The 55,400-nt window shown below is 63.2% G+C and carries 57 protein-coding genes and 2 riboswitches (2 of these 59 running past the window's edge); of the genes, 33 read left to right on the top strand and 24 right to left on the bottom strand.

What is annotated here, in order from left to right; genetic code table 11:
- The 3 genes from RF641_RS05375 to rraA form a co-directional block, all read left to right on the top strand.
- A protein-coding gene (locus RF641_RS05375; protein WP_047120238.1) for a hypothetical protein crosses the window boundary here: on the top strand, positions 1 to 196 show its 3' portion. The gene continues 104 nt to the left of window position 1, outside the view; only the last 196 of its 300 coding nucleotides appear in the window; its start codon lies beyond the left edge, outside the window; it ends in the stop codon at positions 194 to 196.
- A gap of 181 nt (positions 197 to 377) precedes the next feature.
- Complete coding sequence (locus RF641_RS05380; RefSeq protein WP_047120946.1) at positions 378 to 1,799, top strand: amino acid permease; 1,422 nt, start codon at positions 378 to 380, stop codon at positions 1,797 to 1,799.
- Positions 1,800 to 1,887: 88 nt separating this feature from the next.
- On the top strand, positions 1,888 to 2,364 hold the full coding sequence (gene rraA, locus RF641_RS05385) for a ribonuclease E activity regulator RraA (RefSeq protein WP_047120237.1): 477 nt from the start codon (positions 1,888 to 1,890) through the stop codon (positions 2,362 to 2,364).
- A gap of 16 nt (positions 2,365 to 2,380) precedes the next feature.
- Here the strand turns inward: rraA and RF641_RS05390 are convergent, their stop codons facing one another.
- Positions 2,381 to 2,689, bottom strand: coding sequence for a hypothetical protein (locus RF641_RS05390; RefSeq protein ID WP_146955966.1), 309 nt, complete (start codon positions 2,687 to 2,689; stop codon positions 2,381 to 2,383).
- Between the two features lie 97 nt (positions 2,690 to 2,786).
- Positions 2,787 to 3,335 carry a CGNR zinc finger domain-containing protein gene (locus RF641_RS05395; RefSeq protein ID WP_424572720.1) on the bottom strand — a complete coding sequence of 183 codons (549 nt, stop codon included), beginning with the start codon at positions 3,333 to 3,335 and terminating at the stop codon, positions 2,787 to 2,789.
- 129 nt (positions 3,336 to 3,464) lie between these two features.
- Here RF641_RS05395 and RF641_RS05400 point away from each other — a divergent pair, with 129 nt between their 5' ends.
- Positions 3,465 to 4,436, top strand: a complete 972-nt coding sequence (locus RF641_RS05400) for an EamA family transporter (protein ID WP_052772512.1) — start codon at positions 3,465 to 3,467, stop codon at positions 4,434 to 4,436.
- Positions 4,437 to 4,445: 9 nt separating this feature from the next.
- On the opposite strand, the gene RF641_RS05405 is transcribed toward RF641_RS05400, so the two are convergent.
- Positions 4,446 to 4,772, bottom strand: coding sequence for a 4a-hydroxytetrahydrobiopterin dehydratase (locus RF641_RS05405; RefSeq protein WP_053798906.1), 327 nt, complete (start codon positions 4,770 to 4,772; stop codon positions 4,446 to 4,448).
- A gap of 420 nt (positions 4,773 to 5,192) precedes the next feature.
- Between RF641_RS05405 and RF641_RS05410 the strand changes: the two genes are divergently transcribed.
- Positions 5,193 to 6,641 carry an APC family permease gene (locus RF641_RS05410; RefSeq protein WP_047120234.1) on the top strand — a complete coding sequence of 483 codons (1,449 nt, stop codon included), beginning with the start codon at positions 5,193 to 5,195 and terminating at the stop codon, positions 6,639 to 6,641.
- 95 nt (positions 6,642 to 6,736) lie between these two features.
- Here RF641_RS05410 and RF641_RS05415 read toward each other — a convergent pair whose 3' ends face one another.
- Positions 6,737 to 7,300: a dihydrofolate reductase family protein gene (locus tag RF641_RS05415; RefSeq protein WP_424572721.1), complete on the bottom strand. Its 564-nt coding sequence runs from the start codon at positions 7,298 to 7,300 to the stop codon at positions 6,737 to 6,739.
- A 231-nt stretch (positions 7,301 to 7,531) separates the two neighbouring features.
- Between RF641_RS05415 and RF641_RS05420 the strand changes: the two genes are divergently transcribed.
- Positions 7,532 to 9,061: a GMC family oxidoreductase gene (locus tag RF641_RS05420; protein ID WP_424572722.1), complete on the top strand. Its 1,530-nt coding sequence runs from the start codon at positions 7,532 to 7,534 to the stop codon at positions 9,059 to 9,061.
- A gap of 88 nt (positions 9,062 to 9,149) precedes the next feature.
- Here the strand turns inward: RF641_RS05420 and cycA are convergent, their stop codons facing one another.
- Entirely contained in the window at positions 9,150 to 10,643 is a 1,494-nt protein-coding gene (gene cycA / locus RF641_RS05425; protein WP_424572723.1) for a D-serine/D-alanine/glycine transporter, read from the bottom strand.
- A gap of 213 nt (positions 10,644 to 10,856) precedes the next feature.
- Positions 10,857 to 10,965: riboswitch (glycine riboswitch) on the bottom strand.
- Positions 10,966 to 11,064, bottom strand: a riboswitch (glycine riboswitch).
- 266 nt (positions 11,065 to 11,330) lie between these two features.
- Here cycA and RF641_RS05430 point away from each other — a divergent pair.
- Positions 11,331 to 11,783 (top strand): MarR family winged helix-turn-helix transcriptional regulator, encoded by a 453-nt coding sequence (locus RF641_RS05430; RefSeq protein ID WP_047120230.1) that lies wholly within the window; start codon positions 11,331 to 11,333, stop codon positions 11,781 to 11,783.
- The gene (locus RF641_RS05435; RefSeq protein WP_113607087.1) at positions 11,780 to 12,823 is read left to right on the top strand and encodes an FUSC family protein; all 1,044 of its coding nucleotides are present in this window, start codon (positions 11,780 to 11,782) and stop codon (positions 12,821 to 12,823) included. Before RF641_RS05430 ends, RF641_RS05435 begins: the two co-directional genes overlap by 4 nt.
- A 78-nt stretch (positions 12,824 to 12,901) precedes the next feature.
- Here the strand turns inward: RF641_RS05435 and RF641_RS05440 are convergent, their stop codons facing one another.
- From RF641_RS05440 to RF641_RS05455, 4 genes are read right to left on the bottom strand one after another with little or no spacing between them, the layout of a single operon-like run.
- A complete protein-coding gene (locus tag RF641_RS05440) occupies positions 12,902 to 14,182 on the bottom strand; it encodes a M20 family metallo-hydrolase (protein WP_424572724.1) in 1,281 nt (426 codons plus the stop codon).
- 43 nt (positions 14,183 to 14,225) lie between these two features.
- Positions 14,226 to 15,887 carry an amidohydrolase gene (locus RF641_RS05445; protein ID WP_120991192.1) on the bottom strand — a complete coding sequence of 554 codons (1,662 nt, stop codon included), beginning with the start codon at positions 15,885 to 15,887 and terminating at the stop codon, positions 14,226 to 14,228.
- A complete protein-coding gene (locus RF641_RS05450; protein ID WP_113607084.1) occupies positions 15,884 to 17,524 on the bottom strand; it encodes a thiamine pyrophosphate-dependent enzyme in 1,641 nt (546 codons plus the stop codon). The genes RF641_RS05445 and RF641_RS05450 overlap by 4 nt, the downstream gene beginning before the upstream one ends.
- Positions 17,525 to 17,570: 46 nt before the next feature.
- Complete coding sequence (locus tag RF641_RS05455) at positions 17,571 to 18,893, bottom strand: MFS transporter (protein ID WP_374189840.1); 1,323 nt, start codon at positions 18,891 to 18,893, stop codon at positions 17,571 to 17,573.
- A gap of 190 nt (positions 18,894 to 19,083) precedes the next feature.
- Between RF641_RS05455 and RF641_RS05460 the strand changes: the two genes are divergently transcribed.
- Positions 19,084 to 20,238, top strand: a complete 1,155-nt coding sequence (locus RF641_RS05460) for a helix-turn-helix domain-containing protein (RefSeq protein WP_161448789.1) — start codon at positions 19,084 to 19,086, stop codon at positions 20,236 to 20,238.
- 88 nt (positions 20,239 to 20,326) lie between these two features.
- Here RF641_RS05460 and RF641_RS05465 read toward each other — a convergent pair whose 3' ends face one another.
- The 3 genes from RF641_RS05465 to RF641_RS05475 form a co-directional block, all read right to left on the bottom strand.
- Positions 20,327 to 22,606: a heavy metal translocating P-type ATPase gene (locus RF641_RS05465; RefSeq protein WP_424572725.1), complete on the bottom strand. Its 2,280-nt coding sequence runs from the start codon at positions 22,604 to 22,606 to the stop codon at positions 20,327 to 20,329.
- A 38-nt stretch (positions 22,607 to 22,644) separates the two neighbouring features.
- On the bottom strand, positions 22,645 to 22,965 hold the full coding sequence (locus RF641_RS05470; protein ID WP_047120227.1) for a heavy-metal-associated domain-containing protein: 321 nt from the start codon (positions 22,963 to 22,965) through the stop codon (positions 22,645 to 22,647).
- A 61-nt stretch (positions 22,966 to 23,026) separates the two neighbouring features.
- Positions 23,027 to 23,356 carry a metal-sensitive transcriptional regulator gene (locus RF641_RS05475; RefSeq protein WP_047120226.1) on the bottom strand — a complete coding sequence of 110 codons (330 nt, stop codon included), beginning with the start codon at positions 23,354 to 23,356 and terminating at the stop codon, positions 23,027 to 23,029.
- Positions 23,357 to 23,452: 96 nt separating this feature from the next.
- Here RF641_RS05475 and RF641_RS05480 point away from each other — a divergent pair, with 96 nt between their 5' ends.
- Together RF641_RS05480 and RF641_RS05485 are read left to right on the top strand one after the other, a co-directional pair.
- A complete protein-coding gene (locus RF641_RS05480) occupies positions 23,453 to 24,595 on the top strand; it encodes a lipid II:glycine glycyltransferase FemX (RefSeq protein ID WP_047120225.1) in 1,143 nt (380 codons plus the stop codon).
- Positions 24,596 to 24,609: 14 nt separating this feature from the next.
- Positions 24,610 to 25,884, top strand: a complete 1,275-nt coding sequence (locus RF641_RS05485) for a carbamoyl-phosphate synthase (protein ID WP_424572726.1) — start codon at positions 24,610 to 24,612, stop codon at positions 25,882 to 25,884.
- Here the strand turns inward: RF641_RS05485 and RF641_RS05490 are convergent.
- A complete protein-coding gene (locus RF641_RS05490; protein ID WP_113607079.1) occupies positions 25,881 to 27,272 on the bottom strand; it encodes a DUF4232 domain-containing protein in 1,392 nt (463 codons plus the stop codon). The genes RF641_RS05485 and RF641_RS05490 overlap by 4 nt on opposite strands.
- 101 nt (positions 27,273 to 27,373) lie before the next feature.
- On the opposite strand from RF641_RS05490, the gene RF641_RS05495 reads away from it, so the two are divergent.
- The 4 genes from RF641_RS05495 (at position 27,374) to RF641_RS05510 (ending at position 30,210) form a co-directional block, all read left to right on the top strand.
- On the top strand, positions 27,374 to 27,832 hold the full coding sequence (locus RF641_RS05495; protein ID WP_113607078.1) for a GatB/YqeY domain-containing protein: 459 nt from the start codon (positions 27,374 to 27,376) through the stop codon (positions 27,830 to 27,832).
- 84 nt (positions 27,833 to 27,916) lie between these two features.
- Positions 27,917 to 29,164 (top strand): CynX/NimT family MFS transporter, encoded by a 1,248-nt coding sequence (locus tag RF641_RS05500; RefSeq protein ID WP_244910847.1) that lies wholly within the window; start codon positions 27,917 to 27,919, stop codon positions 29,162 to 29,164.
- 174 nt (positions 29,165 to 29,338) lie between these two features.
- On the top strand, positions 29,339 to 29,647 hold the full coding sequence (locus tag RF641_RS05505) for a prevent-host-death family protein (protein ID WP_220668549.1): 309 nt from the start codon (positions 29,339 to 29,341) through the stop codon (positions 29,645 to 29,647).
- A gap of 32 nt (positions 29,648 to 29,679) precedes the next feature.
- On the top strand, positions 29,680 to 30,210 hold the full coding sequence (locus tag RF641_RS05510; RefSeq protein WP_424572727.1) for a type II toxin-antitoxin system RelE family toxin: 531 nt from the start codon (positions 29,680 to 29,682) through the stop codon (positions 30,208 to 30,210).
- A 129-nt stretch (positions 30,211 to 30,339) separates the two neighbouring features.
- Here the strand turns inward: RF641_RS05510 and RF641_RS05515 are convergent, their stop codons facing one another.
- Complete coding sequence (locus tag RF641_RS05515; RefSeq protein ID WP_113607076.1) at positions 30,340 to 31,110, bottom strand: DUF2786 domain-containing protein; 771 nt, start codon at positions 31,108 to 31,110, stop codon at positions 30,340 to 30,342.
- 262 nt (positions 31,111 to 31,372) lie between these two features.
- Between RF641_RS05515 and RF641_RS05520 the strand changes: the two genes are divergently transcribed.
- Positions 31,373 to 31,513, top strand: coding sequence for a hypothetical protein (locus RF641_RS05520; protein ID WP_181728092.1), 141 nt, complete (start codon positions 31,373 to 31,375; stop codon positions 31,511 to 31,513).
- Between the two features lie 82 nt (positions 31,514 to 31,595).
- On the opposite strand, the gene RF641_RS05525 is transcribed toward RF641_RS05520, so the two are convergent.
- A complete protein-coding gene (locus tag RF641_RS05525; protein WP_047120217.1) occupies positions 31,596 to 32,273 on the bottom strand; it encodes an IclR family transcriptional regulator in 678 nt (225 codons plus the stop codon).
- A gap of 188 nt (positions 32,274 to 32,461) precedes the next feature.
- Here RF641_RS05525 and RF641_RS05530 point away from each other — a divergent pair, with 188 nt between their 5' ends.
- A complete protein-coding gene (locus tag RF641_RS05530; RefSeq protein ID WP_047120216.1) occupies positions 32,462 to 34,372 on the top strand; it encodes an FAD-dependent monooxygenase in 1,911 nt (636 codons plus the stop codon).
- A gap of 115 nt (positions 34,373 to 34,487) precedes the next feature.
- Positions 34,488 to 35,207 carry an AAA family ATPase gene (locus RF641_RS05535; RefSeq protein ID WP_424572728.1) on the top strand — a complete coding sequence of 240 codons (720 nt, stop codon included), beginning with the start codon at positions 34,488 to 34,490 and terminating at the stop codon, positions 35,205 to 35,207.
- Position 35,208: 1 nt separating this feature from the next.
- Here RF641_RS05535 and RF641_RS05540 read toward each other — a convergent pair whose 3' ends face one another.
- Together RF641_RS05540 and RF641_RS05545 are read right to left on the bottom strand one after the other, a co-directional pair.
- Positions 35,209 to 36,150 (bottom strand): ornithine cyclodeaminase family protein, encoded by a 942-nt coding sequence (locus RF641_RS05540; protein WP_424572729.1) that lies wholly within the window; start codon positions 36,148 to 36,150, stop codon positions 35,209 to 35,211.
- Positions 36,147 to 37,163: a proline racemase family protein gene (locus tag RF641_RS05545; RefSeq protein WP_424572730.1), complete on the bottom strand. Its 1,017-nt coding sequence runs from the start codon at positions 37,161 to 37,163 to the stop codon at positions 36,147 to 36,149. Before RF641_RS05545 ends, RF641_RS05540 begins: the two co-directional genes overlap by 4 nt.
- A gap of 217 nt (positions 37,164 to 37,380) precedes the next feature.
- Here RF641_RS05545 and RF641_RS05550 point away from each other — a divergent pair, with 217 nt between their 5' ends.
- Both RF641_RS05550 and RF641_RS05555 read left to right on the top strand, forming a co-directional pair.
- Complete coding sequence (locus RF641_RS05550) at positions 37,381 to 38,211, top strand: PspA/IM30 family protein (protein WP_424572731.1); 831 nt, start codon at positions 37,381 to 37,383, stop codon at positions 38,209 to 38,211.
- Between the two features lie 266 nt (positions 38,212 to 38,477).
- Positions 38,478 to 38,729, top strand: coding sequence for an alpha/beta fold hydrolase (locus RF641_RS05555; protein ID WP_424572732.1), 252 nt, complete (start codon positions 38,478 to 38,480; stop codon positions 38,727 to 38,729).
- A gap of 68 nt (positions 38,730 to 38,797) precedes the next feature.
- On the opposite strand, the gene RF641_RS05560 is transcribed toward RF641_RS05555, so the two are convergent.
- Genes RF641_RS05560 through RF641_RS05570 form a run of 3 tightly spaced genes read right to left on the bottom strand, consistent with a single transcriptional unit; the run spans position 38,798 to position 41,603 of the window.
- Entirely contained in the window at positions 38,798 to 39,652 is an 855-nt protein-coding gene (locus RF641_RS05560; RefSeq protein WP_113607072.1) for a hypothetical protein, read from the bottom strand.
- Entirely contained in the window at positions 39,649 to 40,338 is a 690-nt protein-coding gene (locus RF641_RS05565; protein ID WP_047120212.1) for a response regulator transcription factor, read from the bottom strand. Before RF641_RS05565 ends, RF641_RS05560 begins: the two co-directional genes overlap by 4 nt.
- On the bottom strand, positions 40,326 to 41,603 hold the full coding sequence (locus RF641_RS05570; RefSeq protein WP_424572733.1) for a sensor histidine kinase: 1,278 nt from the start codon (positions 41,601 to 41,603) through the stop codon (positions 40,326 to 40,328). The genes RF641_RS05565 and RF641_RS05570 overlap by 13 nt, the downstream gene beginning before the upstream one ends.
- A gap of 105 nt (positions 41,604 to 41,708) precedes the next feature.
- Here RF641_RS05570 and RF641_RS05575 point away from each other — a divergent pair, with 105 nt between their 5' ends.
- Complete coding sequence (locus RF641_RS05575) at positions 41,709 to 42,194, top strand: 2'-5' RNA ligase family protein (RefSeq protein ID WP_424572734.1); 486 nt, start codon at positions 41,709 to 41,711, stop codon at positions 42,192 to 42,194.
- Positions 42,195 to 42,308: 114 nt separating this feature from the next.
- The gene (locus RF641_RS05580; protein WP_047120209.1) at positions 42,309 to 43,154 is read left to right on the top strand and encodes an SGNH/GDSL hydrolase family protein; all 846 of its coding nucleotides are present in this window, start codon (positions 42,309 to 42,311) and stop codon (positions 43,152 to 43,154) included.
- Here RF641_RS05580 and RF641_RS05585 read toward each other — a convergent pair whose 3' ends face one another.
- The gene (locus tag RF641_RS05585; RefSeq protein ID WP_047120208.1) at positions 43,155 to 43,577 is read right to left on the bottom strand and encodes a VOC family protein; all 423 of its coding nucleotides are present in this window, start codon (positions 43,575 to 43,577) and stop codon (positions 43,155 to 43,157) included.
- A gap of 169 nt (positions 43,578 to 43,746) precedes the next feature.
- On the opposite strand from RF641_RS05585, the gene RF641_RS05590 reads away from it, so the two are divergent.
- Positions 43,747 to 43,920, top strand: coding sequence for a hypothetical protein (locus RF641_RS05590; RefSeq protein WP_424572735.1), 174 nt, complete (start codon positions 43,747 to 43,749; stop codon positions 43,918 to 43,920).
- 124 nt (positions 43,921 to 44,044) lie between these two features.
- Here RF641_RS05590 and RF641_RS05595 read toward each other — a convergent pair whose 3' ends face one another.
- Positions 44,045 to 44,467, bottom strand: coding sequence for an acyl-CoA thioesterase (locus RF641_RS05595; protein WP_082123998.1), 423 nt, complete (start codon positions 44,465 to 44,467; stop codon positions 44,045 to 44,047).
- Between the two features lie 266 nt (positions 44,468 to 44,733).
- On the opposite strand from RF641_RS05595, the gene glsA reads away from it, so the two are divergent.
- From glsA to RF641_RS05630, 7 genes are all read left to right on the top strand, one after another.
- On the top strand, positions 44,734 to 45,759 hold the full coding sequence (gene glsA / locus RF641_RS05600; protein ID WP_047120938.1) for a glutaminase A: 1,026 nt from the start codon (positions 44,734 to 44,736) through the stop codon (positions 45,757 to 45,759).
- A 326-nt stretch (positions 45,760 to 46,085) separates the two neighbouring features.
- Positions 46,086 to 46,637, top strand: a complete 552-nt coding sequence (locus RF641_RS05605; RefSeq protein WP_424572736.1) for an alternate-type signal peptide domain-containing protein — start codon at positions 46,086 to 46,088, stop codon at positions 46,635 to 46,637.
- 6 nt (positions 46,638 to 46,643) lie between these two features.
- Complete coding sequence (locus tag RF641_RS05610; RefSeq protein WP_424572737.1) at positions 46,644 to 47,252, top strand: hypothetical protein; 609 nt, start codon at positions 46,644 to 46,646, stop codon at positions 47,250 to 47,252.
- Positions 47,249 to 47,818: a signal peptidase I gene (locus tag RF641_RS05615; protein WP_047120206.1), complete on the top strand. Its 570-nt coding sequence runs from the start codon at positions 47,249 to 47,251 to the stop codon at positions 47,816 to 47,818. The genes RF641_RS05610 and RF641_RS05615 overlap by 4 nt, the downstream gene beginning before the upstream one ends.
- Positions 47,815 to 48,480, top strand: coding sequence for a hypothetical protein (locus tag RF641_RS05620; RefSeq protein WP_424572738.1), 666 nt, complete (start codon positions 47,815 to 47,817; stop codon positions 48,478 to 48,480). The genes RF641_RS05615 and RF641_RS05620 overlap by 4 nt, the downstream gene beginning before the upstream one ends.
- Positions 48,477 to 49,052: a SipW-dependent-type signal peptide-containing protein gene (locus RF641_RS05625; protein WP_424572739.1), complete on the top strand. Its 576-nt coding sequence runs from the start codon at positions 48,477 to 48,479 to the stop codon at positions 49,050 to 49,052. Before RF641_RS05620 ends, RF641_RS05625 begins: the two co-directional genes overlap by 4 nt.
- 1 nt (position 49,053) lies before the next feature.
- Positions 49,054 to 50,181, top strand: coding sequence for a hypothetical protein (locus tag RF641_RS05630; protein WP_424572740.1), 1,128 nt, complete (start codon positions 49,054 to 49,056; stop codon positions 50,179 to 50,181).
- A 38-nt stretch (positions 50,182 to 50,219) separates the two neighbouring features.
- Here the strand turns inward: RF641_RS05630 and RF641_RS05635 are convergent, their stop codons facing one another.
- Positions 50,220 to 50,828, bottom strand: a complete 609-nt coding sequence (locus tag RF641_RS05635) for a TetR/AcrR family transcriptional regulator (RefSeq protein ID WP_424572741.1) — start codon at positions 50,826 to 50,828, stop codon at positions 50,220 to 50,222.
- A gap of 143 nt (positions 50,829 to 50,971) precedes the next feature.
- Here RF641_RS05635 and RF641_RS05640 point away from each other — a divergent pair, with 143 nt between their 5' ends.
- From RF641_RS05640 to RF641_RS05650, 3 genes are read left to right on the top strand one after another with little or no spacing between them, the layout of a single operon-like run.
- Positions 50,972 to 51,949 (top strand): nitrilase-related carbon-nitrogen hydrolase, encoded by a 978-nt coding sequence (locus RF641_RS05640; RefSeq protein ID WP_424572742.1) that lies wholly within the window; start codon positions 50,972 to 50,974, stop codon positions 51,947 to 51,949.
- Positions 51,942 to 52,964, top strand: a complete 1,023-nt coding sequence (locus RF641_RS05645; RefSeq protein ID WP_047120201.1) for an agmatine deiminase family protein — start codon at positions 51,942 to 51,944, stop codon at positions 52,962 to 52,964. The genes RF641_RS05640 and RF641_RS05645 overlap by 8 nt, the downstream gene beginning before the upstream one ends.
- A gap of 30 nt (positions 52,965 to 52,994) precedes the next feature.
- Positions 52,995 to 54,515: an APC family permease gene (locus RF641_RS05650; RefSeq protein ID WP_424572743.1), complete on the top strand. Its 1,521-nt coding sequence runs from the start codon at positions 52,995 to 52,997 to the stop codon at positions 54,513 to 54,515.
- 56 nt (positions 54,516 to 54,571) lie between these two features.
- On the opposite strand, the gene RF641_RS05655 is transcribed toward RF641_RS05650, so the two are convergent.
- Positions 54,572 to 55,400: the 3' portion of an FAD-dependent oxidoreductase gene (locus RF641_RS05655; protein ID WP_113607063.1), read on the bottom strand. 347 nt of this gene lie beyond the right edge of the window; only the last 829 of its 1,176 coding nucleotides appear in the window; its start codon lies beyond the right edge, outside the window — the gene reads right to left on this strand; its stop codon occupies positions 54,572 to 54,574.

A 55,400-nucleotide genomic window follows, 5' to 3' on the forward strand; every position in this document is an offset into this window, starting at 1 on the left:
CACCTCGACCGGTGGATCGCAGAACGAGATCCGACTGGATGTCGGACTGGCCTGCTTCGGCATCGCCTTTGTCGCCAGCCTGCTGGTCATTTCCGTCTTGACCATGGCGTCGAAGGAAAACGACCCGGAATTGGGCAAGGGCACCGGGGTGAATCGATCCTCGGCCAACCCGGACAAGAAGTTTAAAAAAGACTGATAATAAACTTGACCAAGCGTCGCGACGCGCTGGGACTGTCCGTCTGAGGAAGTCCCGGCGCTTTGTCGTTTGGTGGAGCCGAGCGTGCCCCGGCGCACGTGCAGTGCACTAACTAAGGAATCAAGTGAGCAGTACCAGCAAGAGCACGTCCGAAGACGGCACCCCACTGGGGCGCCAGTTGATGCGACGCAAGTCCATTGCCGCAATGACCAGAGACGCGGCGGACAACGCAGGCATGGGTCAGCTCAAACGCACCTTTGGCGTCTTCCAGCTGGTCATGATCTCCGTGGGAGCGACCCTCGGCACCGGCATCCTGGTGATCCTGGGAGATGCGGTGCCCAAGGCCGGTCCTGCCACCTGGATCGCATTCGTGATCGCCGGGATCACCGCACTGCTCTCGGCCGTGTCCTACGCTGAGATGGCAGGCATGGTCCCGGTCTCGGGATCCAGCTATTCCTATTCCTACGTGACGCTCGGCGAGGGCATCGCCTGGATTTGCGGCTGGTGCCTGGTGCTCGAATACGCGGTCTCCGCCGCGGCGGTCGCGGTCGGCGCCGGAGCCTACGTCAACCAGACGCTGGAGATCTTCGGCCTGTCCCTGCCCGACTACCTCTCCGCCGGTGCAGCCGATGGCGGGCTGGTCAACCTGCCGGCCCTGCTGGTTGTCGTGCTTGCGACCTTCCTGCTGGTGCGCGGCGCCCGCGAGTCGGCCTTGGCCAACACCGTCATGGTGATGATCAAGATCGCTATCCTGATCTTCTTCGTGATCGTCGCCTTCACCGCCTTCGACTCGGGAAACTTCGAACCACTGCTGCCCATGGGCATCGCCGGTGTCAGCGGCGCCGCCTCGATGGTGTTCTTCTCCTACATCGGCTTCGACGCCGCTTCCACCGCAGGCGAGGAAGCGAAGAACCCGCAGCGCGACCTGCCGCGCGCCATCCTGATCGCCATGGCCCTGGTGACCGCCATCTACGTGCTGGTGGCCGTGGCCGCAGTGGGCGCGCGCAACTGGGAATGGTTCGGCGAATCCGAAGCTGCCCTGGTGCAGATCGTCTCCGAGATCACCGGCCGGCCGTGGCTTGCGTTCTTCTTCGCGCTCGCCTCGGTGGTCGCGATCGTCTCGGTGGTGCTGACCGTGCTCTACGGCCAGACCCGCATCCTGCTGTCCATGGCCCGCGACGGGCTGATCCCGCGCTTCTTCGGCAAGGTGTCCGCCGAAACCCGCACCCCGGTGGTCGGCACCCTGGTGACCGGTTCGGTGGTCGCGGTGACCGCGGCGCTGATTCCGCTGGGCCAGCTGGCCGAAGCGACCAGCATCGGCACACTGTTCGCCTTCGCCCTGGTGGGCGTCTCGGTCATGTACCTGCGCCGCACCCAGCCGGACGCCCCGCGCACCTTCCGGGTGCCTCTGTACCCGGTGGTTCCGTTGCTGGGCATTGCGGCCTGCCTCTACCTGATGTTCAACCTGGCCGGCATTACCTGGGTGGTCTTCGGCATCTGGATGCTCATCGGCGCGCTGATCTACCTGGCCTACGGACGCCGCCATTCGCGGCTCGGCGGACTGACCGAGGTCGACTACAAGGCGGAACACCGCCTGAAGTAACACGCAGGGGCCGCCCCCGCGCTTCGGGGCAACTGCGGCTAGGCTGTCAGGTGTCGGATACCTACGATTCCTTGCCCGGGAGGACCCCATGCATCAAGATCCAGTCAGCACCGCAGACCTCTACGACCAGCACGGGGACGACCTGCAGTCGATCTCTGTCCAGTTCCAGGATTTCGGCGGCAGGCTGTCATTCCACGGCCCGGCCCGCACCATCAAATGCCATGAGGACAACGGGCTGATCAAGGAAACCCTGAGCTTCCCGGGCAACGGCGCGGTGCTCGTGGTGGACGGCGGAGGGTCGCTGCGTTTTGCGCTGCTGGGCGACATGATCGCCAAGAACGCCGAGGCGAACGACTGGGCGGGCATCATCATCCACGGCGCAGTGCGCGACCGCGCCGAACTGGCCGGCCTGCAGCTGGGCATCAAGGCGATCGGGAGCAACCCGCGCAAGACCGTGAAGCGCGGCCACGGCACCGTGGACGAGACCATCAGCATCGGGGACGTGAAGATCCGCCCCGGAGCCATGGTCTACGCCGACATCGACGGAATCCTCGTCCAGCACTAGGACGTGGCCGGGCCGATCAGTGGTCGTCGTTGGCCGGGAGCCACTCGTTCTTGAACTCCTCGATGGTCATCGAATCCAGGTCCTCGCGGATCTGGACGATCAGCCGTTCGGCTTCCTCTAGGCTTGAGGTATGCAGGCTGAGCAGCACGGAATCATCCAACCGGGAATGCACAACTACCTGCGGTTCATTGGCTTCGAATTCGGCGTCGCCCAAGGTGGCGGAGGCCAGGGCCACGACCCAGCGTCCTGCGGCCCGCAACGGGCCGGTCTTGACGGCTTCCAAACGTGCCTCGAAGCCGGAGGATGCATGTGTTTCTTCGGTCATGACCTGTCCTTTCGACATGACACTCGGCGTGCCGGGTATGTCTTCATCTTAGAGTTCGGCATCGCCAAAGGCGAATAGGGATCCCCAAATTTCGAAGTTATTTGCCGACGGAAGCCTTGCGGGCGCGGTAGGCCCGCACGTGCTCCCGGTTGGCGCAGTTTCCCGCATCGCAGTACAGCTTTGAACGGTTCCGCGAGAGATCCAGCAAGGCGTTCTTGCAGTCGGTGGAAGCGCAGATGCGCAGGCGTTCCAGCCCGCCGGCGAGAATGACCTCGGCCAAGGCCATGGCGGCATTCACCGCGAAACGGTCGTAGAGCGGGCTGCTCGTGGTGGTCGCATGCAGCTTGTAGCCGCGCTTCGGGGACTTGATCAGCTGCGGCTGGGCGTTAGCGGTACGCAGGATCTGGTTGACGCGGAACACCGCTTCTTCCTCGGAGGCCGTCCAGATGCTCTTAAGCTGCGAGCGCAGTTGCCGGATGGAACGCAGCTCGGCCTGGTTGTGGGCGCGGTCCGCGGTGAAATGCTGTGAGTCCAGGAATTCGTCCAGGTCCGCCACGCTGGAAAGCATGTCAACGATCTGCACCTCGGTGTTTAAGAGGTTCACGATGACCTTCAACGAGGCTTCGATATCTGGCGTAAAAGTCATAATTCAGTCCTGAACGAGCTAGCGGATTGACTGTGCTTCAAGCCTAACCGTATCGTCTGGAACATATGTCCCATCTCCGCCGGGTCTACTTCGAGCCGGCGGAAGTTCTTTGAAGGCACCGCACACTTGATGACTCACCCTGAGGAACCGCTGGATTCCCCTGCCCTGCGCACGGCTGCCCCGCGCGTTTCCAACTCCGCCCGCGGAGTCTGGATTGCGCTGGCGTCCTCGGCGGCGTTCGGCATTTCCGGAACTTTCGCCCGCGGGCTCTTCGAAGCTGGATGGTCGCCGGTCGCCGCGGTGACCGCGCGCATGGCGGGCGCGGCACTGGTGCTGGCGATCCCGGCCATGCTGGCCATGCGCGGCCGCTGGACCCTGCTGCGCACCAACTGGGTGTCGATCTTGCTGTTCGGCCTGTTCGGCGTGGGCGCCTGCCAGTTGTGCTACTTCCTGGCGGTGCAGCGGCTGGATGTCGGCGTGGCACTGCTGCTGGAGTACCTGGCTCCGGTGCTGATCGTGCTGGTGCTGTGGGTGCGCCACAAGAAGCGCCCGTCGGTGGCCACGATTGCCGGGACCCTGCTCGCCCTGGGCGGCCTGGTGGCGGTGCTGGACCTGACCGGCACTTCGGACATCGACCCGATCGGCGTCTTGTGGGGGCTGGGCGCGGCGGTTGGGCTGACCGTGTACTTCTTCATCAGCGCCCGGGTGGATGGAGCGCTGCCGCCGATCATGCTCTCCGCCGGAGGCATGGCGATCGGCGCCCTGTCCATGGTCGCGGTGGCCGCCTTCGGCATCCTGCCCATGGAGTTCTCCACCGGCACCGGTTCATTCGCCGGCTACGAGACCCCGTGGTGGCTTGCGCTCATCGGCCTGATCCTGATCTCCACGGTCTTCTCCTACACCACCGGCGTGATGGCGGCGCGGGCGCTGGGTTCGAAGGTCGCCAGCTTCATCTCGCTGACCGAGGTGCTGTTCGCGGTGCTGTGGGCCTGGCTGCTGCTCTCCGAGCTTCCCGGCCCGGTGCAGCTGCTGGGCGGGCTGCTGATCGTCGGCGGCGTGGTGCTGGTTCGCGTCGACGAGCTGCGCAGCGCCCGGCTGTAGCCCGAACCGTCAGCGGGAGGCGGCGTCGACCGCCAGCCCTTCCAGCTTTGCGGCTTCCTCGGAAATCCGGGCGGCCAGGTCGAAGTCCCGCTTCGCGATGCCGTGGACGCTGCGCAGCGAGATCCCCACGTGGACGGACTCGTAGCGCCAGTCGACGGTCGGGTGATGGTTGAGCTGTTCGGCGGCCAGCCCGATGACCGCGATGAATTCCAACGCGGTAGCGGTTGTGTCGAACCGATAGCTGACAGCCAGCGAGCTTTCGCCCAGTTCCCAATCCTGCAGTTCGTCCATCAATTGCCACACCTGCACGCGTGGCAACGGCCCGGTTTCCGTCATGGCGATCCTTCCGAAAACAATGTCGCTGCTCCAAGGAGCCGCGGCACCCCTTTTTCGGGTCATCGTGGCATGGGTCCACCCCGGAAGCCAACAGGTGTCAGACATTGCACAGGACGAAGCGGGTGCACCGGGATTCGGGTGCCGGAAAACCACGGCTGCTGCCGCCGTCCGGGGCCGGCGCGCCGGGCCCGACTGAGGATGAGTACAAATGAGTGACGAATATTCTCTCATGAGATCGACGGCTGGCCAATTCTGGTGTCGTTCCATGGCCAATACATCGGCCCGCTCACCGATTCTTTTCTACCGCTGGTCGCTTGGTGGCGAATAATCCGTGACTTCGGCCGATTGGAGTGTATCAGTCACGGGATGATTCTTGGCGGTGTTCCAACGCCATCACATGCTTGACTGAAAGGGGCGAAGTTGTCCACAACACGTACAAATAAGGATCCGGGACAGGTGTCCCTGGCCAAGACCCTGGGCAACTGGGATGCCCTGGCCCTTGGCTTCGGCGCAATGATCGGATTCGGCTGGGTGGTCCTCACCGGCGGCTGGCTTTCGAGCGCAGGAACCCTGGGAACCATCGTCGCCGTGCTGGTCGGCGGCGGCATCATGGCCGTGGTCGGCCTGACCTACGCCGAGCTGACCGCTTCCATGCCCAAGGCCGGCGGCGAGCACAACTTCATCCTGCGTGCGCTTGGCCCGCGTCCATCCTTCATCGGCTCCTGGGCGATCACCGGCGGCTATGTCACGATCGTGGCCTTCGAAGCCGTGGCGTTCCCGCGCACCGTTGAATACATCTTCCCCGGCATGAGCCAGATCCCGCTGTGGACCATTGCAGGTTTCGAGGTCCACCTGACCTGGGCGCTGGTCGGCGTCCTGGCCGGCATCCTGATCACCTGGATCAACATCCGCGGCGTGAAGCAGGCCGGCGTGGTCCAGACCTTCACCGTGATCTTCCTGCTGGCCATCGGCCTGCTGATGATCTTCGGCTCGGTCACCGGCGGCGAAACCGCCAACATGGAGCCATGGTTCACCCCGGGCATGAAGGGCTTCTTCACGGTGCTGATGGCCGTGCCGTTCCTGTTCATCGGCTTCGACGTGATCCCCCAGTCCGCCGAAGAGGTCAAGATCCCTTCGCGCCAGATCGGCAAGCTCGTGGTCATTGCTGTCATCATGGCGACCCTGTGGTACGTCATGGTGGTGCTGACCACCGCCTCGGCGATGCCGGCCGCGGATCTGGCGAACGCCAACATCGCCACCGCCGACGCCTTCGGCGCGCTGTTCAACTCGGATTTGATGGCCAAGATCCTGATCGCCGGCGGCATCGCGGGCATCCTGACCTCCTGGAACTCCCTGCTGCTGGGCGCGTCCCGTTTGGTGTTCTCGCTGGCCCGCTCCGGCATGCTGCCCGACTGGTTCGCCCGCCTGCACCCGAAGTACAAGACCCCGCACAATGCGCTGCTGTTCATCGGCGGCATCTCGCTGGTTGCCCCGTTCTTCGGCGAACGCATGCTGGGCTGGCTGGTGGACTCGGGTGCCCCGAGCATCATCATCGCCTACTTCCTGGTGTCCGTGACCTTCCTGCTGCTGCGCCGCCGGGAACCGCAGATGGACCGCCCGCTGCGCGTGGGCGGCGAAGGCCGCTTTGGCGAGGTCATCGGCTGGGCCTCGGTGCTGCTGACCTTCGGCCTGTTCAGCCTCTACATGCCCGGCATGCCGGCGCAGCTGACCTGGCAGCCGTGGCTGATCTTCGCGATCTGGTGGGCCATGGGCGCGCTGTTCTTCTTCAAGGTCCCCGGCGGCATCCCCGCTGGTGTCGACGCCGAAGAAAAGGTGCTCGAAGTCGTCAGGGCACGACGCAAGAAGTAGCGTTTGTCTGGCACTGCGTGCAGGGCGCGTCCGTTCGCGGACGCGCCCTGCACGTATTTCATGCGCAGTTCCCGGCGCTCGGGTGTGCGCGGCTCCTACCGCTTGACCTCGTAGCACAGACGCATGACCCCGCCGCTGAGCTCCTGGGCGGAGAGCAGTTCCAGATTGGTGCGGGCGAGGCCCGGGGCGAAGTAGGGAATCCCGCCGCCCACCACTATCGGGAACAGGTTGATCCGGTATTCGTCGATCAGTCCCAGCCGCGCCGCCTGGGCGGCCAGGTCCGCCCCGCCGATGGCGATCTCCGTGTCGCCTCCCTGCGCCTTCAGCGACTGGATCTCCTCGCCCAGGGACCTGGTGGCCAGCCGGGCGTTGCCCTGCACTTCATTCAGCGTGCGGGAGAACACGACCTTGGGCAGAGGGTTCCACAGTGCGATCCAGTCCAGATCCAGCTTTGTGCTTTCCGGGTTGTCCGCGGCGGTCTCCCAGTACAGCATGACCTCGTAGAGCTTGCGCCCCATGAGCTGGACACCGAGATTCTTCGCCTCGTCGATGGAGGCCTGGTAGATGTCGTCACCCGGAACGCTCCAGTCGATTCCGCCATCCGGACCGGTGATGAATCCGTCCATGGACATGGACATTGAATAGGTAACCTTGCGCATTGCCGCCGCCTCTTTCGAAGTTGCTTCCACGGTACGCACCGCTGGGCGCGCTGGAAAGGGCCTGCAGCGCACTGCCAGCATGGGACCCGTCCTGCGCTGGAAGCCAACCCGCGTGCGCTGCAGGCCAATCCCTAAATCCCGAATCCGTAGCAGACTAGGTTCGATATGTGTGACACGGCCAACACCTGGGGCCGACATCGGCGCTGGCCTGCACGGGAGAAAAGGGGAATTGTGGAGAACAAAACCGTCATTGTCGTAGGCGCAGGTTCGGCCGGATCGGTGGTCGCGCGCCGGCTCGTGGACGCCGGAGCCAGCGTCACCTTGTTCGAGGCAGGCAACGAGGACACCAACCCCGCCATCCACGACCTCTCGCGCATGGGGGAGCTGTGGCACAGCGAGGACGACTGGGACTACTACACCGCGCCCATGAACGGCACCGCCAGCAAGCCGATGCACCTGCCGCGCGGCAAGGTCATGGGTGGCTCGCATGCGCTGAACGCCACCATCTGGGTGCGCTGCGCCCCGCAGGACTTCGACCACTGGGCCAGCGTCAGCAGCCCCGACTGGGCCTGGGAGAACGTCCTGCCGGTTTACAAGGACATCGAGAACTTCTCCGGAGGCGCCAGCGAGCTGCGCGGCGGCGCGGGCCTGCTGCCCGTAGTCGACAAGTACCCGCTGGACGAGATCCACCAGTCGATCATCCAGGCCGCAGTGCAATCCGGCGTCGAGCACAACCAGGACTACAACGGCCAATCCCTGGAAGGCGTCTCCCAGGAGCAGGTGAACATCGTCGACGGCGAACGCATCAACACCTGGAAGGCCTACCTGAAGCCGGTGCGCGACAAGCTGCGGATCATCACCGGCGCACAGGTTCACTCGCTGCTGGTCGAGGACGGCGCGGCGGTGGGCGTGCGCTACCGCAGCGGCGGGCAGCTGCACGAGCTGCGCGCGGACGAGGTGGTGCTCAGCGCCGGCGCGCTGGGCTCCCCGCAGATCCTGTTGCGTTCGGGCATCGGCCCCTCGGCGGAGTTGGAGGCCGCCGGCGTCGCTCCGCTGCTGGATGCCCCGCAGGTCGGCAAGAACCTGCACGACCACCTGCTGGCCCCGGTGATCGGGCAGACCACTGCCAAGGACATCCCGGCGCCGCGCACCGGCATCTCGGTGTCGCAGACCCACCTGTTCGCCAAGTCGCGGGAGGATCTGGACGTGCCCGACACCCAGCCGATCTTCTTCTCCGTGCCGATGTACTCGCCGGGCATGGAACCGGTTCAAGGCACGGCATTCACCCTGCACTCGGGCATCATTGCCCCTCACAGCCGCGGCGAGCTGACGCTGTCCGGGCCGTCGCTGGACGACCCGGTGCGCATCGACCTCAACGCGCTGGATGACCGGCGGGACATGGACGCGTTCCTGTTCTCCATCAAGCAGTGCCGCGACATCATGGCGCAGCCGGCGCTGGCTGGGGACTGGGGAGCGGTGGAGGTCTATCCGGGCGCCGAGGTGCAGGACGACGCGGCGCTGGAGGACTACATCCGCAACAACGTGGTGACCTACCACCACCAGGTGGGCACCTGCCGTATGGGCGTCGACGCGCAGGCGGTGGTGGATCCGCGGCTGAAGCTCAACGGGCTGAAGGGCCTGCGGGTCATCGACGCGTCCATTATGCCGCGCATCACCACCGGCAACACCAACGCCCCGGCGGTGCTGATCGGTGAGCTCGGCGCGAAGTTCCTGCTGGAAGACCTGGCCGCGAGCCGGTAGCCGCCGGCCTGTTCTCCCGTGCTGACGCCAAGGGCCTCGCACCGTCATCCCGTGACGTTGCGAGGCCCTCGATGGTTGCCCAAAGGCGCTAGCTGTCGATGCTTTCTTTGGCCTTCTCGGCCTGGGCTGCGCCGGCTGACACGGTGCTGCGGTAGGCGGCCGCCTCGCGGCGCTCGTGGGCGACCTTGCCGGCGTGGGCCAGGCGCAGCGCCTCGTGCTTCGGATCGCGGCGGACCCCCAGGTAGCCGATGCCCAGCCCGATGAACCAGAGCGGGGTGGCGATCAGCGCGACCAGCGTGTCGGCCTGGGTGGTCAACGCCCACAGGATGAAGACGAAGAATGCCAGCACGACGTACGGCATGAACCGTCCGCCGGGCATCTTGAAGGCGCTGGCGTCATGCAGCTGCGGGCGGCGGGCCCGGTAAGCCAGGTAGCTGAGCAGGATGATCGACCAGACGAACATGAAGCAGAGGGCTGAAATGGTGGTCACCAGCGTGAACACCGCCATCACCGAGTCGCCGCTGTAGAGCAGCGCGACGCCTGCCAGCAGGAACATGCATGAGAACATCAGCGCGTTGCGCGGCACCTTGCGGGAGGAGAGCCGCTCGAACTTCTTCGGGGCGTCGCCTTCCAATGCCAGGCCGCGCAGCATGCGCGAGGTCGAGTAGATGCCCGAGTTGGCGCTGGAGGTGGCGGAGGTGAGCACCACGAAGTTGATGATGCCCGCGGCGCCGGCCAGCCCGGCCAGGGTAAACATGCCGACGAACGGGGATTCCTCGGCGGAGAACAGCGTCCACGGCTCGACCATCATCAACACCAGCAGCGCGCCGACGTAGAAGAACAGGATGCGCAGCGGGATCGAGTTGATCGCCTTGGGCAGGGTCTTCTCCGGGTCCTTGGTCTCGGCCGCGGTGGTGCCGACCAGTTCGATGCCCACGAAGGCGAACACTGCGATCTGGAAGCCGGCCACGAAGCCCATGGCGCCGTTCGGGAACATACCTCCATGCGCCCAGAGGTTGGAGAAGGAAGAGCTGATGCCGTTGTGCTGGAATCCAGTGATGACCATGGCCAGACCCACCACGATCAGCGCACCGATGGCGATGATCTTGACCAGGGCGAACCAGAATTCGGTTTCGCCGAAGGCCTTCACGGTGCTCAGGTTCAGCACCAGCAGCAGGACGATGCAGGCCAGGCCCGGGATCCACAGGGGCAGGTCGCCCCACCAGAAGGCGACGTAGTGCGCGATGGCCACGACATCCGCGATGCCGGTGACAACCCAGCAGAACCAGTAGGTCCAGCCTGTGAAGAAGGCGGCCCAGGGGCCGAGCAGGTCGCCGGCGAAGTCGGCGAAGGTCTTGTAGTTGAGGTTGCTCAGCAGCAGCTCGCCCATGGCGCGCATGACGAAGAAGAGCATGAAGCCGATGATCATGTACACGAAGATGACCGAGGGGCCGGCGACGGCGATGGTCTTGCCGGAGCCCATGAACAGGCCGGTGCCGATGGCGCCGCCGATTGCGATGAGCTGGATATGGCGATTGGAGAGTCCGCGTTCGAGCTTGGGGGCAGAGCTGGTTGAGCTCATTCAGGCGCCTTCCGGGAGTGGGGGATCCCGCACCCGACGCAATCCGGGACAAGCCGGTGGGCCTGTCCGCGGACAGCGCTACCTTCGAACACGCGCATCGTGGTGTTCTCCTGTTTTCGGCCGCATAAGGCTCAAGCGCTCAAAGCAAGTGCCTGCCGCGACCACGGGGGAGCATCATGGGCGTGCCCGCGAGTGCGGCACTGTTCTGATGTTCCTCCCCAATCTGTTTGCGTACCTGAGAGTTTTCACTTCGCGCCGAATACTGGGCGAAGCCTGCTCCTTCGGTGAGCGCGACCTTCATCGCGCTACTTTCCAGATGTGCCTGTTCGTGGCGGTACGGGGGCCTGAGAGTTTCCCGGGGAGGAATTGCTCCTACGGCGCCCGCCCTTGGTTCAGGACGGGGCTCTCCCGCCACGCATCAATGGCTGTTTGGTGACTGCCATCACAGTATGCCTTGGAAACGTGAAGCGATGCAAATTGAATCTGCCGGAAAATCATCGTAAAGCCTCAAAAGGTCCTTTCGAAAATCCTTATTGACAAGTGCGTTTCAATTCCGTCTTGTGGCTTAAAGTTTGAAACGGCGCAACGCTTAATATGAGACCCCAGGTTCCCGCCCCTGGGTCGCGTTCGGGGCGGCAATCTGTCCCGCTATGAAATCATTTCATTGTGAAATGATATTCTCGGTGGGTGAATGAACAGAAACCGCCCCAATTCCAATGGAACTCCTTGAGTTATCTGGCGACCCGGGTTGGGCGCGTGGGTACCACGGCGCTCGGTGCGCTCATGGACGCCGAGGGGCTGACGCGCCACCACTTCACGATCATCAGCGCACTGGAAGAGTCCGGCGCGATGTACCAGAACGACCTGGCCGACCGGGCCAATATCAACCGCGGCCATATGGTCGCCTACCTCGACCGGCTGGAAGCGCACGGTACGCTGCAGCGCACCGTGGACCCGGCGGACCGCCGCCGCCGGCTCATCGAGCTGACCGCTGAAGGGCGTCGTTTTGCGGACCGTGCCGTCGAAGCGGCCCGCGAAGGCGAGGAGAAGATCTACAGCGTGCTGGATGCGGCCCAGCGCGACCAGCTGCGCGGCCTGCTGCAGCTGGTAGTCGCCAGCGAGGAGGAAGCTCGCCCGTGATTGCCCACGCACAACAGATCTGGAAGCACAGCGTTGCCGTCGCCCCGCGCATGCCGGCGTTGCGGCCCGCGGCCCGGGCCACGTTCTGCCTGGCGGTGCCGCTGCTCATCCTCGCCAGCCTGGGACGGATGGATTGGGCGATGTATGCAGGGTTCGGCGCCTTCTGCGCAGTCTTCGGCCGCTACGACAACTACGCGGTCCGCTTCTGGCAGCAGCTCAGCTGCGGCGCGGTGCAGGTAGCATCCATGCTGCTGGGCACGCTGTTCTCCTTTCTCCAGACGCCGTTCATCGTCGATGCACTTGTCTTGGCCGTGATCGCCTTCGGCTCCAATCTGGTGTCGCGCGGGGTGCGCTGGCTTCCGCCGGGACCGATCTTCGCGGTGTTCGCCGGCGGTGCCTGCCTCTCGGTTCCGGCAAGCGGCGAAAGCTTCATCGGGGTGCTGCTGGTCGGTGCGGGCACCGCATTGTTCAGCCTGCTGGTCATGCTCGGGCTGTCGGCCCGACGCGGCCGACTGGCGGCCGCGCTGAAGGCGGAACCGACCTGGGCGCCGACCGAGAAATCGGTCCATGAATCCGTGCGCATGGGCATCGCCGTCTTGTTGGCCGGTGTCGTGGCCTATCTTCTTGGGGGAGACCACTGGTACTGGGCGAGCCTTGGCGCAATTTCCGGGGTGATGGGGGCAACCGTCCACAGCCGGGTTGCCCGGGCCCTGCAACGCTGCGTCGGAACCTGCATCGGCGTGCTGCTGACCTGGGCGGTGTTCGTCTTCGAACCCAATCTCTGGGTGCTGCTTGCGGTGGCGCTGGTCGGCCAGTTCTGCATCGAGGTCGTCATCCTGCGCAATTACGCGGTGGGCATGGTCTTCATGACCATGGTCGCGCTGCTCATGGTACACCTCGCCAGCCCCGAGGATCCCATGGTGCTGCTGGTTGACCGGGTCACCATGACGGTGCTCGGGGCGGCCACCGGTGCGGCGCTGAGCGTGGCGATCGGCATCGTCGTGGGTCAGCAGAAGCACGTCGAGCAAAAGCAGAACTAAGACCGCGTGGGAGAAGCCATTCCAATTGGCGCCCCAAAAACGAGTTTAAGGGCGCCAATATTCGTCGCCGAGCATGATCTACTGAGACTGCCCGGTTGCAGAGACAAGGAGCGCATCCGCTGGAACGAATTGGCCTTGTACAACGCGATGAAGTACTTCGGCGAGAAGATCTAGTCCAGCTAGCATGTCCTTGTCGTGTGTCAGCTCGCGTTCATTGTGGCTGATACCATCCACGCTGGGGACGAACAACATGATGGTTGGGACAATGTCTTTCATATTCGTTGAATCGTGTCCGGCCAGTGTCCGGACTACCCCATGCCGGAGGCCCAGGGATTGCGCTGCGTCGGCAGCCAGCTTGAGTCCCGCCTGATCGTAGGCTTTTGCAGCCCAGACATGCTCAGCACCCCGTTCGATGCTGACATTTGCCAGCTTTTCGATTCGCTTCACACGGGAGCGCAGATCCGCATCCGCTGCGGCTAGTACGTCAGCATCGGTAGATCGAAGATCCACCAGAAGATTTACACGACTAGCTACAACCACGGGCGAGTTGGGGTACACGGAGAATTCGCCGCAGGAGGTGATTACCATGTGTTCATCGGTGGAATGTTCCAAAGCGACCTCTCGCGCAGCGACGACGAGCGCGCTGGCACCAAGCAAGGCATCTTGTCGGTCTGCAATGATGGTAGCTCCGGTATGCGCTTGTTCCCCGTGAACTATGAATTCGTACTTGTTTGCACCCCAGGTCGATTCGACCAGCCCTATGTCTAGCCCCTGGTCTTCCATAGAGCGTCCTTGCTCAATGTGGATCTCTACGTATGCAGCCACCTCGATCTCAAAATCACCTATGGTTCCAATTGATTCGAGAGCTTCGCGAACACTCACACCGTGAGGATCAGTTGTTGCCAGAACCTGCGGGGCTGGAAGCTTACCCGTAAAAACTGCGCTACCCATCATGGATGGCTTGAAACGACAGCCTTCTTCGTTAAACCAGTTGACGACAACAATATTGAATTTCGCTGATTCGTTGTCTTGTATGGTTTCACGCACGCGTAATGCAGCGTGGGCCCCTGCCAAAACGCCATACGCGCCGTCGAAACGCCCTGCCAATGGCTGTGAATCAAGGTGCGATCCCACAGCGATCCATGGAGCTCCTGGAGATAGTTCCAGTAGGGAAAACTGGTTGCCCACGTTGTCATAGTGGACGGAGAACCCGTGGCCCTCCACTAGCCCACGGAACCAGTTTCGATTTTGTCCGTCTGCCGTCGTAGCTGCCTGTCGGTCAACGCCACCACCAGGTGTGGCACCGTTGCGGCTCATTGAAGCGAAGTCTGCCAAGAACGATTCGTGATGGATTTTCATCTTCTCTCCTGAATTTTAATCTATTGACCTGCACCCTGTGGGTCTACACATGGGCGGGAATTTCTGACTTGGTGAAGCTTGATCGGCCTCCGACGTAAGTCCCGAGTACCTCAATGGCTGCGATTTCGTCAGCCTCCAGCGGCGATTCCGAGAGCACGACAAAGTCGGCCAGCTTGCCTCGGGAAAGCGATCCTCGATCCTCGAACTGTCCAGTACCTTTTGCAGCATTGACGGTATACAGGCGCAAGGCCTCCAGAGGCGAGAGACATTCGTCGGATCCTCCGAGGACCAGTCCCTTGTCGGTTCGCCGCGTCACTGCGGAATCAATTGCTCGAAGCACGTTGTTATCTGCAACAGGAAGGTCTGAACTGCCGGCAACCAGTACACCAGCGTCCAACAACGACTGGCCGCGATATAGCCAATTCTCGCGATCCGGTCCGACTAATGCTGCGAACTGGTCGCCCAGCGGCCCGATGAATGATGCCTGCGGTGTCACTACGATTCCGTGGCTAGCTACAGCAGAGACTTGATCGGGCCTAGCAATGCCGAAATGTTCGATGCGATTCGGCAATGCGTTAAGGCCATAGCGTTCCTGTAGCTCCGCAATGATTTCTATGCCCAGATCGATGGCCGCATCGCCAATTGCATGAAGCGCTACAGGCCAGCCGGCCCGGTACGCCGCGGAAACGCTTTCTCGGTATTCCTCGGGAGTGTTCAACAGGTATCCAGTGTTATGCGAATGCCCGCAGTAGTCCTCTGTCACCGCAGCCGTAGCACCAAGCAGAGAACCATCCATGAATACTTTCACTGGACCGAAGGAGACGAATTCATTTCCGAATCCGGCTAAGACGCCTAGGTCCAGCCCTCGTCCACGCCCTGTGCCATGTGCGTCCGAGACATGAGAATCCTGCTCACGCAGAGCATCCAGCGCGGGCATCAGCTGTGCGCGGGCATGAAGACGCTTTTCTGCTAGTGCTTGTTGATACGCGGTGACCTCAATAGGAGAATGACCAATCCAACCTCCTCCAACACCCGCTTCGGTAAATGAAGTAATTCCGCAGGCCGCATATCGGGAGGTTGCTTCATCAATAGCCGCCGTCAGCTGTTCGATCGAATAGGGCAGGACCAAGCGCTGCACCAACGATTGTGCTGATTCCTCCACCACACCGGTGAACTGTCCAGAGGCATCCCGGACGATGGCACCACCGATAGGATTTTGGAAATCGGATTCAAAAGCACCTGCGAGTTTCAAAGTGGCACTATTGGTTATAGACGCATGTCCGGAAACATGTCGCAAGTACATTGGTCGGTCGCCCGTGATCTCGTCTAAGCGGCGGAGGTCGGGAAACTGACCGTCATGGTCTTTCTGATTGAAACCAGTGCCGTTGAGCCAGACACCTGGCTGATCCTTTAACTCGTGCATCTGCGCTTCTAATAGGGCATAAAGCTCCTCCAAACCACGAGCTCCGGACAGGTCCACGGCGGATAACCCCAAGCCCCACCATGCGGTGTGGCAATGGGCATCAATGAATCCTGGAGTAATGACGGCGGAACCAAAATCAATGGTTTGCGTGGCTGAGAGGCCCTGAATCTGCTCGTCGAATCCTAGAATGCGTCCAGCGAAGATACCCATGCATTGTGCTGTAGGACGGTCCTCATCCATGGTTAGGATGGTCTTGGCTCGCACCAGAAGATCGAGCATCATGCCGAGACCTCCTGGCTGTGCGCAACGGTTCCTGGCCCCATAGTTTCGGGATCAGTTTTCAAGTGCAACAATGCAGGACCACCATGGGCCAACGCGCGGCGCAAAGCTGGAGCGAAATCCTCTGTTTGATCCACGTACTCACCATGTCCGGAAAATGCCTCGATCCACCGTGCGAAGTTCGGGTTCACCATGTCTGTTCCAGACGGCCGGCCTGGGTAGTGAAGTTTTTGATGTTGCACAATCGTTCCGTAGATCCCATTGTCGACAACGATGACTATTGGCGAAGCGCCTTGGGCAAAAGCGACAGCAAGCTCCTGAGCATTCATGAAGAAATCTCCATCCCCGCAGATCGCCACCACCTGGCGTCCTGGATTGCTGATGCTAGCGGCTACCGCCGCCGGTACTGCCAAGCCCATTGCCCCGTTGCGGGGTCCAACCAAAGTTCCTGGACCGTGGTGGCTGAGATACCGATGGCCCCAAAGAGTCGCGTTTCCTGCACCATAAGAAATGATCCGGTTGCTGTCTAAAACCTCTTCAAGGGTCTCGAATGCTGCCGCCAAATCAACACCAACTCCACCATCGCGGCCAGGCCTGGTGAAGGCCACCTGTTCCGCACGAAGCCTTTGCATCCACGTAGCTTCGCGTTTTCCGCGGACGGAATCGGAAGAGGGCAGGGCCGAGATGAAAGATATAGGCGAAACTCCTACATGTATGTCTAGACGACCTGCATGCCCTTCCAATGAAGCATCCGGAGTCACGACAATTGTCGGGGTATTCATCGCGGCGGTGTAGCCCTCAGATAGAACATCGGTTCGGCTGCATCCCAAGAAAACTAACAGGTCGGCTTCGCCAAGTGCCACAGCTGCATGGTCAGACCTGCCGTACCCGAGCCAGCCGGCGTAAGCTTCGCAGTCGTGATCGACTGCATCGTAGGCTCGCCAATCAGCAAACAACGGGATCCTGGCGGCCACAGCGAACTCACCTAGTATCGCAGAGGAGTTCGTATCCCAACCGTCACCACCGACGACGATGGCAGGCCGGTCTGCGTCTGCAATCAAGCTCGTGATGATGGAAAGCGACTCGGAATCAGGTGCCGCGGTCGGCAGGGGTTGTGGTGTTGGCACCGGAGACGATGTGAGTCGAACCAGTACATCTTCTGGAAGACCCACGACTACCGGTCCTGGCCGTCCAGACGATGCCAGCCGCAGGGCTCTGGCTACGACTTGGCCAGCCTGATTCTCATCGTCCAACTGGTAGACGGCTTTGGAAGTAGTGGAAAACCAACCTTCCAGGCTGAATTCTTGGAATGCACCACGACCTCGGTCAGACAACGGAACCAAGCCTACGAACAAGACAAGAGCCGTGGCATCTTGCCAAGCCGTGTGAACTGCGATCATCGCATTCGCGGCTCCGGGGCCACGGGTTACCATGGCGATTCCTGGAGTACTACTTAGCCTTCCTTCGGCCAAAGCCATGAATCCGGCTCCGCCTTCGTGACGGGTGACTACCGTATTGATAGGCGAGTCATGCAATCCGTCCAATACGTCTAGGTAGCTTTCGCCGGGAACTGCGAATACGCGTTCCACTCCATGTGCTTCGAGAGTTTTTACGATCAGATGTCCGGCAGACATAGTCATGGTTCGGTTGGTCCTTTGTGGTGAAAAAATCAGATCAGCGATGAAACTAGTGCTTGAAGCCGGGGAGGCTGACGCTCATCCTAGGGGCCAGAATGCCAGCTACTGCGGTGAACAATGACAAGAAGACCAACATGGCTGCTGCGGGCCACCAGTGATTCGCTGCGGAAGCGACCAATGCGGTGGCAACCAGCGGGATAAAACCGGAAATCATTCCGGCAGCGTTCTGAGCAAATCCGACTCCGGTGTAGCGAGTTGCCGCAGGGAATAATCCGGTAAGCACAGTGCCGGAGGCCGCGTAAGGCAAAGACAGGGTGCACACAGCCAGAGACATACCGAGAATTACGACTACAGGGTCTCCGGATTCAACGAGCAGGAATGCTGGCCATGCGACTGCTGCAGATAGCAGGCCACCGTAGGTAATCACCTTTGACGCTCCGAAGCGCTCGCCAAGACGGCCACCGAGAATCAATGTTGGAATCTCCAGGACCGCTGCAACGATCCCACCAAGTAGCATCAGTGAGGGCTCGTAATTAAGTACGTTTACTCCGTACCAAACCATGAATGCGGTCACCAGGTAGAAGCCACCTACACCGAGTAGACCTGCCGCCATGCCGATGATGATGTGCTTCCACGACTGGATCAGCGTAGTGCGGATCGGAGTTTTCTCGGTTTCTCCGTTTTCTACCAGCTCCTTGAAAACCGGTGATTCATCCAAGCGGCTTCGAATGTAAAGAGCGATCAGAAGCATTGGAATTGCTGCAAGGAACGGTACGCGCCAGCCCCAGGCATCGAAGCTTTCCTGCGAAACGAACACGGTCATCAAGAAGAATCCACCTGATGAAAGGATAGTGCCGATAGGGGAGCCGATCTGTGGCAGCGCAGCGTAGCGAGCCCGTCGATGCAGTGGCGCATTTTCTACGACAATCGTCATCGCACCGGACCATTCACCACCCACGAAGAGCCCCTGAGCTACACGGAGAAGTACTAGAAGAATTGGTGCCGCGATACCGATGGCTGCGTAAGTTGGCAACATTCCGATGAGTCCTGTGATCAGACCGATGCCGACGATGGTGATCATCAATGTCTTGCGTCGGCCGATCTTGTCGCCCATGACTCCGAAGATCATGCCACCGACAGGGCGGGCGACTAAGCCCACGCCAAATGTCGCGAAGGCAGCCATGGCGGCAGCTGTCGCATTCTGGCTATCAAAATACTGGACATTGAATACAAGCGCAGCGGCAGCACTGAAAAGGAAGAAATCGTACCATTCCATGGCGGTGCCGATGAGTGCGCCGATTGCTACCTTGTTTGCTTCCTTATCGGAAAGCTGATGGGTAGCACCGGCTTCTTGGGTTGCGGTGTGTGTCATGGGAAACATCATCCTGATCGGAAAGGGATGAGCCGGTTATGCGTAAGGCTCATTCGGTTGTCATGATGTAGTCCATCTTTTCAATAAAGCGGAGTTTGGTGACCAACGATTTGCAACGCGTTCCAGATCACAAACAGTGCAAAAGCACATAAAATGTACGAGTTGGCTGAAAAAACTGGATAGGAACCTAATGAATTCTCAGGATGTTGATTCACGCCGTTGGAATGAGTTGCTGGATCAACTAGATACGTTGGAACTCACTGACAAGTTCTTGAAACGTCTGGAATCGATTCCCATTTATGCTGAGTCGCCACTTCCAAACAGTGAAATTAGGCGCACTGGCCAGGCATCATTCGAAGCGTTGATTCTTGCTATGAGAACAGATGATGATGACCCGGGCTATCTTCGCGAGCGAGACGCAATTGCTTTGGAAGTTGGGGTTTCTAGAGCGAGAGCGCAAGTTCCCGTCGAAGCCTTGATGACTGCGATACGTTTGGACTTCTCGATAATCTGGCAGGCGATTGCCGAAATTGCTGAGCCTGGGGACGCTCAACTTATCGTGCAACGCACGGCTCGAGTCTGGGAAGTCGTGGATGGGTATGCCGGCGCGACGGAAAGTATCTACGTCGAAGAGCTGGCGCGCGTTCAAGCCGAAACCGCAGGTTTGCGCCAAAGCCACCTCGCGACCTTATTCAGCGGGCGCAATTTGACCCCGGCTGCTCTAGAAGGAATTTCCGTTGTTCTTGGGCACCGTCCAGACACTGAATTCGTGGTGGCAGTAGCACTTTGGGAACATATACCTTCCCTGAGGCTCATCTTGGCCAATTTTCACGAAGCTACCGGAGTGGTTACGTTTGCGACTGCTGATGCCTTAGTCGTTTTTTATCCACTGGACGCTTCGCCTGGTTCTAATTTTCACAAGCTCACCGTTCGGCTCGGAAATCTCAACTGCGGCTTGCTCGCCGAAGGATGCACATTGGAGCATGTGCCACATAGTGCTGATGTCGCAACTATTCTGGCGGAGCTTCTGGTTGACGGGGAACAAGGTGCCATGACATGGGCACGAGGGTGGGCTCGCATGGCTAGGCGAGAAATGAGCAAGGTGGGTGCTCCTGGCATTGAAGAAGTTGATCGGGCCTTGAGTACCTGTGCGGCTGCGGAACAGCGTCGGTTACGAGAGGCTGTGCAGTCCTACATGCGGACCGGTAGCATAGCGCGATCTGCCGATGAACTTTATTGTCACCGAAATACCTTGATGAACAGATTAAAGCGGTTCGCGCAGTTGACTGGTGTAGATCCAACGATCCCGGTACAGGCCGCTAGATTGGTTGTCGGTTGGTCGTAATCGAGATCGCCTAGTTTGTGGAATGAAAATTGGCCGCCGGGTGGGAATTCAGTTCATGGATTCCCACCCGGCGGCTTGGTGCTTTGGGCTACTTCTTGCCGAAGTTGCGCAGCCGCAGCGAGTTCAGCACCACCAGCACCGAGCTGGCGGCCATGGCCGCGCCGGCGATCATCGGGTTCAGCAGGCCCAGCGCCGCGATCGGGATGCCCGCGGTGTTGTAGGCGAAGGCCCAGAACAGGTTCATCTTGATCGTGGACAGCGTCTTCTCCGACAGCGCGATGGCCTGGGCGACCTGATGCAGGTCGTTGCCCATCAGAGTAATGTCCGCAGCCTCGATGGCCACATCCGTGCCCGAGCCCATGGCGATGCCCAGGTCCGCCTGTGCCAGAGCCGGGGCGTCGTTGACGCCGTCGCCCACCATGGCCACGACCTTGCCTTCGGCCTGCAGGCCGGAGATCGCCTTGACCTTGTCCGCCGGGAAGACCCCGGCGAAGACGTCCTCGGGCTTGATGCCCACCTGCGCGGCCACCTTGGCCGCCACGGACTTGTTGTCCCCGGTCAGCAGCACCACGCGCAGCCCGCGCTGCTGCAGCTCGGAGATCGCCTTGGTGCTAGTCTCCTTGACCTTGTCGGCCACGGAGATCACTGCTTGGAACTGGTGGTCCACCGAGACCAGGATGGCGGTGGCTCCGGCCTGCTCGGCCTCCGCCAGCATGTCCAGCGCTGCCTGGTCCAGTTCGGTGCCCTGGGACTGCAGCCAGCTGTAGCGTCCCACAACCACGGTGCGGCCGTCGATCACGCCCTTCACGCCGCCGCCGGGATCGGAATCGAAGTCCGACACCTGGGCCAGCGGGCCGAGCTGCGCGGCCGCGGCGGCGATGGCCTGGGCAATCGGGTGCTCGGAATGGTGCTCCACGGCGCCGGCCAGGGCCAGTGCCTCATCCGGGTGCACGCCGTGGACGGCACGGGTGCCGACGTGGGTCATCACGCCGGTAGTGACGGTGCCGGTCTTGTCCAGCACGATGGTGTCCAGCTTGCGGGTGTCCTCCAGGACCTGCGGTCCGCGGATCAGGATGCCCAGCTGGGCGCCGCGGCCGGTGCCGACCAGCAGTCCGATCGGGGTGGCCAAGCCCAGGGCGCACGGGCAGGCGATGACCAGAACTGCCACCGAGGCGGTGAACGCCGCGTAGCTGTCGCCGGTGGCCAACCACCAGACCAGGAAGGTGAGCACCGCGATACCCAGCACGATCGGCACGAAGACCGCGGAAATGCGGTCTGCCAGCCGGGCGATCGGGGCCTTGCCTGACTGCGCCTCTGAGACCAGACGGCCCATCTGGGCCAAGGTGGTGTCGGCGCCCACGCGGGTGGCGCGGATGACCAGGCGGCCGGAGGTGTTCAGCGTGGCTCCGGTGACCTCGTCGCCTTCGGCCACCTTCTGCGGCACGGATTCACCGGTGAGCAGCGAGGTGTCGATGGCGCTGGCCCCGTCGACCACCACGCCGTCAGTGGCGATCTTCTCGCCGGGACGGACCACGAACTGGTCTCCCACCTGCACCTGGTCGGCCGGGATCTTCACCTCGGCGCCGTCGCGCAGCACGACGGCTTCCTTGGCGCCGAGATTCAGCAGGGATTTGAGCGCATCGCTGGCCGAGGACTTGGCCCGGTGCTCAAGGTAGCGTCCGAGCAGCAGCAGCGTGGCGACCACGCCGGCGGTCTCGAAGTACAGCGCATGCTCGCTCATCTTCATGCCCACATGGGCGGTCATCATCGGATCGAGGATCAGCTGGATAGCGGAGAACAGGTAGGCGGCCAGCACGCCCAGGGACACCAGGGTGTCCATGGTGGAGGCCAGATGCCGGGCGTTGACGGCGGCGGCCTTGTGGAACGGCCAAGCGCCGTAGAGCACGACAGGGGTGGCCAGCGCGAACGTGACCCAGCCCCAGTGCGGGAACTGCGCTGCGGGGATCATGGAGATGACGAACAGCGGGATCGTGAAGATCGCGGAGACGACCAGGCGGCGCAGCAGGTGGTTGAGGACCAAGTGCTCGTGCCCTCCGCCGGAGCCTTCGTCGTGCCCCGAATGCTCCGGGGTGTTCCCGGGGGAGCGGGGCTCCGGGTGCAGCGGGGCCTTGAGATTCGCCGAGTAGCCGGCGGCCTTGACGGTTTCGATCAGCGTCTCGTCGGTGACCTCGGCCGGGACCTGGACCTTGGCGCTTTCCAGCGGAAGGTTGACCACGGCGCTCACGCCGGGCAGCTTGCCGAGCTTGCGTTCCACGCGGTTCACGCAGGACGCGCAGGTCATGCCCTGGATCTCAAGGTCGACAGTGCGCAGGTCCAGGGGAGAGGGGGTGTCGGTTTCGGAAGTCATGGGGGTAACCCTGTACTTTCCTGCCCGAGATCGGGCAATTACGCGTTGATTGCCTCGACGGTGTATCCGGCTTCGTCGATGGCGTTCTTGATGGTCTCTTCGCTCAAGGCCGCAGAGGAGCTGACGGTGGCGGTGGAGATGCCCGTGGCGTTCAGGATGACTTCGACGTCGTTGACGCCGTCGATCTCCTTGAGCTCCTCGGTCACCGATGCCACGCAGTGGCCGCAGGTCATGCCAGAAATCTGGATCTCGGTGCGGGCGATGGCCGGCGCGGCGTCCGGGCGGGGCACGATCTGCAGCAGGTCGTTGCCGTTCTCGGCCTTGTTGGAGGAGCATCCGCAGTTGCAGTTGTGGCTCATGATCTTGCTCTCTTTCGGGTATCCGGGGACAGCGCCCCGGGAATGGGAAAAATCCATTGAACTAGCGCACCAGGCGGGCGATGGCCGCGGAAGCCTCGGTCACCTTGTCGTTGACGTAGCTTTCATCGCCGGTCTCGATGGAGGTCTTGGCGGCGTCCACCACGCAGTGGCCGATGTGGTCCTCGACCAATTGCACACTGACCTTGTGCAATGCGGCATTGATGGCGGAAACCTGGGTGAGGATGTCGATGCAGTACTTGTCCTCGTCGATCATCTTCGCCACGCCGCGCACCTGTCCCTCGATGCGCTTCAAGCGCCGGGCCAGGGCATCCTTGTCCGCGTGGTAACCGTGGTGCTGGGCGTCTGCAGCAGGGGCTGGTGTCGTGTTCATATTTAGATAATACCCCTCAGGGGTATGAAGTCAAATACCCTCCAGGGGTATGATTGGTCACGTAATTCCCAGCTTGGTCGCGATAGGATTTCATTCGTGAGCCACAACGAACTTCACGTGCGTCCTATTTCCAGCACCGAACACTCATCCTTCCTCGCTACCGCCCAAGACGTCAGCTTCCTGCAGCGTCCCGAATGGGCGCGCGTCAAGGGCGGCTGGCGCGGCGAATCGCTGGGCTGGTTCGACAACGACTCGCTGGTCGGCACTGCGCTGGTGCTTCACCGCAGCGCGCCGGTCATCAAGAAGACCCTCGCCTATGTACCGGACGGGCCGGTCATCGACTTCGAAGCCTACGGGGCCGACGCGGTGCTGAAGCCGCTGGCCGCCTACCTGAAGAACCGCGGCTCCTTCCAGCTGAAGATGGGCCCGGGACGTGCGGTGCGCACCTGGGGCGCCGCCGCCGTGCGCAAGAACCTGGGCAAGGAAGGCTTCGCCCAGCTCTCCGACCTCGATGTGCAGTCGCAGTCCGACAGTGCGCTCGCGCTGAACGACGCGCTGGGCGCCCTGGGCTTCACCAAGGAAGACGTCGGCCTGGACTTCGCCGCCGGCCAGCCCGAGTACGTGGCCCGCGTGGCCCTGCAGGATGCCGAGGGCAACCAGCTGGACACCGAGAAGGTCATGGCTTCCTATTCCTCCACAACCCGCAACGAAACCCGCAAGGCGCTGAAGAGCACCCTGCAGGTCGAGGTGGGCGAGTGCAAGGACATGGCGCGATTCCATGCCCTGTACAACCACACCGCCGACCGCCAGGATTTCACCGGCCGCCCGCTGAGCTACTTCGAGAAGATGCACACCGTGCTCAACGAGGCAGTTCCCGGCTCCTGCACCCTGTACATCGCCAGCAACGAGGGCGTGGACCTGGCAGCGTCCATCATGATCCGCTCCTCCAACCTGGCCTGGTACCTCTACGGCGCCTCGTCCTCCGAGCAGCGCAAGCTCTTCGCGCCGAAGGCCATCATGCACCATATGATCAGCGACTCCATCGAGGCCGGTTGCCGCTACCTGGACCAGGGCGGCGTGAGCGCAACCCTGGACAAGGACCACCACCTTTCGGGGCTGACCAAGTTCAAGACCAACACCGGCTGCGATATCGTGCAGACCAACGGCGAATGGGACCTGGCGCTGAACAAGCCGTTGGCGTGGGCCTTTGAAAAATACATGAACTGGCGCAAGAAGTAGGAACCGCAACCCCCATGGAAATTGATCCAACCCAGCGCTTCGTCCCGGTGATCCTGGGCGGAGACATCGGCACCTACACGCTCGCCCGCGAATTCTACGAGGCCTACCAGGTCCGCTCCGTGGTGCTGCCGGCCGCCGGCAACGGCGTCATCGAGCACTCGGTGGCCATCGACCTGCGCCCCATCGGCTCCATGGCCGACGAAGGACGCGTCGTGGAGGCGCTGCTGGAACTCGCCGCGGAGCTGAAGGCCTCCGGGGACCGGCCGCTGATGCTCTTCGGCTCGCTGGATTTCCACATCATGCTCATCGCCAAGCACCGTGCGGCGCTCGAAGAGCACTACGTGATCCCGTACCCGGAACTCGACGTCATCGAGGCCGCGGCGCTGAAGGAGAACTTCTACGCGCTCGCCGACCGGCTGGGCATCGCCCACCCGCGCACCGCCGTGTACCGCCCGGGAGCCGACCTCGAAGCCTTCGCCGGCAATTTCACCTTCCCGCTGATCGGCAAACCGTCCAGCTCGGGAGACTGGATCGCCGCGAAGTTCGAGGGCAAGCAGAAGATCCACACGATCCAGGACTTCGCGCAGCTGGCCGAGCTGGTGTCCAAGATCGATGCCAGCGGCTACACCTCGGGCTACATCCTGCAGGAATACGTACCCGGCGGCGACGACGTGATGCGCCTGTGCACCTACTTCGCCACGAAGGAGGGCAAGGTCATTTTCGCCGGCTACGGCGAGGTGGTCATCGAGGAGCACGCGCCGTTGGTGTTGGGCAACTCCGCCGCCATCGTCACCGGCCGCAATGATGCGATGGCCGCCGACGGGGCGCGCATGCTGGAGGAACTGGGCTGGCGCGGCATTGCCATGATCGACGCCAAGTACGACCACCGCGACGGGCAGATCAAGTTCTTCGAGATCAATCCGCGCCTGGGCCGCAACCACTTCTACCTCACCGCCGCCGGGGTGAACCCCGCCCGCTTCTACGTCACCGAATTCCTGGGCGCCGAGTTCGACTCGGCCAGCGTGGAAACCACCGCAGTGGTGGAAACCGAGGCGGGAGTGCTGCAACTGAGTCGCGAGCACCTGTTCACCGTGCTGCCGCACCACCTGCTGCGCCGCTTCCTGGACAGCGGTACCGGACGCAAGGCGGCCGTGCTGCTGAAATCCGGCAAGGTCTCCAACCCGCTGAAGTTCGCCCCGGAAAAGCACCCGCGCCGCCGGGTCTACCTGGTGCTAAATGCGGTCAACCACTACGTGAAGTACAAGAAGTTCCCTCCGCGCAGCATCTAGGGTGCCCGGCTGCCGGGGCGTTCGCCCGATCCGCTGGACTCCCCGGGCTTCGACCAGCCCTCGGCGGCCTGCACCCAGGGGCCCAGATCGACCCGTGCCCCGTCGAGGATATCCAAGGACGTCGGACGTTCCTGATGCATCGGGGTCAAGACCACTGGTTCCAGGTTTGGCAGTGCGGCCACGCTCAGGTCGGTGGTCTCATCGGGATCCTGGCTGGTGGACATGGCTTTCCAATTCAGGGTGGAGATGGCGTATTCCCCGGAAGGAACCACGATCCGCTCCGCGCTCACATGGGTTTCCGGGCGGGTGACCGCATCATCCTGCACGTCGCCGTCGGCATTCAGGAACGTGATCTGCGCATAGCCCTGCAGGGAGCAGGCGCTTGCGGAAACATTGTGCGCGTAGAGAGACAGGAATCGTGAACCGAGCGCCGCATCCGGGCTGCTCAACGAGAGCTTGAGGTCGTCCTGGGTGCAGGTCGGGGCGTTCGCATCGCCAGGCCAGGCCGTGACGCCCTCGGGCAGCACCGGCGGCTTGGCCATGAGATGATCGGGCAGCTCCCGGCCGATCCAGCCGTCGAAGATCGTTCCGACGTCCGGGCTGGACAGGGTATAGGCTGTCGGCTCCGACAGGGGTTCATGCGCGTCGAGCCACCGCTTGATGTCGGCCGTCTGCTCGGAGTCGTCCGCAGCGCTCGAATACACGGACAACGAGCCCGAACCGAAAATGGCGTTCGCAACGTTCGGCTGCTGCGCGGCTTCGACTGCCAGTTGCACCTGCTCCAGCTTGAATTCCCCGTTGGGGGTGTAGCGAATCGAGCCGTCGGGGAGTTCAAGCGTGGGTTCGTAGTCCAGCCTCCGCGCGAGCTGCGCCAATTCAAGCAGTGCTTCGGTGTTCGGGGCGGACACCGATCCGTTGCCCACTTGCGTTGCTCCTTGCTGCCAGAAGCTGAAAGCCTGCGCCGTCTCTTGCCTCGGACGGTCTCCCAGCATCAACTGCAGCGGGTAGGTTTCCATGCCGGGAACCTGGGATTCCTGCGGGATACCGGCTACGATGCTGACTGCATGCTGGAGTTCGACATTGCCAACCACGACGGCCTGGGCCTGTTCGGCAGCGCGGGCCGCAAGTTCTGCCGCCTGCTGTGGGCTGAGCGTTTCAGGCAGGCGGAACGTCCACAGGACCAGCACCGGCCCCGAGCCGTTGGCGGCGGACGACCCCGCATCGTAATCCACCTCGGTGTCCAGGACATTGTCCAGCTCACCGATCTCGCCCAGCGCGGTGCACACCGGTTCGGGTGCGTCGCAGCGATCCCACGGGTCCCACAGCGCCACTGCCGCCGCCGTGACGGCAAGAGCTGCCAGCACGGCGATCAGCAATCTGCGTTTCATAAGGCTCAAGCTACCAAACGCCGTTCACGGCCCGCGGCCACCATGCCGCAAGCGAGTAAAGTCGGGGGTGGATGAGAAGACGTACGACGAAGGAGAATCACATGACTTTGAAAGAGCGCCTGCACGAGGACAGCATCACCCACCTGAAGGCGGGCAACGAGATGGAGAAAACCACGCTGCGCAATATCATCAGCACCATCGGGACCCGTGAGAAGTCCGGGAAGAACCCCACCGAGCTGAGCGACCAGGACGTGGAGAACTTGCTGCGCAAGGAGGTCGCCAACCGCGAGGAAACCGCCGCGCTCGCCGCCAAGGACGGGCGCGCAGATTTGGCCGAACGGGAACTGGCCGAGGCGGCTTTCATCTCCACCTACCTGCCGAAGATGCTCGACGAGACCGAAGCCCAGGGCATTGTGGACCGGATCATGGCCGAGCTCGCGGCCGACCACGAGCTGACCATGAAGGACATGGGCAACGCCATGAAGCTGGTCGGTGCCGAGATCGCCGGCCGCTTCGACGGCAAGGCCGTTTCGCAGATGGTGCGCGCGAAACTCGGCTAGCCAACGGCGTTGCCTGTGGGCGGCGCGGGGACCAAGCGGCGCCGGATAGGCCGGGAGCGCCCGGCCCGATAGTCTGTGCCTACTATGTCTGATTTTTCCCCGCCCCGCCTTGCGCTGCCCAAAGGATTCGGCGTCCTGCTGGTCCTGGCCATCATCTTGGCGTCGATCAACTTGCGCCCTGCAGTCACCTCGCTCGGGACGCTGCTGGATCCGGCCATCGAGGACCTGCAGATGAACGGGTTCATCGCAGGCATGATCACCGGAGTCCCTCCGCTGTGCTTCGCGCTGCTGGGACCGCTGGCCCCGCGCCTGACAGGCAAGCGCGGGCCGGAACTGGTCGTGATCGCCGCCATGGGCGCCATCCTCGCCGGAATCCTGCTTCGGTCGGCCGCGCCGGAAACCTGGACATTCCTGCTGTGCACCGCGTTGGCGCTGGCCGGAATCGCGGTGGGCAACATCCTGATGCCGGTGCTGGTCAAGCGGTGGTTCCCGCACAAGATCGGCGTGGTCACCGGGGCATACACCACGGCGGTGGCGCTGGGCGCCTCGGCTGTGGCAGGAGTGGCCGTCCCGGTCAATGACATGCTCGGCGGCCACTGGCGCATCGGTTTGGCGGTGTGGGCGCTACCCGCGCTGCTGGCCCTGGCGGTCTGGCTTGTTGTCTACCTCGGCTTGCGCTCCCAGATCGCCGCGCAGCATGGCGAATTCGGACGGAACCATGTCCAGGCCGCAACCATAGGCCCCATGTACAAAAATCCGACGGCCTGGTGGGTTGCCTTGTTCTTCGCCGGGCAGTCCTCGGTCGCCTATATCTTCATGGGTTGGGCTCCGAAGATCTTCGCCGATTTGGGCATGGATCCCATCGAAGCCGGTGCGCTGCTGGCGATCCTGCTAGGCGTGGGTGTCCCGTTGTCATTTGTGATGCCAGCGCTGGCCGCGCGGTTCACCCACCAAGGGCCGTTGGTGATCATCAACGGCGTGGCCGGGCTTATCGCGGTGGCCGGCATGCTCACTTTCCCGCTGGAAGGCGCCTATCTCTGGGTGATCCTGTTGGGCATCTGCGGATCGAATTTCCCGCTCGCCCTGACCATGATCGGGCTGAAAGCCCACAGCGCCGCCGGGGTAGCGAAGCTTTCGGCCTTCGGACAGTCGGCCGGCTACTTGATCGCGTTCCCCGGTCCGTTCGCCGTCGGGGCGCTGTATGAGGTCACCGGGTCATGGACCTCACCCATCTGGCTTATCGCGGCGTTGATCGTGTTCCAGACCTACACCGGAATCATGGCCGGGCGCCCGCGCTATATCGAAGACCAGCAGCGCACGCAGGTGCGTTGATACCAATTTGCCGTTGGCATCTCGTGCAACGCGTTTAGCGGCCCATGAAACGGTTGCACCCAAGCAAACGAGTGCGAGCTGCTTGGCGTACCTCCAGCTCGCTGTCAGCCTAGCCCGAACGGGTAGCGTCGACCATGCCTAGAAAATCTAGGCAGAAATCTATATAGTTTTTTTATGGCCACCATGAGTATTACAGACGCATCCCGTACGGGAATTTCGGCATTGGTAACCGCTGCTGAAGAAGGCAAAGATACGTCTTTGTCACGCCACGGAAAGGTTGTGGCTGAAATCGTGTCAGCTAGGGAGATCGCGCAATTACGCCGTGATCGCGAAACCCTTCGGGATGCTGCTCTGGTAATGGCGCGCTTCGCAACAGATAGCGGGGTGCGTACCGATCTGGATCAAGCCATGGAGTTCTTCAACTTGAATCGTGCGGAGCTCGAAGCGGAGAACGCTCGCGAAGCCGATCCTGAGAATTCGTGAATCAGCCCGGGGAACGGTTGTGCATCGTCCGGTTGACCGAAGACGCGGTAGCTGACCTCTATCGACTGCATAGGAAAGATCCCTGGATCGTACGCGCCGTTTTCAAGAAGATGCTCCTATTGGAAAAGTCACCCGATGCGGGGGAGCCCTTGCTTGGTGCCCTGATTGGTTTTCGTAAACTCGTCGTGGGAGACAGGGACTGGAGAATTGTTTGGCGCGTTACCGAAGATGCGTCCGGCGTACCAGTGCTCGATATTTCTGAAGTGTGGGCAGTCGGTGTCCGCTCGGACGGAGAAGTGCATGACGAGCTGACCCGGCGGGTCGCACGCATGGGCGATGATCCTCGGGTTCAGCCACTCAAAGACGTCATTGTTCAAATGGGCAGACTCTATGAATCGATCGAAGCTACGCCCGAACCCCAGCAAGGAACTGGTCTCCCGGAATGGATGGAAACCGCATTGAAGGAACAGTTGCATCTTTCGAAGCAAGCCATCTCGCTACTTACCGAACATCAAGCGCAGCAAAAGCTGATGGAGCACTGGTCCCAGAATCGAGGCAACTAGCCAGCGTGTCGAACATGGTGCTCAAGAATTCCAGTTGCTGTTGGCTAATGGACCGGGAACCCGGACCCGTCTGAGATCGGCGGGCAAGCAATTTGACGGCCTCGCAAGCGGAATGAGCGGATCCACGATTTAGCCGGCAATGGCATCCGGAGCCTCATTGGACCCGTCCACGTGTTTGCCGATTCCCAAGTCCGCCCGTCGCCCGGCCGCTTGCCCGGCGAGCACGGCTCCCATGCTGCCCCTGCTCGCCCGGTTTCTGGAAGCGCGCAGGTACGGGTAGTTGTCGCTGACAAACTCGTCGACCTGGTGTTTGCGGTCCACCAAGACCAAGTCGGTTCCCGTTCCGGCTTGGGCGCTTTCCTCCTGGTAGAGCCCCTGGATCCTCATGGCGACCTGCACGTAGAAGCTGCGCTGGAATTCCCGCCGCTCGATCTGCTTTGCCGAATCGGTCCACAGCGCTGACTGGAATTTCCCCTCGGTATCCCACCAATGGGTCATGGCAAGGGTTGCTTGGATGACCAGCGACGAAAAGAGCGTCTTTACGGTTGCCACATCGGATTCGTGGCCGATGATGTAGAGCCTGCATGAATTCGAGTAGTTGGTCTGGAGGAGCGTGACGGTGCGGAACGCTCGCCCAACTTGCGACAGGCCGTCGCGCTGTCCCAGCCGATAGACGCCGTGCATCTCGAAGTGTTCCTCGATGATGGCTTCTTGCTTCTTGCCCTGGTGCGCGGATTGCGCATCGAGTTCCGCCCTGCCGATGCCGTAGCGCACCATCAGCCGCTCGGCATGTTCCTGGAAGGCCTGGGCCTCGTGCGGGTAGCTGGTGTTTTCGGCCTTGTTCAGCAGGAGCGTGATGCGCTCCTTCAGGCGCTGGAGCTTGTGTTCTGAATTCTTCATGATGCTTTCCTTGGCGGTGGCGAGCAGGCTTCGGATGAAGCCGGCGGGGCGTTCTCAGGCCCAGTGTGGCACGACGGAGGAAAGTCGGCTGACAGGGATGTGGATAACTACTTTGTACCAGTTGAAACGGACATAAATCGGCTCTAGCCGGTTTGCGGAACCGCGCGTAGAGTGAAGGAACCCAACTGGTCCTGTGGTTTTTGGTTCAGGGACCCCAAGTGAACTCCGAGAGGTTGTCATGGGAGATTTTCGGACATACACCATGGAAGAACGCGCCACCTACCTTGCTCCGCCCTGCGAACGCTGCGGGCAGCACCGCCATGTGGTCTGGGAAAAGGTCGAAGGCACCAACGGCTACAAGCCGCGCGATGCCGGTTGCTCCAACGAAGCCTGCACCGCCTAGCTCGAGGAGCTGCGGCAACGGCAAGAGCCGGGAAAACTGTTCACGCAGTTTTCCCGGCTCTTGCCGTCTGAGCGGAATCGTCCTAGATCCGCAGGCCCAGCGTGGAGGAGATGCGCACGGAGGCTTCGGCGAGCACCGAGGCGATATGCTGTTCGTCCAGATCGCGCGGGGGATAGATGACCGCGATGGCGGCCGGCTTGCCCTGTGGCAGCAACAGCGGCACGGCGATCGATGTCAGTCCCGGGATCACCTCGTCGTGGCTGAATTCGAAGTCCTTGGCGGGGTATTGCTCGGGATGGAGCTGGGAACGGATGACGCGTCCCGGAGCCCCGTTGTCGATGGGGTGCCGGGTGCCCGGGCGCTGGGCCACGGTGGCATCGGCCAGCCGGGGTTCGGCGGTGCTCAGTGTGACGGCGGCTTCGCCGTCGAAAACCACCAGCAGGGCGGTCATCTGCAGCTGGTCCGACACCGTGGCTAGATGCGGGGCGGCGGCGGCTTGCAGGGACTTGGCGACGTTGCGGGCCAGGGCGCCCAGCCGGGCGCCGAGTTCCAGGTCTCCGGAGGGCATACGCTCGACGAACCCGTACTGCTCGAAGGTCTTCACCAAGCGGTAGGCCATCGATCGGTGGATGCCCAGTGCCTCGGCGAGTTCGGGAACGCTGAGCGGCCGCGTGGATTCACCGATCAGGGTCAGTGCTTCCAGCCCGCGTCCCAGGGTCTGGGATCCGCCTTCAATGCTGCCCTTGGAGGTTTTGGTCATTGAACAATCTTTTCATTGCGGGCGTGGAGCACCGCATTTTCACGTATCGGAAGTGACGCAGGTCGACAACGCTTGTGACCTACGTCTTGAAGACAGCGTACTTGAAAGCTACTCTTGTATCTATAGTTACAACCGTGTCGCAAATATAGAGACAAAGATGTTTGTGTGACACCTCGAGGAGCCAAATAATGCAGATTCACCACAGGGGCTACGTCTCCGGAGATCCACGCGTCAAGCCTGCCGAGGGCTATGGCATTGACCGTTCCATGGAAATCCCTGATGAGATGGATGTGCTGATTGTCGGCACCGGCCCGGCCGCCGCAGTGGTCACCGCGCAGCTGTCCCGCTTCCCAAGCATCAACGCCCGCGCCATCGAGCTGCGTCCGGGCCGTCTGGACGTCGGCCAGGCTGACGGCATCCAGGCTCGTTCGGTGGAGACCTTCCAAGCCTTCGGTTTCGCCAACGAGGTTGTCGAGGAGGCCTACCGCAACGTTGAAATGTGCTTCTGGACCCCCGATCCGGAGAATCCAGCCAACATCAAGCGCCACTCCCGCGCGGCCGATGACTCCACCGGCATGAGCGAATTCCCGCACATCTACGTGAACCAGTCGCGCATCCTGGACTACTTCCTGCGTGACGCCGAGCGCGCCCCGGGCAAGATCGTCCCGGACTACGGAGTCGAGTTCCTCGACTGCGACATCGACCCGGAAGCCGAGTACCCGGTCACCGCGCGCATCAAGTACTGCGCCGGCGAGCGTTCCGGCGAGGAGCGCACCGTCAAGGCCAAGTACCTGGTCGGCGGCGACGGCGCCCGCAGCTCCGTGCGCCGCTCCCTGGGCCACAAGCTGCACGGCGACGCCTCGATGCACGCCTGGGGCGTCATGGACGTCATGGTCAACACCGACTTCCCGGACATCCAGGTCAAGTGCTCCATCCAGTCCCACGACGCGGGCAACATCCTGCTCATCCCTCGCGAGGGCGGCTACCTGGTGCGCTTCTACGTGGACCTGGGCGAACTGACTGCCGAGGACGCCGGCGCCATCCGCAAAACCCCGGTGGAAGAGATCGTTGCGACCGCAAACCGCATCATCCACCCGTACACCATGGACGTGAAGAACGTCGCCTGGTTCTCCGTGTACGAGGTGGCCCACCGCATCACCGACGGCTTCGACGACGTCTCCGAGGACGAGCGCGGCTCCCGCACCCCGCACGCCTTCATCATGGGCGACGCCTGCCACACCCACTCGGCCAAGGCCGGCCAGGGCATGAACGTTTCCATCCAGGACGGCTTCAACCTCGGTTGGAAGCTGGCCGCGGTGCTCGAAGGCCGCGCCCCGGAATCCCTGCTGGATTCCTACGCCGAAGAGCGCAAGGTCATCGCCCAGAACCTGATCGACTTCGACAAGGAATGGTCCACCCTGATGGCCAAGTCCGTGGACGACTGGGAAGATCCGGACGAGCTGGAGAAGTACTACACCAAGACCATGGAGTTCCCCGCCGGCTTCATGACCCAGTACACCAAATCCTCCATCACCACCGGCACCGAGCACCAGGCGCTGGCCGCGGGCTTCCCGGTGGGCAAGCGCTTCAAATCCGCCGAGGTCATCCGCCGCTCGGATAACCGCTGGCGCCACCTGGGCCACCTGCACGAGGCGGACGGCCGCTGGCGCGTCTACGCCTTTGCCGACCAGGCCGCCCCGGCGCTGGAAGGCACCGCCATGGCTGACTTCGCCGCCTGGTGGAGCCAGGATGAAGCCTCGCCGCGCAACCTGTACACCCCGGCCGGGGGCGATGAGGATGCTGTCTTCGACCTCAAGGCGGTCTACCAGCAGGACTACACCGAGGTGGAGCTGCACGACGTGCCCAAGGCGTTCCAGCCGGTCAAGGTTCCCTTCGGCCTGCACGACATCAACCAGGTGTTCTGCGCCGGCCACGGCCGCGACATCTTCCGCGACCGCGAGATCAGCACCGACGGCGCCATCGTGGTGGTCCGCCCGGACCAGTACGTGGCAGGCATCTTCCCACTGACCGCCCGCGCGGAGATCGCTGACTTCTTCGCCGGGAACATGGTTCCGGTCAAGAACAGCATCAAGGCCTAGCCTGGCCGCTTGAACACAGATCGGCGGCAGCCGGCGGTCCCTCGGGGCCGCCGGCTGCCGCCGTGTTGCGTGCGGGAGCCTGTTCCGGGGGGGGTGGGTTTGGTAGCGTCGGGGCATGAGCGGATTCCTTGACTTCCAACCGGTGCGGCGCGTGGCCGAGCATTCCCTGGCCCCGATGCCGCGCGGTGCTTGGCCGGCCACCATCCCCGCCGTGGCGCAGCTGCTCGACGACGGCCTGGAGCTGGCGCCGCTGACGGTGCTGGTGGGGGAGAACGGCTCGGGGAAATCCACCATCGTTGAAGCCATCGCCGCCGCCTACGGGCTGAACGCGGAGGGCGGCACCATCAACGCGCGCCACCAGACCCAGCCCACCGAATCGCGGCTTTCAGGGCATCTGCAGCTGGTGCGCAGCGCGGGGGCTTCGCGGGCAGGGGTGTTCCTGCGTGCCGAAACCATGCACGGGCACTTCGCCTACCTGGATTCCATCGACTCCGCCGGGATGCACAACTTCCAGAGCCACGGCGAATCCTTCATCGAGTTCTTCACCGACCGCTCGCGGATCAACGGCTTATGGATCTTCGATGAAGCGGAGTCGGCCCTGTCCTTCAACGGCTGCCTGATGCTGCTCTCGCACATCAGCGACCTGCTCAGGTCCGGATCCCAGGTCATCATGTCCACCCACTCGCCGATCCTCGCCTCCCTGCCGCGGGCAAGGCTCTACGAGATCGGCGAATGGGGACTGCGCGAAAGCACCTACGACGACCTGGAGATGGTGCGCAACTGGCGGCTGTTCCTCGATGCGCCGGGGCGCTACCTGCGGCATTTCGAGAACTGAGTCATTCCGACTCGGCCTCAACCGCCGCCCCGGCCAGGACCAGGTCCTCCCAGGCCATGCCCGAGCTCTTGAAGACCACCGGCCCGTTCCCGCGCAGCAGCTGCGGCTCCCGGACCGCGCGGGCCATCGGCACCAGGTCCTGCGCTGACAGCTCGCCCTCGGTGATGGCCATGACGACATCGCCGCATTCACGCAGCGCGGTGGCGATATCCTCGACCACCACGGTGGAGCGTCCCAGCAGGGCCGCGGGCAGCTCGCGGGCGTCCGGCTCGTGGGAGCCCACGGCCACCACCACGGCGCAGGGGTTGATCAGCTGCGCATCGAACAGCGGCTGGCGGGCGGTGGTGGTGCAGATGACCAGCCCGGCTGCCGCGGTGGCTTCTTCAGCCCTGGCGCTGCCGGCTGCCGCCACCTCAATGTCCTCTAGGTGCGCGTAGCTCCGCGTCGACCGCACCACGGCGGTCACCGACTCGATCTCCCGGCGGCCTTCCAGCACCGCGCGCAGGGTCAACAGGTGGGACATGCCCTGCTGCCCTGCACCGTAGAGCACCACGCGCAGCGGGCCGTCGCCGACCAGCAGGGCATCCTCGATAGCGGCCAGCGAGACCGCGGCGGTGCGCACATTGGTCAGCGCCACCCCGTCGATCAACTGGCGCGGGGTCAGCGTTTCTGAGTCGAAGAGGATGTAGGTTCCTTGGATGCGCGGCAGGTTGCGCGCGGGATTTCCCGGGGCCACGGACAGCACCTTGATGCCGGCGATGTCTCCGGCTTCCGAGGGCATGAGCAGGAACTCGCCGGAGCCCAACCGGCTGCTGATCCGCTGGTGGTCTGCGGCGGGATCGAAGCCCGCGCGCAGGGTGTCGCGCAGTGCGCGCACGGCGCGGACCGGGCTGACGCGGTCGTAGAATTCTTGGGCGGTGAGAAACGGGATCGAGATGCTCATCGCAGCACGAATCCCGGAGTCAGCTCATCGCTCGCGTCCACGATGAAGGTGTGCTCGCCGGCCTGGTAGGCGGTGCCGGTGACCTGCGGGATGACCGCGGAATACCCGTCGACCTGCTGGTGCTCCAGCACCACGGCCCGGAACTGCGATCCGACAATCGAGCCGTGCTCCAGCAGCTGGCCTTCGGCGAGGATGCCGCGGTTGGTGAGCGTAGCGATGCGTGCGCTGGTTCCCGACCCGCAGGGGGAGCGGTCCACCTCTCCGTCGGCGAAGACCGTGGCGTTGCGCTGGATCACCTCGTCACCGGTCGAGAGATCCTCGAACACGATCGTCCCGTAGATGCCGCTGAGTCGTGCATCGCTCGGGTGCTGGGCGTGGGGCGAATCGTTCAGGGCCCACTTGATTTCGCGGCCGATCGCGATGATCTCGCCATAGTTCTCGGGCGTGACGCTCAGTCCGACCGAGGCCGCATCAAGCTGGGCGTAGATGGCGCCGCCGAAGCTGACGTCCACGGTGACTTCCCCGCGCGCGGTCTGCACTGCGACGTCCTTGGAGATGACGTAGCTGGCCACGTTGATGAAATCCGCGTGGGTGACCGCACCGTGGGCATCGGTGTGGACGCGGGAGACGACCCGGCCGGAAGGCACGTCGATGACCACGTCGGTCACGCCGGTTGGATCCGGCTGCACGATGCCGTGTTCCAGGGCCCAGACGCCCAGCGCGATGGTGCCGTGGCCGCAGGCGGTGGAGAACCCGTCCTTGTGCCAGAACAGCACGCCGAAGTGCGCGCCGTCGTCGTTCGGGGCGGTGACGAAGCCGCCGTACATGTCTGCATGCCCGCGCGGCTCGAAGCACAGGATCTGGCGGATCCGCTCCACCTGGGGTGAATTCATGGCGAAGACCCGCTTGGAGGGAACATCGGGACCTTCGAGGGCCACGGGCAAGTTCGCTACGATACGGAACGGCTCGCCCGCGGTGTGGTAGTCGATGCTGGTGTACTTTTCGGGTGGCATTCAGGCTCTCCGTCGGGGTCTGGATGAAATGGAATCATGCGTGATCTCTGATTCCAGTACAGGAAGACAAGTGCTATGTAATATATTACTTCTCCTGTGGCGTCGCGGGGAGCGGCCAATCCCTTGACAGGGTGGGCGGCATCGTTGAAACAATTCGCAGATTCGGGAACCATCCATGCTTCCCCTAAGGTTAAAGAGGTAGACGAAGGGATGGCACGTGGCCAAGAAACAATCAATTTGGGCTCGAATTTTCGGTATCGGCAAGGCGAACGCTAACGCGGCAATCGACGCGCTGGAAGACCCCAAGAAGATGCTGGACCAGACCGTCCGCGACTACACGAACAACATTGCCGAAGCTGAGCAGGCGGTGGCCCAGACCATCGGCAACCTGCGCATGGCCGAGGAAGACCTGGCCAAGGCGCGGAACGAAGTGAAAGAGTGGGGTTCCAAGGCCCTGGCCGCCTCGAACAAGGCCGAGGAATTCGCCGCCGCAGGCGATGCCGCCAACCAGCAGAAGTTCAACCAGCTGGCTACTGTAGCGATCCAACGCCAGATGGCCGCGGAGAAGAAGGCCGGTGCGCTGGCTTCCACCGTGGGAACCCAGAGCGAGGTCGTTGACAAGCTCAAGGCTGGCCTGAACACCATGCAGACCAAGCGCCAGGAGCTGGTTTCCAAGCGCGACGAGCTGGTGGCCCGCGCCCGCAACGCCAAGACCCAGAACCAGATGATGGACACCATCAAGGCTCTGGACATCAACGACCCGAGCAGCGAGATCAGCCGCTTCGAGCAGAAGATCCGCCAGGACGAAGCGAAAGTCCGCGGTGCGGCCGAGCTCGCGGCGTCCTCCCTGGATTCCCAGTTCGCGCAGCTCGAGGATCTGGGTGCCGCCACTGAAGTCGACGCGCGCTTGGCCGCGATGAAGGCTGCCAATGCCCCGGCCGCCGAGATCCTGGAAGAAGCGGACGGCGCGGCGCAGCTGGAGGCCTCCGCCCCTGAAATGTCGGAAATCGAGGCGCGGCTGGCTGCCATGAAGAAGAACCAGGCCTAAAACCTCACCGAACGCACGAAAACCCGGGCAACGGGTCTGCATATCGTGCGGGGTGTCCCGGCGGACGCAGGCAATGATGCTCGGTGGTTCAATCGTTTCGAAGGGAAATCGAGAAGCAGGGCTCCACGGTGCGCGCCGTTGGAGGAGACGGTCGCCGTGCCCGAGCGCTGATTTCGCCGAATATCCCGCGTGCTGCTCGCAAACGTGGGTTTGCCGCATTCAGAGTGCCCGGCATTAAGGATGAGTCGCTGGAATTCGATTGGGCCATGGTTGAACAGATCCGTCCGCAGATCGACCAGCCGGATCCAGCGTGGCCGAGCACCTTCGCGGGTATTGCCATCCGCACGCTTGCCATCGGAGGCGGGCCGCAAAGCTTCGTCCCCTCCGAACACGTTGAACAACTCGGCCGCATCATGCCTGACTGCCGTGTGGAATCCCTGGACACCGGACATCTGGTGCATGCCACCGACCCGGAAGGGTTCGTACGGCTCGTCCGCGTGCATCTCGACCACGTTTAACGCTGCAAGGGACCCGCAAAGGGAGTGCACCGGCTTCTGCCGGCGCACTCCCTGGCTGCTTCTTTTTTCTATTCGCCGCTGGCTTCAGTTCCCGGGGTCAGCACCGCGGAGCCAGCCGATACTTCCACGCTGATCTGATGCTTGGAGCTGCTGGAATTATCCAGGTTGTTCTCCAAGGATCCCGCTGACGCATCCGACACCACGTGGTAGCTGGTGTCCGGGACAACCAAGTCCATCCAGCCGGCGCTGACCCGGGCATTGACGGAGCTTGGCGCGGTCCCGTCGAGCTCGGCCGACATGCGCCCGGCCGAAACTTCCAGGGTCGCGGTGTCCACGTCGCTGAGCACCAGGCCGGCGAATCCTGCACCGAGCTTTGCATCCACCGTATGCGCCGATCCCAGCATATTCAGTTCGCCTGCGCTGACGTCCAGCCCGAGATCGTTGAAGTTGCCGTTGGCCCGGAATTCGCCGGCTCCGAGCTCGAACTTCGCATCCAGGGTTCCGTTGTTCAGTTCTTCCGGCAGCGTCAGCTTGATCTCATTGTCGGCCTTGGTGCAGCCGAAGAAGCAGAAGTCGTTCCAGCCCGCCGGTGGGCGGACTTGCAACGTCGATCCCGACCGGTTCAGCGCCCAAGCGCTTCCCGAGGTGCTGCGGACCTCCAGCACCGCTTCGGTCGTGTCGGTGAACTGCAGCTCGAAGCTGCCGGAGTTCGCCTGGATATCCAGCGCCGTAATGCCTTTGGCATCCGCGGTCTGCACGACATGGCTGCTGTTCAGCGTGGCCATCGCGCTGCGTGCCGCACCGATCCCGACGGTCAGCAGCGCCAGCACGCCGATCACGGCCAGGATGATGTTCAGCGCCGTGGCGGACCCCCGCGGCGCGGGTTCCTGCGGGGGCAGGGGGTTCAGGGTCTGGGTGCTCATGGGTTCGTCCTGTCTGTGCGGTTGGTGCCCAGGGTTTCGATGTGGGCCAGGGCGGCCAGCACACGCCGGTTGCCCATTCCGTCGGCTTCCAGTCCGAGCTTCTGGAAGATGGAGGTGATGTATTTTTCGACGCTGGCCTCGGAGAGGAACAGCAGCGCGGCAATGGCTTGGTTGGACTTGCCCTCGGCCAAGGCTGCGAGCACGGTGCGTTCACGGTCGGTCAGCTGCTGCATTTTTGAATCATGGTTTCGCCGGGTCAACAGCTGTGCCACCACTTCCTGGTCCAGTACGGTGCCGCCGGAGGCGATCTGCTCCAGGGAGGCGATGAAGTCCGCGACATCCGCCACCCGGTCCTTGAGCAGGTAGCCCAGGGCGCCGGACTGCGTGGCGATCAGATCCGAGGCGTAACGCTCCTCCACGTATTGGGAAAGCACCAGCAGCGGGAGGTTGGGGTAGCGGCCGCGGACTGCCAGCGCCGCCCGGATGCCCTCGTCCGTGTAGGTGGGCGGAAGCCTGACGTCCAGGATGCAGATCTGCGGGAAGTTCTCCGGTTCCGCAGTCTGAAGGAAGCCCATGAGTCCGGTGGTGTCCGGCAGGTCGGCCACGACCTCGTGGCCCGAGTGGGCCAGCAGGCGGACCAGGCCCTCGCGCAACAGGACCGAGTCTTCGCAGATCAAGACGCGCATGGCACGTTCACCTCCAGCGCGGTGGGACCGCCCTGCGGGCTGTCCAGCGTAATGGTTCCCCCTGCCGCGACCACGCGGTTCGAGATGCCGTCCAGTCCGCCGCCCGGGATGATGCGGGCGCCGCCGGTGCCGTTGTCCTCGATGCGGGCCCACAGCATCGGCTGCTCCTGTCCGATGGCGCGTTCGCGCACCGTGACCCGGCAGTTCGAGGCCCGCGAGTGCTTGGCCGCGTTGGTCAACGCTTCGGCGATGGCGAAATACACCGCCGCCTCCGCATGCCGGGCGTAACGCCCGGTGAGCTGGACATCGAGCTGTACAGGGATGTGCGAGCGTCCGGCGATGGCGGACAGCGCCGCGTCCAGCCCGCGGTCATCGAGCACCGAGGCGTAGATGCCCCGGGTCAGTTGCCGCAGCTCGGTGATGGCCGATTTGGTGGAGGCATGCGCCTCGGCCACCAGGGCCTTGGCCTGCTCGGGGTTGCTGTCGATCTGCTGGTGCGCCAGGCCGAGGGTCATGGCCACGGAGACCAAGCGGGGCTGGACCCCGTCGTGCAGGTCGCGTTCGATGCGGGTGCGCTCAAGCTCCGCGGCGCGCATCGCGCCTTCGCGCTGCACCGCGGTGGTGCGCACGCGTTCGGTCAGTTCGGTTTCCCGAGCGGTGGATCCGATGATTCCCACGGTGACCGCGCGGTGCATGAAGATCATGGCCACGGCCAGCGCCGCGCCGAGCAACGCGACGACCAGCATCCAGGGAGCCTGGCCGGCGGGGATATCCATGCCGAAGGGACCGGGGACGATTTCAGCCTGGGTCAGCGGGGCGAAAGCGGTGACGCACAGTCGGATCATCCATTCCAATCCACTGAGCATGGTGGCGCCGGCGAAGCATGAAATCACGAAGCTACCGAAGGCCGCCCACATCCGGCCACTGGCCAGATTGCGTCCCAGCGATCGGACATAGGCTCCGAATCCGGGGTGCTGGCGGGGGCGCCAAACCAGCGGCTCGACCCGGAGGTCGTAGAGGTCGGAAACCCTTCGAATCTCGAACCGTGCCAGGCCGAAGAGCGCGTAGAGCAAACCTGTCAGCACAAGGAGCCCGAAGCCGAGCAGGAACGTCAGCCCAACGCCCGCGGCAAACCAGGCAATGACCAGCGGGAGGACAACCACGCCGAGGGTTCCGAGGGCTGCCAGATGCAACAGCGTCAAGCCAAGTCGCAACGGGGGACGAGCAGGAAGCACGCCCGATTGGGTCTGCAGTGTTGAAGTCATGACTCAATCCTATTGAGCAGGGTTTTGCTGCAACACCGAGGGAACCGGAGAACATTGGTAGGGAAAACCCGAATGCGTGCCCGCCGAAGATGACAGACTGATGCCATGCACAATCTGGTGGCAGCAGTATTCGTTGAACCGGTGGCCCCCGACCAGTACTTCCGGCGCGAGGACTGGCCGCTGCACATCACCCTGCTGCGTTTCGACCTGCCCGAGGCTCCAGGAGTCCTGGACCGCTTTGCCGAACAGCTGTCGGAGGCCGCCCGTCCCGCGCTGGGCGTCGGGCTGGAAGTCGCCGGACAGGCCTGGTTCGGCCACCAGGAGAACCTGCTGGTGTCGCTGGTGGAGCCCGATCCGGCCCTGCAGCTGCTGCACGAGCGGCTGTGCGAAATCGTGCTGGAAAACCGGGGGCGCATTGCCTCAGTCCGCTTCACCGGCCCGGGCTATCGTCCGCACATCACCCATCACCACGGGCGCAGCCGCGCGCAAGGGGATGCCGTTGCGCTGGAACGGATCGCTCTGGTGGACATGGCCCCGGGCGCAGACCACGCGTGGCGCCAGGTGCTGCATCTGGTGCAGCAGAACAGCTGAGCAGGGCACGGTAGGCGCCCCCGCACCGTTCCTGCGTACTTCGCGGCGGGGAATTAATCTGGTGTTAGCGCCGGCTCCACCAACCGGCCAAGCGCCGAACCTAGATTGGCTCCCATGGGCAGGTTATTTGTTGCGGTGGGCGACTCATTCACCGAAGGGGTAGGGGACTGGGAACCCCGGCTGCCCAACGGGGTTCGCGGCTGGGCGGACCGCGTGGCCAAACAGCTGTCCAAGGCGGACCCCAGCTGGCGATACGCCAACCTGGCCATTCGAAGCCGGCGGCTGGATCGGATCATTAACGAGCAGATCGACGCCGCCATCGCGTTGAAGCCGGACGTCATCAGCTTCTACGCCGGCGGCAACGACATCCTGGAACTGCGGCAGGACATGGACCGTTTGCTTGACCGCTACGAAGCGGCGGTGGACCGCCTGGCCTCATCCGGGGCGCAGATCTTGCTGTTCACCGGATTCGATATCCCGGTGCATCCTGCGTTGGTCCCGTTCAAGCACCGGAACTGGAAGTTCAACGACAGGGTCCGGCAGCTGGCCCGCAAGCATCCGGATACCGTGACCTTAGTCGACTACTGGGCCTGGGACATCTACCACGACCAGCGCATGTGGGACACCGACAAGCTGCACATGAACCGTGCGGGGCACCGCTACATGGCCATCAGGATCCTGGAGATCCTCGGATCCCAGCACCAGCTCGAATTCCAACCGCTGGAAGACATAAGGTGTTTGAGCCAGGTCCAGCTTCTACAGCGGGACATCGAATGGATACGCCAGTGGGTGCTGCCGATGTTCGGCAGACGGCTGCGTGGAATCACCTTGGGCGACAGCCTCGAACCGCGCTGGGAAACACCGATCTATCCGGCGAAGGGCATGAAAAAACAGTTCCGCAGACGCCAACGGGCGGCTGCGGAACTGCTGCACGGCGATGCCGAAGGGTCTGTGCGCTGACTAGGTTCCCGGATTCTCCATGGCTTCGGGGCTCATCCACGCGATTTCCCAGACATGGCCATCGGGATCCTGCACCGCGGCCTGGTACATCCCGGGGAACGGCTCATCTGCGGGCCGGTAGATGGCCCCGCCGCCGGCCTGAGCATTGGCGACGAACTCATCGACTTCTTCGCGGGTATCCGCCGACAACGCGTTGAGGCATTCGCGATGGCCCGGGCCTAAGGCAGGCTTGTCCTCGCCCACCAGGAAGCTCGAAAAGAACTCTTCTTGCAGCACCATCACCAGAATGTTCTCTGCGATGATCCATGAGGTGGCATTCTCGTCCGAGAAGGTGTCGTTCTTGGTGAAGCCCAAGGCTGCGTAGAACTTGTCGGCCCGCGTCAGGTCCGAGGTTGGAAGGTTGACGAATATCATCCGGCTCATGGGAGTCTCTCTTCGATATTGGATGGGATCAAGGCAATTCCGTCACAGTACTCTTCCGCATGACAGGCCCATGTGCAATGGTTTTGGCGAATTTCCCGGGCGAGCGGGAAACCATGAATTTGGCATGTCGATCCCGGTCCTCAAAGTGGCCAGGCACGAGACTGGGATCATGTGGAAAACCAGCATCTCACCAGGGGCGGCGTTGGTTGTTGCCGCGCTCTTCGCCAGCATCGGAATCTGGCGTGCGCTCGATGCAAAGCCTTGGCAGGGCGGAGTAATGTTTGCGTTGGCGGCGGTCTGGATGGCGGTAGCCATGCGCCAAGCCCGGAAAACGGATCGTTAGCCGGTTCCCAGGCGACAATTCGGGCAATGGAAAACGCCGCGGCCCCGGCGCTGGTGGAGCGCGGAAGCCACGGCGGATTCGTGGACCAACAACCTGGAAATGGCTGCGGGTATCGTGCGGAAACCTAGATGAGAGCCTTGGTGATTTCCAGCGGGATACGATCGCGGGTGTAGGTGATCTGGTCGTAGCCGTGGGGTTCGGGCTTGCCGTCCGAGCCCATGTTCACGAACACCAGCTTTTCGATGGTCAGGATCGATTCCTGGGTGAAGATGTTGCGGACCTCTGCACGCAGGGTGATCGAGGTGCGTCCGAAATCGATGGCGGTCAGGCCCATCTCGATCAGGTCGCCTTCCTTGGCGGAGGCGATGAAGTTGATTTCAGACATGAACTTGGTGACCACGTGCTTGTTGCCGAGCTGGATGATCGAGTAGATCGCCGCTTCCTCGTCGATCCAGCGCAGCAGGCTGCCGCCGAAGAGCGTGCCGTTTGCGTTCAAGTCTTCTGGGCGAACCCACTTGCGCGTATGAAAAGTAATACCCTTAGCCATACTCAAAATGCTAGGTCAGGTCGGGGGCTGTTCGCTGTAAGTTGCTGCACAATGTAGGTGAAAACACACGCATTTGCGGCGTGCGGCAAGACGATGGAGACGCGGACCACCTGGGGGAAACGCCGCGGGCGTCATGCCGGGAATGCCAAAGTACGTCGAACGCGCCGGCTGGAGGTCTTCAGGGTGCCGCGTGCCAACAACCTGAGCTGTTGATAGTCTCTGAACGAAGCCAGAATTCGATTTCTTCGACGAAGAGCAAGGTGATCATGACCTATACCTCGGACGGGAATGAGAGCATTCCTACCGATTTTGATGACGTTGTCCAGCAGGTATCCACCGGTACTCTCGCCCATCAACGCATCGACGAGCTGCTGCTCGAAGCACATGAACGTTATTCGGACGTTGACGAGGGCCTGCTCGCCCACTACATACCAGTCCTGGGGCAGGTCGAGCCGGAAACCTTCGCCATTTCCATGTCGCACGTCGGCGGCACCGTGCACGGGGTGGGCGATTGCCACCACCAATTCTCCATCCAGTCCATCTCCAAGATGTTCGTTTACGCCCTGGTGCTGCAAGAGCACGGGCACGAAGTTGTCCATGAGAAGATCGGCGTCAACAACACCGGCATGCCATTCAATTCGGTGATGGCGGTCGAGCTGAACAACGGGCACCCGATGAATCCGATGGTGAACGCCGGGGCCATCGCGACGACCGAAATGATCGCAGGCAAGAGCGCCGCCAAGAAATGGGAGAACGTGCGCGAAGGGCTTTCGGCTTTTGCAGGCCGCCCGCTGACGCTGGACGACGAAGTGTACGAATCCGAATCCGAGGCAAACGAACGCAACAAGGCGCTGGGGCGGCTGCTCAAGAGCTACGGTCAGCTGGACGGAGACCCGAACAACGCGGTGGACATCTACACCAAGCAGTGTTCGCTGAACGTCACGGCGCACGATTTGGCGGTCATGGGTGCGACCCTGGCCGACGGCGGCATCAACCCCGTGACCGGCCAGCAGGTGGTCAGCGCGGATGTCTGCCGTGACACCTTGGCCACCGTCGCCACCAACGGGCTGTATGAGCGTTCCGGGGACTGGCTGTTCGAGATCGGTATCCCCGCCAAGTCCGGGGTTTCGGGAGGCATTGTCGCGGTGGCTCCGGGCAAGGGCGCCATCGGCGCGTTTTCGCCGCGCCTCGACATGGCGGGCAACTCCGTCCGCGGCCAGCTGGCCATCGGCCACCTTTCCCGTGCGCTGGGTCTGAACCTCTTCGCCTCGGCGCCTGACTCCGCCAGGTAGCCGCCACGATTCCGCATGGCTGATCGGCCATGTACCCTGGCCGGTCGGCCAGTCTTTTTTGTCGACCCGCAGCCCGTGCTTGGCCAACTGGAAAAACGACTGGCGTAATCTTTTGCGGCATCCATCGACATTCCCATACGGGCTAGTCAAGGTTGCTTTATATGCCTGTTTGGGAGTTCTCGAAATAGCCGGTTGGCGAACGGGTGGGCTGTCGAGGCTATGGTGCCTTGGGTGGTGACCGAGTGCATGTTGTGCCCGTGTGGGAATCCGGATTCACTCGAAAGTAAGTGCGCGGGGAGCGCTCGGAACTTTTGAGGATTTGAATCATGAAGAAGACAACCAAGGCAACCATTGCCGCAGCCGCCGCTGGCGTCCTGCTGGTGACCGGAGCGGGAACCGTCGCGCTGTGGCAACAGACCGAAACCGTCGACGCGGGAACCGTGGACACCGGCCACCTGACGCTCACCGTGGACGACAACGGCGTCTGGACCGACATCAGCGACGGCGGAGCAGGCGTGCCGTTCGATCCGACCACCGAGCAAATCGTTCCCGGCGACGTAGTGGCCTACACGCAGACCGTGCGGATTGACGCTGAGGGCAAGAATATCGAAGGCGCGCTGTCGGTGGGCACGCTGCAGGCGCTGCCGCCGGAGCTGCAGGACGAAATCGATCTCGGCCTTGAAATCGATGCCACGGCCGAAGGCCTGACCCAGGCCGGCAACGTGATTTCCTTTGCGGAGCAGGGTGTATACCAGGTGCCGGTTAAAATCACCGTGACCTTCCCAGCCGGAACTGCTGCATCCACGCCAACCGACACCATGGACAAGCCAATCGATCTGGACGCACTGACGCTGACGCTGGACCAGGTTCGCAGCTAGCGGTTGGTGGACTCACGAACCGGCATGCCGAAATCCCTGAAGTTCGCTGCGGCGGCGGCCGTGGTGCTGGTGCTGGGACTCAGCACCCAGACCACGGTCGCTGCTTGGCGTGCCGAAGGGCAGATCGATGCTGGGCAAGTCCGGACCGGTTCGCTGAGCCTGCTGGCGGGCAACGGCAGCTCGGCGGCGAAGGACTACGTCTTCGCCGAGCTTAATTCCCAGAATCTGCTGCCGGGGTCATTCGTGCAGGCTCCGTTGACCATCTCCAACGCCGGAACGACGCCGCTGGTTTACGGGCTGGCGGGAATCACCACGGGAACCGCATCAGGCAGCGCCAAGGACCAGGCGCTGGCGGGTGCAGGAACCATCAGCATCTATGCGGCAGTGCCGCCTGCAAGCTGCACGGGAACGCAGCAGATCAGCGGACAGCTGCTCTATTCGGGCCCGCTTAACGCGAGCGCGGCCTTCGCCAGCCCGCGCGAGCTTTCGGCCGCAGGAACCCCGTCGGCCTCCGAATCGCTGTGCGTCAGGCTCAGCCTTCCGGCCGGCACCTCGCAGGCCGCGGCCGGAGGCAGGATGGCGCCCACCCTCAGCTTCACGGGACAGCAGAAATGACGGTGCTGACGCGGGCGCAACGGCGTCGGGAAGAACAGAAAACCGGGCCGTTCTGGTGGGCCGGCCAGGTCTTGTCCTGGCTGGCGCTCTTCATCGTGCTCTGCCTGCTTGCCGTCATGGTGGTCATTCCCCGGCTCGGCGGGGCCACCGCCTACACCGTGCTGACCGGATCCATGCGGCCGGACTTCCCTCCGGGCCGGCTGGTCGTGGTCAAACCGGTTCCGGTTGAAGCCATCGAGGTGGGAGACGTGCTCACCTACCAGCTTGAATCCGGGGAACCCGGCGTGGTGACCCATCGCGTTGTCTCGGTGGCCTCGTCGCTTTCCGGCGAGCGGCAGTTCGTGCTGCGCGGAGACGCCAACAACACCGACGATGCGCCGATCGTCGCGGAACAGGTGCGCGGCAAGCTCTGGTATTCGCTGCCATGGCTCGGCTACCTGAATTCAGCGCTCAGCGCTTCGCAGCGGACCTGGCTGACTTGGCTGGCCATCGGGGGACTGCTGTCCTATTCGCTGGTGATGTTCACCGGGGCATGGCGGGAGCACCGCGGGAAGAAGGCGTCATGAAGTTCGCGGCGCCAACCAGGGCCATGCTGTCAGTGGTGCTCGCGGGCAGCCTGCTGGGCGCGGGGACCCCCGGAGCGCACGGGGACGGAGATGACCCGCGGGGCCTGAGCTACAGCGTGGACGGCGGCGAATTCCGGGAAAGCCCGGGCGAACTGTTCGGCGGAGAAATCCGGCTCGTTCCCGGAGACCGGCTGACCGGAGAGCTCTCCATCCGCAATGACCGGCCCCATCCCATCGAAGTCACGGTAAAACCAGTGGTTTCGGCCCCCGCCGCCGGGCTGAAGTTCGCGGTGGCGGGAAACCCCACGATGCGGCTGGATCCGCAGCAGCACGCAAACTTCGCCTTGGAGGCAAGCCTGCCGGTTTCTGCCGGAAATTCCTCGCAGGACCGGGAGCGGTCGCTGAGCCTGGACATCAGCGCGATCGAGGTCGCCGGCGGGATCCCGCAGGAACCCGAATCGCCGGAGGCCCCGCAGCCGCCGGGCAGTCCCCATTCTCCTGACGTGGAAGGGGATCGTCCGCCGGACGAGCTGGGATCCACCGGCTTCAGCGGCTGGGCGATCCCGCTGGCGCTAGGCATGGCCGGGGCCGGCGCAACGCTATATCTACGTTCGAAGCAACACGGCGCCCATGCGCAGGCACCCCAAGGAGCATCTCAATGAGCAGACGATTGGTACAGGTCAAGGCGATCTTGTCGATGGGAATCCTGGTAGGCCTCGGCTCGGTGTCCACCTTGGCGGCCTGGACCGGAACCGCCACGGCGACCACCAGCATCACCGCCGCAAAGGTATCGCTCGGGGTCGGAGCAACGGCCTCCAGCGCGACCTCCGAAAGCTACACCGTGCCGGTCTCCTCGGTGAACTGGTACCCGGGAGCCAGCGCCGCAGCGGTAGTTGTCGTGAAGAACACCAGCACGGTCGAGCTGCCGTATTCCATCAGGGGCAGCATCACCGACAGCGGCGGCGTCGAATTGGGCAAGGCCATGCAGGTACAGGTGAAGACCGGATCCACGGTCAGCGGCACCGCACCGAGCGCGACTTGTTCCGGCACAGCGGCCATCGTAGATAAGAAAGCTGGATCAGCTTTCGGCGGGTCAGTTGAAGTATCGACACTGGCCGCAGGCGCTTCGGAAACACTCTGCGTGCAGTACTCGCTGCCCGTGACCGCGGCCAACAACCTGCAAGGCGCCACCACGAAGCTGGACCTGGTCTTCACCGGAACGGTGGGGTCATAAGGTGGGAAACCAGGAACGGATCAAATCCGATGCACGCAACGGCAACCCGCTCCAGCGCCTTGCGCTGAATGCCGGGGCGATCCTCGGATCCTTGTGCCTGCTCATGACGCTTGCGGCTGTGCTGTTTGGGGTGAAACCGCTGGTTTTTGCCAGCGGCTCGATGGGACCCGGCATCCCCACCGGATCGTTGGGACTGGCTGTTCCCACCCTGATTGTGGAAGTTGCCATAGGCGACGTGGTTTCGGTGGTCACCAGCAACGAAGTTCGGGTGACGCACCGGGTAGCCGACAAGACCGAAGCAGGCCTGATCCTCAAGGGGGATGCCAATCCCGTCGCGGACCTGCAACCGTATGCGGTGGACAGCGCCGACAAGCTTCTGGTCAGCTTTCCGGGCTTGGGCTACCTGGTGACGTGGCTGTCCCAGCCATGGGCGTATTTCCTAGGCGGGTTGTTGTGCGCCTACCTGCTCTATCTCGCATTCTCGCGAAGCCCGCAGCCAGCAGTTGGTGAATCCGTCCCGAGAAGTTCTACCCAGAAACGCAATTCGGAGACTGATGCCGATACTTGTGCAGGATCCCCTGGGCGGGGGGACTTGCCTCGTGCTGGCATATCCCGCCTTTTGTGCATGGTGCTTGTTCTTTCGACGGCGGTCGGTTCGTTGCAACTTCGCCCTGCGGTCGAATCGACGCAGGCTGCTTTCACTTCCACGGCGAAAGCCGGGGGTACGTTGCACGGCGCCGTTATGCAACCGGCCAAGAATCTTTCATGCAAAGATAAATCCTCGCTATCCGGTAACAATGTCATCAACTTCGCATGGCAAGCTCCAGCAGCCCAGGGTTCGAAATTAACGGGATACAAGGTATCTGTCCAAGTCAACGACAGTGAAGAGAAATTCTCCGACCCCCTGCCTGTGTCTACCACCACATACTCTGTCGATATTTCCCCTTCGGGCGGGTTGCTGTCGCTCCTGATAGACCTTCTGGGCAACCTCTTTGGGTCGAAATTTGACGTGAACTTCCGCGTGTATGCGATGTATGACAACGGATGGACCGCCGCTCCCATCGTCCATTCGAAAGCGAAGGGCTCTATCGGATTACTTGGAGTGGTCAGATCGCTGCACTGCTCGTGAGTACTATCGAGCACGATGCAACGATCCGTGCCGGCAGGCTAACTGGAACGAATATTGCCTAAGCCGAGGAGAATCAGCTCAAGTCCCTTGTGAAAGGTCAGTCGCGCTCGCTGTTCCAGCTGGAGACCGGCGTCCAGCGCCTCCTTGAATTCATGCCCCGAAGAATCATTAGCTTCCCATACGATCTCGGGTGCCGCCGCATCGAGCGCCGAGCCCAGCACAAATGAATCGATGATGGTGATCGCGTGCAACCGTTCCTCCGGGGGGAACCCCGCCTTCGCGAGGGCTTCGGCCAACGCATCGTAGACCCGCAGGGTAGTGCGGTCGCGCACGGTATGGCTGGTGAGCAGCGGAATCAGTCGAGGGTGCTTTGAATACGACTCCCAGTAGGACGTGGCGATTTGCCTTACGGTTTCCTGCCAGTCCCCGGAATCGACGTCCGGCAGGCTGATCGCAGACATGGCGCGGCCGCGCATCAGCTCGATGATCTCGTCCTTGCCCGCCACATGGTTGTAGAGCGAGGATGCCGTCACGGACAGCGCCTTGGCCAGTTGCGGGAGCGTGAACTCGCCGTGCTTGTCGACCAGTTTCAACGCCGCGGCGGCAATCGCGTCCGTGCTGAGCTTGGGCTTGGAGGGACGTGCCATGGCATCCACTGCCTTCCTGTCGGGGCCTTCCACCCGAGCATATCCGAATTAAACGAAAATCATTCGTTTACCTCTTGCGTGTGACGCGGGGCACTGCTTATTCTGTAAACGAATCACATTCGTTTTAGCGATGGAGCATAGCCATGAAAGAAATACTCGCCCTCACCCCGCCGGCCTCTCCGGCCCGCGTGGACGCCGCCGAGCGCGGGGAACTGACGGTCGCGCTGGTCCAGCACCGCTGGCACGAAGACCCGCAGGCACTGCGCGACGAACTGGAAGACGGCATCCGCCGCGCGGCCTCCCGAGGGGCCAAGATCGTGTACCTGCCGGAGCTGACGCTGAGCAAGTACCCGGCCTTCGTGGTGCCGAACCCGGACGCTGCCGACGAGTCCGCCGAGGACCTGGAGAGCGGGCCGACCGTCGCCTTCGCCCGCGACATGGCCGCGCGCTACTCCATTCATGTGCACATTTCGCTGTTCCGCAAGGCCCCGGCCGAGGACGGCCTGGGACTGAACACCGCCGTGGTCGTGTCGCCGCAAGGCGAAATCGTCGCGCTGACCAACAAACTGCACATTCCGCGCACCGCCGGCTACTACGAGGACAAGTACTTCCGCGAAGGCCCGAGCGAGGATCCCTACCCGGTGCACCGCCTCGAGGAGCTGAACGGCCTGGCCATGGGCTTGCCCACCTGCTGGGACGAATGGTTCAGCGAACCGCCGCGCATCTACTCGCTGGCCGGCGCGGACCTGGTGGCCTACCCGACGGCCATCGGCTCCGAACCGGACCACCCGGACTTCGACACCGAACCGCTGTGGCGCCAGACCATCATCGGCAACGGCATCGCCAACGGGCTGTTCATGGTGGTCCCCAACCGCTGGGGCGACGAAGGCGCACTGACCTTCTACGGTTCATCCTTCATCTCCGACCCGTACGGCCGCGTCCTGGCCCGGGCGCCGCGCGACGAATCCGCCGTCCTGGTGGCAACCCTGGACCTGGACGCCCGCCGCGACTGGCTGACGCTCTTCCCGTTCCTGCGCACCCGCCGCCCGGAAACCTACGGCGCGCTGACCGAAGCCCGTGCCGAGTCCGGCTTGGGAGAGATGAGGCGCTCCCATGTCTGAGTTCCTCATGCCCGCGGAAACCGATCCGCACGAACGCATCTACATGGCCTTCCCCTCCGGCGGCTACACCCTGGGCGACACCGCCGAGGAGGCCGAAGCCGCGCGCAGCACCTGGGCCGCGGTGGCCAAGGCCGTCGCCCGCTTCACCCCGGTGACCATGGTCGTGGACCCGCAGGCCGAATCGGACGCCCGCCGCCACCTGGGCGAGGAGGTCAGCTACGCGCTGCGCGAGCTGGACGACGCCTGGATGCGGGACATCGGGCCGACCTTCGTGCGCGACGCCTCCGGCGAACTGGCCGCCATCGACTGGAACTTCAACGGCTGGGGTGCCCAGTCCTGGGCCTCCTGGGGCAAGGACTCGAAGATCGCCGCCCAGGTCGCGCAGCTGGAGCAGACCGCCCGGGTGCAGTCCTCGATCACGAACGAGGGCGGCGGAATCCACGTGGACGGCGAGGGCACCATGCTCGCCACCCGCAGCGTCCAGCTGGACCCGGGACGCAACCCGGAGGCCAGCGCCGCGGACATCGAGGCCGAGTTCGCCAAGCAGCTCGGCGCGCAGAAGGTCATCTGGCTGGAGCGCGGGCTGACCCGGGACAACGAGGAGTTCGGCACCCGCGGCCACGTGGACATCGTCGCCTGCTTCGCGGAACCCGGCGTGGTGCTCTACCACGACCAGCAAGACCCGGCCCATCCGGACCATGCGATTTCCGCCGAGGTGCGCAGCCTCCTGGAGGCGGCCACCGACGCCAAGGGTCGCAAGCTGCGCCTGGTCCCCGTCCCGGCGCCCAAGACGCTGAAGGACGAGGAAGGCTGGGTGGACTACTCCTACATCAACCACCTGGTCACCAACGGGGGAGTCATCGCCTGCTGCTTCAACGATGAAAACGATGCGCAGGCCGCGCGGATCCTCGCCCAGGCCTACCCGGGCCGCGAGGTCGTCGCGGTGGACGCCACCGAGCTGTATGCCCGCGGCGGAGGAATCCACTGCATCACCCAGCAGGTTCCGAAGCGATAGAACACCCCGCCCGGTAAAGGATCCAGTGCGATGAAAGACAAGACGAAACCCAGCCGGCTGAGCACCAGCCCGGTCACCGAAACAGGCAAGGGCCTGACTGCAGGCCAGATCGGCCTGTTCACGGCCATCGTGATCGGCGTATCCACCATTGCGCCCAGCTACGTGGTGGCCAGCACGCTCGGCCCCACCGCCGAAGCGGTGGGCACGCACCTGCCGGCCATCTTCATCGTCGGGTTCATCCCGATGTTCCTGGTGGCCCTGGGCTACCGCGAGCTCAACCGGGCCATGCCGGACAACGGCACCACCTTCACCTGGGTGTGGAAGGCCTTCGGGCCGCGTGCCGGGTGGATGGGCGGCTGGGGCATGCTCGCGGCGAACATCATCGTGCTCTCCAACCTGGCCGGGGTGGCGGTGGACTTCTTCTACCTCTTCCTCGCCCAGGCCACCGGGCAGGAACAGCTGGCCGAGCTGGCGTCCAACCCGTGGATCAACGTGGCCACCTGCTTGGTGTTCATGCTGGGCGCCACCTGGATCTCGGTGCGCGGGCTGCACGCCGCCTCGCTGGTGCAGTACCTGCTGGTCGGCTTCCAGGTGGTGGTGCTGCTTTGGTTCACCATCGCGGCCCTGGACAAGGCGGCCCCGGCGGTGCAGTTCTCCGCCGAGTGGTTCAACCCGCTGGGCATCGATTCCTTCTCCGTCATGGCGGTGGGACTGAGCCTGTCCATTTTCGCCTTCTGGGGCTGGGACGTCTGCCTGTCCATGAACGAGGAAACCAAGAACGGCGAGCGCACCTCCGGTCTGGCCGCCGGGTTCACCGCGGTGATCGTGCTGGCCGTGTACCTGCTGACCTCCGTGGCGGCCACGGTGTTCGCCGGGGTGGGGGATTCAGGTCTGGGCCTGGCGAATCCGGAGAACATCGGCAACGTGTTCGCGGCCCTGGCCGGCCCGGTCATGGGGCCGGCAGCCATCCTGCTGTCGCTGGCGACCCTGGCGTCCTGCGCGGCTTCGCTGCAGTCCACCATGATTTCCCCGGCCCGCTCGATGCTGGCCATGGGGCACCACGGGGCGCTGCCGCAGGCGTTCACCCGGATCCACCCGAAGTTCGGCACTCCTGCCTTCTCCACCATCGTGGCGGCGGTGGTCTCCACCGGCTTCTACGCGATGATGCGTTTTGTCTCCACCAACGTCTTGAACGACACCATCCTGGCGCTGGGCATGATGATCTGCTTCTACTACGGGGTCACTGCATTCGCCTGCGTCTGGTTCTTCCGCCACACGCTTCTCGCCTCGGCGCGCAACTTCCTCATCCGCGGGCTGGCTCCGCTGCTGGGCGGGCTGGCGCTGGTGGCGGTGTTCCTGCAGACCACCGTGGACTCGCTGGACCCGGAGTACGGTTCCGGGACGCACGTGGCGGGCATGGGCCTGGTGTTCGTGGTCGGGGTGGGAATCCTGGTGCTCGGCGCGGTGTTCCTGATCGGGGCCCGCAAGCGCCGTGCGGCGTTCTACGAATCCCGTCCGGAAACCAGGTACGTGAAGCAGGAAACTTCCTAGCTCCCGCAGCGCGCAGCCCGGCCCTTCCGCAGGGCCGGGCTGCGCGTGCGCTGGGGCTAGGACACTCCGGCCCGGCTCCGGCGTTCGAGGAACACCGGGATGTCGATTAGACGGCTGGCCGCGAACCGCGGGATCGTTCCGGCCGCCCCGGTGGCCAGCTGGGCCAGGTGCTCGCCGATGGCGGGCACGAACTTGAAGCCGTGGCCGCTGAACCCTGCGCCCACGGTGACCGGCCCCAGCCGGTCGAGGATGAAATGCTCGTCCTCCGTGTTGGCGTAGGTGCAGGACACCGGCTCGAAGCTGTCAGGATCGGTGCCCGGAAGCCAGCGGCGGGCATAGGCCTGCAGGGCGTCGAGCTGCTCGGCGACCGGCCGGTGCGGGCGGCGGTCCGGATCGATGACTTCGCCCGATCCGTGCCAGCCGACCTTGATGCCCTCGCCCGGGGTGTGCATGCCGTACACCGGAGCGAAAATCCTCAGGCCGTCGTGGTCTCCCGGGGCGAGGGTGTGGTTGAAGCCGGGCCAGTGGGCGGATTCCCCGCGCCGGGCGAAGTGCACCGGGTGCTCCTCGGTGACGTGCAGGCGCGGCAGCTCGAAGCCCGGTCCCAGCAGCGTGCGGGTCCACGCACCAGCGGTGAGGATGACATGGCGTGCGGACAGCGTGCCGGTGCGCCGGCCGTCATCCACGTGGATCTTGACCAGCTCATCCGAGACGACCTCCAGCTGGAGCGCCCGGTGCCGGTGGCGGATCTCGGCTCCGGCGGCGGCTGCCAGCCGCTGCAGGGTGGCCACGGCCAGGTCGGCATTCAGCTGCCCGTCGCTGGGAATATGCAAAGCCTGCGTCTGGAACCTCATGCCGGCAAAGCGCTCGCCGGCCTCGGCTGCG

The sequence above is a fragment of the Arthrobacter sp. 'calajunan' genome, from assembly GCF_046940185.1.
GTDB lineage: Bacteria > Actinomycetota > Actinomycetes > Actinomycetales > Micrococcaceae > Glutamicibacter > Glutamicibacter soli.

Bases quoted from the DNA above. Each gene is read 5' to 3' on its own strand.
- RF641_RS05645 (WP_047120201.1), top strand. From the start codon at position 51,942: ATGTCTGAGTTCCTCATGCCCGCGGAAACCGATCCGCACGAACGCATC.
- RF641_RS05470 (WP_047120227.1), bottom strand. From the start codon at position 22,965: ATGAGCCACAACTGCAACTGCGGATGCTCCTCCAACAAGGCCGAGAAC.
- RF641_RS05465 (WP_424572725.1), bottom strand. From the start codon at position 22,606: ATGACTTCCGAAACCGACACCCCCTCTCCCCTGGACCTGCGCACTGTC.
- RF641_RS05455 (WP_374189840.1), bottom strand. From the start codon at position 18,893: ATGACACACACCGCAACCCAAGAAGCCGGTGCTACCCATCAGCTTTCC.
- RF641_RS05555 (WP_424572732.1), top strand. From the start codon at position 38,478: ATGGTTGAACAGATCCGTCCGCAGATCGACCAGCCGGATCCAGCGTGG.
- rraA (WP_047120237.1), top strand. From the start codon at position 1,888: ATGCATCAAGATCCAGTCAGCACCGCAGACCTCTACGACCAGCACGGG.
- RF641_RS05520 (WP_181728092.1), top strand. From the start codon at position 31,373: ATGGAAGAACGCGCCACCTACCTTGCTCCGCCCTGCGAACGCTGCGGG.
- RF641_RS05535 (WP_424572728.1), top strand. From the start codon at position 34,488: ATGAGCGGATTCCTTGACTTCCAACCGGTGCGGCGCGTGGCCGAGCAT.
- RF641_RS05515 (WP_113607076.1), bottom strand. From the start codon at position 31,110: ATGAAGAATTCAGAACACAAGCTCCAGCGCCTGAAGGAGCGCATCACG.
- RF641_RS05490 (WP_113607079.1), bottom strand. From the start codon at position 27,272: ATGAAACGCAGATTGCTGATCGCCGTGCTGGCAGCTCTTGCCGTCACG.
- RF641_RS05405 (WP_053798906.1), bottom strand. From the start codon at position 4,772: ATGACGGAAACCGGGCCGTTGCCACGCGTGCAGGTGTGGCAATTGATG.
- RF641_RS05560 (WP_113607072.1), bottom strand. From the start codon at position 39,652: ATGAGCACCCAGACCCTGAACCCCCTGCCCCCGCAGGAACCCGCGCCG.
- glsA (WP_047120938.1), top strand. From the start codon at position 44,734: ATGACCTATACCTCGGACGGGAATGAGAGCATTCCTACCGATTTTGAT.
- RF641_RS05545 (WP_424572730.1), bottom strand. From the start codon at position 37,163: ATGCCACCCGAAAAGTACACCAGCATCGACTACCACACCGCGGGCGAG.
- RF641_RS05460 (WP_161448789.1), top strand. From the start codon at position 19,084: ATGAATTCTCAGGATGTTGATTCACGCCGTTGGAATGAGTTGCTGGAT.
- RF641_RS05500 (WP_244910847.1), top strand. From the start codon at position 27,917: ATGTCTGATTTTTCCCCGCCCCGCCTTGCGCTGCCCAAAGGATTCGGC.
- RF641_RS05475 (WP_047120226.1), bottom strand. From the start codon at position 23,356: ATGAACACGACACCAGCCCCTGCTGCAGACGCCCAGCACCACGGTTAC.
- RF641_RS05625 (WP_424572739.1), top strand. From the start codon at position 48,477: ATGAGCAGACGATTGGTACAGGTCAAGGCGATCTTGTCGATGGGAATC.
- RF641_RS05505 (WP_220668549.1), top strand. From the start codon at position 29,339: ATGGCCACCATGAGTATTACAGACGCATCCCGTACGGGAATTTCGGCA.
- RF641_RS05530 (WP_047120216.1), top strand. From the start codon at position 32,462: ATGCAGATTCACCACAGGGGCTACGTCTCCGGAGATCCACGCGTCAAG.
- RF641_RS05580 (WP_047120209.1), top strand. From the start codon at position 42,309: ATGGGCAGGTTATTTGTTGCGGTGGGCGACTCATTCACCGAAGGGGTA.
- RF641_RS05635 (WP_424572741.1), bottom strand. From the start codon at position 50,828: ATGGCACGTCCCTCCAAGCCCAAGCTCAGCACGGACGCGATTGCCGCC.
- RF641_RS05380 (WP_047120946.1), top strand. From the start codon at position 378: ATGCGACGCAAGTCCATTGCCGCAATGACCAGAGACGCGGCGGACAAC.
- RF641_RS05395 (WP_424572720.1), bottom strand. From the start codon at position 3,335: ATGACTTTTACGCCAGATATCGAAGCCTCGTTGAAGGTCATCGTGAAC.
- cycA (WP_424572723.1), bottom strand. From the start codon at position 10,643: ATGAGCTCAACCAGCTCTGCCCCCAAGCTCGAACGCGGACTCTCCAAT.
- RF641_RS05570 (WP_424572733.1), bottom strand. From the start codon at position 41,603: ATGACTTCAACACTGCAGACCCAATCGGGCGTGCTTCCTGCTCGTCCC.
- RF641_RS05595 (WP_082123998.1), bottom strand. From the start codon at position 44,467: ATGGCTAAGGGTATTACTTTTCATACGCGCAAGTGGGTTCGCCCAGAA.
- RF641_RS05615 (WP_047120206.1), top strand. From the start codon at position 47,249: ATGACGGTGCTGACGCGGGCGCAACGGCGTCGGGAAGAACAGAAAACC.
- RF641_RS05450 (WP_113607084.1), bottom strand. From the start codon at position 17,524: ATGACTATGTCTGCCGGACATCTGATCGTAAAAACTCTCGAAGCACAT.
- RF641_RS05400 (WP_052772512.1), top strand. From the start codon at position 3,465: ATGACTCACCCTGAGGAACCGCTGGATTCCCCTGCCCTGCGCACGGCT.
- RF641_RS05415 (WP_424572721.1), bottom strand. From the start codon at position 7,300: ATGCGCAAGGTTACCTATTCAATGTCCATGTCCATGGACGGATTCATC.
- RF641_RS05440 (WP_424572724.1), bottom strand. From the start codon at position 14,182: ATGAAAATCCATCACGAATCGTTCTTGGCAGACTTCGCTTCAATGAGC.
- RF641_RS05445 (WP_120991192.1), bottom strand. From the start codon at position 15,887: ATGATGCTCGATCTTCTGGTGCGAGCCAAGACCATCCTAACCATGGAT.
- RF641_RS05620 (WP_424572738.1), top strand. From the start codon at position 47,815: ATGAAGTTCGCGGCGCCAACCAGGGCCATGCTGTCAGTGGTGCTCGCG.
- RF641_RS05525 (WP_047120217.1), bottom strand. From the start codon at position 32,273: ATGACCAAAACCTCCAAGGGCAGCATTGAAGGCGGATCCCAGACCCTG.
- RF641_RS05650 (WP_424572743.1), top strand. From the start codon at position 52,995: ATGAAAGACAAGACGAAACCCAGCCGGCTGAGCACCAGCCCGGTCACC.
- RF641_RS05640 (WP_424572742.1), top strand. From the start codon at position 50,972: ATGAAAGAAATACTCGCCCTCACCCCGCCGGCCTCTCCGGCCCGCGTG.
- RF641_RS05495 (WP_113607078.1), top strand. From the start codon at position 27,374: ATGACTTTGAAAGAGCGCCTGCACGAGGACAGCATCACCCACCTGAAG.
- RF641_RS05485 (WP_424572726.1), top strand. From the start codon at position 24,610: ATGGAAATTGATCCAACCCAGCGCTTCGTCCCGGTGATCCTGGGCGGA.
- RF641_RS05540 (WP_424572729.1), bottom strand. From the start codon at position 36,150: ATGAGCATCTCGATCCCGTTTCTCACCGCCCAAGAATTCTACGACCGC.
- RF641_RS05605 (WP_424572736.1), top strand. From the start codon at position 46,086: ATGAAGAAGACAACCAAGGCAACCATTGCCGCAGCCGCCGCTGGCGTC.
- RF641_RS05390 (WP_146955966.1), bottom strand. From the start codon at position 2,689: ATGACCGAAGAAACACATGCATCCTCCGGCTTCGAGGCACGTTTGGAA.
- RF641_RS05565 (WP_047120212.1), bottom strand. From the start codon at position 40,338: ATGCGCGTCTTGATCTGCGAAGACTCGGTCCTGTTGCGCGAGGGCCTG.
- RF641_RS05590 (WP_424572735.1), top strand. From the start codon at position 43,747: ATGTGGAAAACCAGCATCTCACCAGGGGCGGCGTTGGTTGTTGCCGCG.
- RF641_RS05575 (WP_424572734.1), top strand. From the start codon at position 41,709: ATGCACAATCTGGTGGCAGCAGTATTCGTTGAACCGGTGGCCCCCGAC.
- RF641_RS05585 (WP_047120208.1), bottom strand. From the start codon at position 43,577: ATGAGCCGGATGATATTCGTCAACCTTCCAACCTCGGACCTGACGCGG.